55 protein-coding genes and 1 riboswitch (1 of these 56 running past the window's edge) are annotated in these 57,671 nt (G+C 30.0%); of the genes, 26 read left to right on the top strand and 29 right to left on the bottom strand.

The features are described from left to right. From L8U00_RS00275 to L8U00_RS00240, 8 genes are all read right to left on the bottom strand, one after another. A protein-coding gene (locus tag L8U00_RS00275) for a chaperone NapD (protein ID WP_263702116.1) crosses the window boundary here: on the bottom strand, positions 1-246 show its 5' portion. 90 nt of this gene lie to the left of the window's left edge; 246 of the gene's 336 nt are visible here — the first part of the coding sequence; its start codon is at positions 244-246; its stop codon lies beyond the left edge, outside the window. Further along, positions 233-1,159, bottom strand: coding sequence for a WD40 repeat domain-containing protein (locus L8U00_RS00270; protein ID WP_263708110.1), 927 nt, complete (start codon positions 1,157-1,159; stop codon positions 233-235). Before L8U00_RS00270 ends, L8U00_RS00275 begins: the two co-directional genes overlap by 14 nt. A 4-nt stretch (positions 1,160-1,163) precedes the next feature. Further along, the gene (locus L8U00_RS00265; protein ID WP_263708109.1) at positions 1,164-1,682 is read right to left on the bottom strand and encodes a nitrate reductase cytochrome c-type subunit; all 519 of its coding nucleotides are present in this window, start codon (positions 1,680-1,682) and stop codon (positions 1,164-1,166) included. Further along, complete coding sequence (napH, locus tag L8U00_RS00260) at positions 1,672-2,463, bottom strand: quinol dehydrogenase ferredoxin subunit NapH (RefSeq protein WP_263708108.1); 792 nt, start codon at positions 2,461-2,463, stop codon at positions 1,672-1,674. The genes L8U00_RS00265 and napH overlap by 11 nt, the downstream gene beginning before the upstream one ends. Beyond that, positions 2,460-3,209, bottom strand: a complete 750-nt coding sequence (napG, locus tag L8U00_RS00255) for a ferredoxin-type protein NapG (RefSeq protein WP_263708107.1) — start codon at positions 3,207-3,209, stop codon at positions 2,460-2,462. Before napG ends, napH begins: the two co-directional genes overlap by 4 nt. A 2-nt stretch (positions 3,210-3,211) precedes the next feature. After that, positions 3,212-5,986 (bottom strand): periplasmic nitrate reductase subunit alpha, encoded by a 2,775-nt coding sequence (gene napA, locus L8U00_RS00250; protein WP_263708106.1) that lies wholly within the window; start codon positions 5,984-5,986, stop codon positions 3,212-3,214. Positions 5,987-6,154: 168 nt separating this feature from the next. Then, positions 6,155-6,949 (bottom strand): flagellar basal-body rod protein FlgG, encoded by a 795-nt coding sequence (gene flgG, locus L8U00_RS00245; RefSeq protein ID WP_039626513.1) that lies wholly within the window; start codon positions 6,947-6,949, stop codon positions 6,155-6,157. A gap of 17 nt (positions 6,950-6,966) precedes the next feature. Then, positions 6,967-7,779, bottom strand: coding sequence for a flagellar hook-basal body protein (locus L8U00_RS00240; RefSeq protein WP_263708105.1), 813 nt, complete (start codon positions 7,777-7,779; stop codon positions 6,967-6,969). A 135-nt stretch (positions 7,780-7,914) separates the two neighbouring features. Here L8U00_RS00240 and rpoD point away from each other — a divergent pair, with 135 nt between their 5' ends. Next, the gene (gene rpoD / locus L8U00_RS00235; RefSeq protein ID WP_263708104.1) at positions 7,915-9,792 is read left to right on the top strand and encodes an RNA polymerase sigma factor RpoD; all 1,878 of its coding nucleotides are present in this window, start codon (positions 7,915-7,917) and stop codon (positions 9,790-9,792) included. Positions 9,793-9,812: 20 nt separating this feature from the next. On the opposite strand, the gene L8U00_RS00230 is transcribed toward rpoD, so the two are convergent. Beyond that, complete coding sequence (locus tag L8U00_RS00230; protein ID WP_263708103.1) at positions 9,813-11,906, bottom strand: RNA degradosome polyphosphate kinase; 2,094 nt, start codon at positions 11,904-11,906, stop codon at positions 9,813-9,815. 228 nt (positions 11,907-12,134) lie between these two features. On the opposite strand from L8U00_RS00230, the gene nrfH reads away from it, so the two are divergent. Both nrfH and L8U00_RS00220 read left to right on the top strand, forming a co-directional pair. Next, positions 12,135-12,629 (top strand): cytochrome c nitrite reductase small subunit, encoded by a 495-nt coding sequence (nrfH, locus tag L8U00_RS00225; RefSeq protein WP_263708102.1) that lies wholly within the window; start codon positions 12,135-12,137, stop codon positions 12,627-12,629. Positions 12,630-12,645: 16 nt separating this feature from the next. After that, positions 12,646-14,463: an ammonia-forming cytochrome c nitrite reductase subunit c552 gene (locus L8U00_RS00220; RefSeq protein ID WP_263708101.1), complete on the top strand. Its 1,818-nt coding sequence runs from the start codon at positions 12,646-12,648 to the stop codon at positions 14,461-14,463. 27 nt (positions 14,464-14,490) lie between these two features. Here the strand turns inward: L8U00_RS00220 and thiC are convergent, their stop codons facing one another. The 3 genes from thiC to rpe form a co-directional block, all read right to left on the bottom strand. Further along, entirely contained in the window at positions 14,491-15,789 is a 1,299-nt protein-coding gene (thiC, locus tag L8U00_RS00215) for a phosphomethylpyrimidine synthase ThiC (RefSeq protein ID WP_263708100.1), read from the bottom strand. Positions 15,790-15,833: 44 nt separating this feature from the next. After that, positions 15,834-15,938: riboswitch (TPP riboswitch) on the bottom strand. Between the two features lie 32 nt (positions 15,939-15,970). Next, positions 15,971-16,735, bottom strand: a complete 765-nt coding sequence (locus L8U00_RS00210) for a 3'-5' exonuclease (RefSeq protein WP_263708099.1) — start codon at positions 16,733-16,735, stop codon at positions 15,971-15,973. Beyond that, on the bottom strand, positions 16,732-17,379 hold the full coding sequence (gene rpe, locus L8U00_RS00205) for a ribulose-phosphate 3-epimerase (protein ID WP_039628516.1): 648 nt from the start codon (positions 17,377-17,379) through the stop codon (positions 16,732-16,734). The genes L8U00_RS00210 and rpe overlap by 4 nt, the downstream gene beginning before the upstream one ends. Before the next feature lie 142 nt (positions 17,380-17,521). Between rpe and rpmB the strand changes: the two genes are divergently transcribed. The 4 genes from rpmB to L8U00_RS00185 are packed head-to-tail and all read left to right on the top strand — an operon-like array spanning position 17,522 to position 20,293. Continuing rightward, positions 17,522-17,716, top strand: coding sequence for a 50S ribosomal protein L28 (rpmB, locus tag L8U00_RS00200; RefSeq protein ID WP_012661734.1), 195 nt, complete (start codon positions 17,522-17,524; stop codon positions 17,714-17,716). A 25-nt stretch (positions 17,717-17,741) separates the two neighbouring features. Beyond that, the gene (locus L8U00_RS00195) at positions 17,742-18,869 is read left to right on the top strand and encodes a potassium channel family protein (RefSeq protein WP_263708098.1); all 1,128 of its coding nucleotides are present in this window, start codon (positions 17,742-17,744) and stop codon (positions 18,867-18,869) included. A gap of 47 nt (positions 18,870-18,916) precedes the next feature. Further along, positions 18,917-19,132, top strand: coding sequence for a YdcH family protein (locus tag L8U00_RS00190; protein WP_263708097.1), 216 nt, complete (start codon positions 18,917-18,919; stop codon positions 19,130-19,132). Positions 19,133-19,165: 33 nt separating this feature from the next. Further along, positions 19,166-20,293, top strand: a complete 1,128-nt coding sequence (locus tag L8U00_RS00185) for a methyl-accepting chemotaxis protein (RefSeq protein ID WP_263663110.1) — start codon at positions 19,166-19,168, stop codon at positions 20,291-20,293. 9 nt (positions 20,294-20,302) lie between these two features. Here L8U00_RS00185 and L8U00_RS00180 read toward each other — a convergent pair whose 3' ends face one another. The 3 genes from L8U00_RS00180 to groES all read right to left on the bottom strand — a co-directional run bounded on the left by L8U00_RS00180 (position 20,303) and on the right by groES (position 22,899). Next, positions 20,303-20,872, bottom strand: coding sequence for an NUDIX domain-containing protein (locus L8U00_RS00180; RefSeq protein ID WP_263708096.1), 570 nt, complete (start codon positions 20,870-20,872; stop codon positions 20,303-20,305). Positions 20,873-20,987: 115 nt separating this feature from the next. Then, positions 20,988-22,625 (bottom strand): chaperonin GroEL, encoded by a 1,638-nt coding sequence (groL, locus tag L8U00_RS00175; protein WP_070256698.1) that lies wholly within the window; start codon positions 22,623-22,625, stop codon positions 20,988-20,990. 13 nt (positions 22,626-22,638) lie between these two features. Next, positions 22,639-22,899, bottom strand: coding sequence for a co-chaperone GroES (gene groES / locus L8U00_RS00170; RefSeq protein ID WP_263708095.1), 261 nt, complete (start codon positions 22,897-22,899; stop codon positions 22,639-22,641). Positions 22,900-23,061: 162 nt separating this feature from the next. Here groES and L8U00_RS00165 point away from each other — a divergent pair, with 162 nt between their 5' ends. Beyond that, on the top strand, positions 23,062-25,605 hold the full coding sequence (locus L8U00_RS00165) for a hypothetical protein (protein WP_263708094.1): 2,544 nt from the start codon (positions 23,062-23,064) through the stop codon (positions 25,603-25,605). Positions 25,606-25,634: 29 nt separating this feature from the next. On the opposite strand, the gene hpf is transcribed toward L8U00_RS00165, so the two are convergent. The 13 genes from hpf to yajC form a co-directional block, all read right to left on the bottom strand. Continuing rightward, positions 25,635-26,153, bottom strand: coding sequence for a ribosome hibernation-promoting factor, HPF/YfiA family (hpf, locus tag L8U00_RS00160; RefSeq protein ID WP_263708093.1), 519 nt, complete (start codon positions 26,151-26,153; stop codon positions 25,635-25,637). Positions 26,154-26,232: 79 nt separating this feature from the next. Beyond that, positions 26,233-26,913: a 3-methyladenine DNA glycosylase gene (locus L8U00_RS00155; protein ID WP_263708092.1), complete on the bottom strand. Its 681-nt coding sequence runs from the start codon at positions 26,911-26,913 to the stop codon at positions 26,233-26,235. Further along, entirely contained in the window at positions 26,910-29,849 is a 2,940-nt protein-coding gene (locus tag L8U00_RS00150) for a DEAD/DEAH box helicase (protein WP_263708091.1), read from the bottom strand. Before L8U00_RS00150 ends, L8U00_RS00155 begins: the two co-directional genes overlap by 4 nt. Beyond that, positions 29,839-30,243: a bactofilin family protein gene (locus L8U00_RS00145; protein ID WP_263682088.1), complete on the bottom strand. Its 405-nt coding sequence runs from the start codon at positions 30,241-30,243 to the stop codon at positions 29,839-29,841. The genes L8U00_RS00150 and L8U00_RS00145 overlap by 11 nt, the downstream gene beginning before the upstream one ends. Further along, complete coding sequence (locus L8U00_RS00140; RefSeq protein ID WP_263708215.1) at positions 30,171-31,082, bottom strand: M23 family metallopeptidase; 912 nt, start codon at positions 31,080-31,082, stop codon at positions 30,171-30,173. The genes L8U00_RS00145 and L8U00_RS00140 overlap by 73 nt, the downstream gene beginning before the upstream one ends. Then, on the bottom strand, positions 31,069-32,238 hold the full coding sequence (locus L8U00_RS00135) for a Mur ligase family protein (RefSeq protein WP_263708090.1): 1,170 nt from the start codon (positions 32,236-32,238) through the stop codon (positions 31,069-31,071). The genes L8U00_RS00140 and L8U00_RS00135 overlap by 14 nt, the downstream gene beginning before the upstream one ends. Before the next feature lies 1 nt (position 32,239). Further along, positions 32,240-33,607: a hypothetical protein gene (locus L8U00_RS00130; protein WP_263708089.1), complete on the bottom strand. Its 1,368-nt coding sequence runs from the start codon at positions 33,605-33,607 to the stop codon at positions 32,240-32,242. Position 33,608: 1 nt separating this feature from the next. After that, positions 33,609-34,106 carry an LPS assembly lipoprotein LptE gene (gene lptE / locus L8U00_RS00125; RefSeq protein WP_039668573.1) on the bottom strand — a complete coding sequence of 166 codons (498 nt, stop codon included), beginning with the start codon at positions 34,104-34,106 and terminating at the stop codon, positions 33,609-33,611. Continuing rightward, positions 34,103-36,532: a leucine--tRNA ligase gene (gene leuS / locus L8U00_RS00120; RefSeq protein ID WP_263708088.1), complete on the bottom strand. Its 2,430-nt coding sequence runs from the start codon at positions 36,530-36,532 to the stop codon at positions 34,103-34,105. The genes lptE and leuS overlap by 4 nt, the downstream gene beginning before the upstream one ends. Before the next feature lie 8 nt (positions 36,533-36,540). Next, a complete protein-coding gene (locus L8U00_RS00115) occupies positions 36,541-36,882 on the bottom strand; it encodes a DUF6394 family protein (protein ID WP_263708087.1) in 342 nt (113 codons plus the stop codon). 2 nt (positions 36,883-36,884) lie between these two features. Then, positions 36,885-37,856, bottom strand: coding sequence for a protein translocase subunit SecF (secF, locus tag L8U00_RS00110; RefSeq protein ID WP_263708086.1), 972 nt, complete (start codon positions 37,854-37,856; stop codon positions 36,885-36,887). Beyond that, positions 37,856-39,436, bottom strand: coding sequence for a protein translocase subunit SecD (gene secD / locus L8U00_RS00105; protein ID WP_263663100.1), 1,581 nt, complete (start codon positions 39,434-39,436; stop codon positions 37,856-37,858). Before secD ends, secF begins: the two co-directional genes overlap by 1 nt. After that, positions 39,429-39,704, bottom strand: a complete 276-nt coding sequence (gene yajC, locus L8U00_RS00100) for a preprotein translocase subunit YajC (RefSeq protein ID WP_012661754.1) — start codon at positions 39,702-39,704, stop codon at positions 39,429-39,431. Before yajC ends, secD begins: the two co-directional genes overlap by 8 nt. Between yajC and L8U00_RS00095 the strand changes: the two genes are divergently transcribed. Next, entirely contained in the window at positions 39,674-40,996 is a 1,323-nt protein-coding gene (locus tag L8U00_RS00095) for an apolipoprotein N-acyltransferase (RefSeq protein WP_263708085.1), read from the top strand. The two genes, yajC and L8U00_RS00095, sit on opposite strands and share 31 nt — an antisense overlap. 10 nt (positions 40,997-41,006) lie before the next feature. Here L8U00_RS00095 and metK read toward each other — a convergent pair whose 3' ends face one another. After that, positions 41,007-42,200 carry a methionine adenosyltransferase gene (gene metK / locus L8U00_RS00090; RefSeq protein WP_263708084.1) on the bottom strand — a complete coding sequence of 398 codons (1,194 nt, stop codon included), beginning with the start codon at positions 42,198-42,200 and terminating at the stop codon, positions 41,007-41,009. Between the two features lie 130 nt (positions 42,201-42,330). Between metK and sstT the strand changes: the two genes are divergently transcribed. From sstT to L8U00_RS00005, 17 genes are all read left to right on the top strand, one after another. Further along, on the top strand, positions 42,331-43,557 hold the full coding sequence (gene sstT, locus L8U00_RS00085) for a serine/threonine transporter SstT (RefSeq protein ID WP_263708083.1): 1,227 nt from the start codon (positions 42,331-42,333) through the stop codon (positions 43,555-43,557). Positions 43,558-43,566: 9 nt separating this feature from the next. Next, the gene (locus L8U00_RS00080; protein ID WP_263708082.1) at positions 43,567-44,445 is read left to right on the top strand and encodes an aspartate carbamoyltransferase catalytic subunit; all 879 of its coding nucleotides are present in this window, start codon (positions 43,567-43,569) and stop codon (positions 44,443-44,445) included. A 4-nt stretch (positions 44,446-44,449) separates the two neighbouring features. Then, entirely contained in the window at positions 44,450-46,171 is a 1,722-nt protein-coding gene (locus L8U00_RS00075; RefSeq protein ID WP_263708081.1) for a M3 family oligoendopeptidase, read from the top strand. Then, positions 46,164-46,610: a hypothetical protein gene (locus L8U00_RS00070; RefSeq protein WP_263708080.1), complete on the top strand. Its 447-nt coding sequence runs from the start codon at positions 46,164-46,166 to the stop codon at positions 46,608-46,610. Before L8U00_RS00075 ends, L8U00_RS00070 begins: the two co-directional genes overlap by 8 nt. Beyond that, positions 46,607-48,670, top strand: coding sequence for a UvrD/REP family helicase (locus L8U00_RS00065; RefSeq protein ID WP_039618696.1), 2,064 nt, complete (start codon positions 46,607-46,609; stop codon positions 48,668-48,670). The genes L8U00_RS00070 and L8U00_RS00065 overlap by 4 nt, the downstream gene beginning before the upstream one ends. After that, positions 48,667-49,485: a tRNA pseudouridine(55) synthase TruB gene (truB, locus tag L8U00_RS00060; protein WP_263682077.1), complete on the top strand. Its 819-nt coding sequence runs from the start codon at positions 48,667-48,669 to the stop codon at positions 49,483-49,485. Before L8U00_RS00065 ends, truB begins: the two co-directional genes overlap by 4 nt. Continuing rightward, positions 49,479-49,706 (top strand): carbon storage regulator CsrA, encoded by a 228-nt coding sequence (csrA, locus tag L8U00_RS00055; protein ID WP_012661763.1) that lies wholly within the window; start codon positions 49,479-49,481, stop codon positions 49,704-49,706. The genes truB and csrA overlap by 7 nt, the downstream gene beginning before the upstream one ends. Further along, positions 49,703-50,458, top strand: a complete 756-nt coding sequence (locus tag L8U00_RS00050; protein ID WP_214099127.1) for a 4-(cytidine 5'-diphospho)-2-C-methyl-D-erythritol kinase — start codon at positions 49,703-49,705, stop codon at positions 50,456-50,458. Before csrA ends, L8U00_RS00050 begins: the two co-directional genes overlap by 4 nt. Continuing rightward, entirely contained in the window at positions 50,458-50,913 is a 456-nt protein-coding gene (gene smpB, locus L8U00_RS00045; protein ID WP_039628564.1) for an SsrA-binding protein SmpB, read from the top strand. Before L8U00_RS00050 ends, smpB begins: the two co-directional genes overlap by 1 nt. 13 nt (positions 50,914-50,926) lie before the next feature. Continuing rightward, positions 50,927-51,544, top strand: a complete 618-nt coding sequence (locus L8U00_RS00040; RefSeq protein ID WP_214134719.1) for a thioredoxin domain-containing protein — start codon at positions 50,927-50,929, stop codon at positions 51,542-51,544. Further along, positions 51,528-51,821 (top strand): ATP-dependent Clp protease adaptor ClpS, encoded by a 294-nt coding sequence (locus L8U00_RS00035; protein ID WP_039618711.1) that lies wholly within the window; start codon positions 51,528-51,530, stop codon positions 51,819-51,821. Before L8U00_RS00040 ends, L8U00_RS00035 begins: the two co-directional genes overlap by 17 nt. After that, on the top strand, positions 51,818-53,947 hold the full coding sequence (locus tag L8U00_RS00030) for an AAA family ATPase (protein ID WP_263708079.1): 2,130 nt from the start codon (positions 51,818-51,820) through the stop codon (positions 53,945-53,947). Before L8U00_RS00035 ends, L8U00_RS00030 begins: the two co-directional genes overlap by 4 nt. Then, positions 53,922-54,563, top strand: a complete 642-nt coding sequence (aat, locus tag L8U00_RS00025; RefSeq protein ID WP_263708078.1) for a leucyl/phenylalanyl-tRNA--protein transferase — start codon at positions 53,922-53,924, stop codon at positions 54,561-54,563. Before L8U00_RS00030 ends, aat begins: the two co-directional genes overlap by 26 nt. 92 nt (positions 54,564-54,655) lie before the next feature. After that, on the top strand, positions 54,656-55,087 hold the full coding sequence (gene flgB, locus L8U00_RS00020; RefSeq protein WP_039668590.1) for a flagellar basal body rod protein FlgB: 432 nt from the start codon (positions 54,656-54,658) through the stop codon (positions 55,085-55,087). A 10-nt stretch (positions 55,088-55,097) separates the two neighbouring features. Then, positions 55,098-55,592 (top strand): flagellar basal body rod protein FlgC, encoded by a 495-nt coding sequence (gene flgC / locus L8U00_RS00015; RefSeq protein ID WP_039618718.1) that lies wholly within the window; start codon positions 55,098-55,100, stop codon positions 55,590-55,592. A 3-nt stretch (positions 55,593-55,595) separates the two neighbouring features. Continuing rightward, on the top strand, positions 55,596-55,889 hold the full coding sequence (gene fliE / locus L8U00_RS00010) for a flagellar hook-basal body complex protein FliE (protein WP_039668591.1): 294 nt from the start codon (positions 55,596-55,598) through the stop codon (positions 55,887-55,889). Positions 55,890-55,892: 3 nt separating this feature from the next. Further along, positions 55,893-57,671, top strand: a 1,779-nt coding sequence (locus L8U00_RS00005) for a peptidoglycan D,D-transpeptidase FtsI family protein (protein WP_263708077.1), incomplete at its 3' end; no start/stop codon positions are given.

The following is a 57,671-nucleotide window of genomic DNA, read 5'->3' as shown; positions in this document are numbered from 1 at the left end:
AATTTTTTCTCTTTCTTCGTCTAAGTCCTGATAAGAAAAAACCATATTAATACTCACTACCCCATCAAGCTGTTCTAATTGTTTATATGCTTTTAACTCATCATCTAAATTTTCACTTTCTATTACTACTATAATTTTTTCATCCTGAGCTAATTCCACGCTACAACAAGGTGTTTTTTGAATTTGCTCTTTGAGTTTTTCTACTTTTTCTTCTTTGGTTAAAATCAACACACTAGAAAGATTCATCTATGCTCCAAAATATAATTTTATCTTCATAACCTGCACTAATAAGCTCATGCTCATTTAAAAATATAAGATATTCTAGCAAAAAATCTTTATTTTGGAATTTTTTTATCGTTTTTAAATTTTTGGTATTTACAAGTTCTATAATATTTTTTTCATTATCTCCAAAAGCCGCTATAGAACCATTTTCATTTAAAGCACAAGTATAAATCAAAAAATCTCTTTCTATATTTTTTTCTTGATCATTTTGCACTATGCCCAATTTTCTATCAGTACTACAGCTTGCAATAATTGTGTTTTTAAAATCAAGTTGATAAATATTATCCTTGTGAACATTTTTATAACTTTTTATTTTTTGCCATTTCTTCACATCAAAAAGCATTAGTTCACCACTTTCAAAACCTGCCACTAATTGAGTTTTAGTTTCATTTAAAACCACATCACTTAAGCTTGAACTAGAAAAAGTAAAATTTTTTACAACGCTTTTTGTTTTTAGATCAAAAAGCTCTATATTAGAACCTAGCAAGGCCAATAAAATAGTATTATCATCTAAAAACAAAGCTTTTTTTGCTCCATCATTAGCTAAATCATAGCTTAAAAGTTGTTTATTTTTATAAACATATAATTTTTTACTTCCAAAATCACCTTCACTTAAAATCAAAATAGCCCCATTTAAGTAATCAATACTATAAATTCTAGGGCTAAGATTTTCTTCGTAAAAATTTTTAATCTTATCTAGCTGAGTGATTTTTTGCATTTTTTTATCTTTAAGGAAATATTGTTTTATTTCTCCATTATCAAGTCCTATAAGCAAACTATTATCAGCAAGCTTTAAAGCGTTTAAATTTGAATCAAGCTTAAGCTCATAACTCAATGCATAAATACTCATTAGTAAGATTAAAAATATTTTTTTCATAATTTTATTTTACACCTTCATTTAAAACATCTAAAAGATTAGATTTTTTCTTTGATTCTTCGCTTTTAAATTTTGCTTCAAAGCTATTTCCTACCAAAGGTTCAGCATCGCTTTGTGGCACATGACATTGTGTACAATTAAATCTTGCATCGCTTATCATATCTTTAGTAGATTTGTTTTTTCTTAAATCAAAATAATGACTACTTGGAAGTGGTGTAGCTCCAACATCTTTAGCAATAGTCTTATCATGACAACTTAAGCAAATATTATTATCCTTAGTAATTGGAAGCATATCCTCTAAAGTGTGCGGGATTAATGGCGGAGCATTTTCAAACGATCTTTCAATCAAAACAGACTCACCAGCCACTGCTTGAGAATATTTTGCATCCAATAATTCTACATTTTCACTTTCTAAACTTGTTTTTCTTAAACCTATATCTTTTGAATCAACACTTTTAACAGCAAGCCCACAAGCACTTATTAAAACAGCTGCTGCTAAGGATAAAAAGATTTTATTTTTCATTTTCTCTCCTTAAATTTATTATACTAAAACCTAAAGCATCATCACCGCAAATATCAATACATTTTCCACATCTTATACATTCACCTGATTTTACATCTTGATTTTCTTTACCTATCATCCAAAGCACTTGTTTTTCGGGGCACACTCCAAGACATTTATAACACTTAGTGCATTTTTGTAAGCTATATCTTACTTTTAACAATGAAAAATGCGAACTTAAAGCCCAAAAAGCCCCTAAAGGACAAAAATGCGAACAAGTAAACCTTGGACTAAAAAATGTATCTATACAAAAAATGATCAAAGCCATAAAAAGCCAAGAAACACCACCGAAAATAATCCCTCTTTGGATTATTCCTATATAAGAAAATTCCTCAAAAACAGGAAAAGAAAAAAGAAAAGAAAAAATCAAAACAAAAGCTAAAACATAATAACGCAAATTTTTATTTACATTAAAAACTCTTGCTTGATTAAAGCCTAATTTATTTCTAATAAAATAAGCAAAATCAGTAATGATATTGACAGGACAAACCCAAGCACAAAACGCTCTTCCAGCAAAAACAGCATAAAATAAAAATACTATTAAAGCACCACTTAAAGCCATTAAATCTACTTGCAAACTTGCTAAAGCAAGTTGAATAAATGCAAAAGGATCACTTAGTGGCACCGAAGAAAATAAAACCGAAAAGCTTAAATTTCCTTTTAATATAAAATTAAATACACCAAAAGAAAAAAAAGTTAAAATAGACAATTGCACTATTCTTCTTAAAATAAGATACTTCATAGCAATTCTCCATCGTTAAGATAATCTTTAGCCTTGTTTTTATTGAAATTTTTATCTGTATTTACATCTTGCAAACGCTTTTCATCTTTTTCATCCCAACCCTTGATGTAATTATCCCCAGCTTTTCCTAAAACAAATTCTCTAGGCAAAACTTTAATGGCTGCTTTTTGTGTTATACAAGCTTTTTCACAAACCCCACATCCAACACACACTTCATGATCTACCACAGGTAGTAAAAATGCATGCTTTGCTGTTCTTTCGTTGCGTTTTGTTTCAAGTTTTAATGCTTTATCCATTAGAGGACAAGCTCTATAACAAGCATCACATTGAATTCCCCAATAAGCAACACAACTTGCACTATCAATTATAGCTATACCCATTTTTGTTTTATAAATTCCATCTTTTTGCTCTAGATATTTATGATCTAGCGCATTTGTAGGACAATCTCTTATACAAGGTATATCCTCACATAACCTGCAAGGATTTTCTCTTGCTACAAAAAAAGGTGTACCATTTTTAGCACTATTTTCTAAATTTGCTAACTTTAAAACATCATAAGGACAGGCTTTTACACAAAGTCCACATCGTATACATTTTGATAAAAATTCTTTTTCATCATCTGCCCCAGGAGGTCTTAAAAAATACTCCTGATTTGAGCTAAATGCTAAACTTGCCAAAAATGCACTTCCGCTTCCTATGCATAAAAGCTTAAAAGCAAAGGCTAAAAATTCTCTTCTATTTTTCATTTTTATGCTTTAGTAATTTTTACGGCACATTTTTTGAAATCTGTTTGATTAGACAACGGACAAGTTGCATCTAGTGTAACTTTGTTTATATATACATTCTCATCAAACCAAGGCACATACACAAGGCCTTTAGAAGGTTTATTTCTACCACGAAAATCTACTCTAGCTTTTACTTTACCACGACGTGATTCTACCCATACGATATCACCTTGATTAATTTTCATAGCCTTAGCATCATCTTCATTCATATAACAAAGTGCTTCAGGTACTGCACGGAAAAGCTCAGGAACCCTCATGGTCATAGTTCCACTATGCCAATGCTCTAAAACCCTACCAGTACATAACCAGAATGGATATTCTTCGCTTGGTTTTTCAGGTGCTTTCATAAATGGTCTAAAGAAAATTTTTACTTTGTTTTTTAAACTGTATTTTTCTTTAGTTTGTGGAGCTAGTAAATCTCCTTTTGGTAATTCTTTAGCAAAATCACCATAAAACGCAAAGTCTGAATTTGGAGCAGCTTTTTTAGCATAATAATCAAATTTAGTATTAAATCTCCATTGGGTTTCTTTACCATTTACCACAGGCCATCTTAAACCTCTTACTTTATGATAAGTATCAAAATCAGCTAAATCATGTCCATGACCTAAGCCAAATTTGCGGTATTCTTCCCATAGATATTTTTGTACAAAAAATCCATAACCTTCAAATTCTTTACCGTCACTACCTATAATTTTTCTTTCATCGCCATTAACATCACTATTATCAAATCCTTTTGCAATAGAATCGTTTGCTTTAAAAGATTTTGCTTCTTTATTAGCAAATAATACATCATATAAAGTATCATCTTCGCTATAACCCATAGCTTTAGCTTCTTCTAAAACACTTGGTAGGGTAAGCTTATCATTTACCTTAGTTTCGCCCCAAACTTCTTTTAATTTAAAGCGTTTTGCAAATTCCATGATTTGCCAAGTATCACTCATAGCTTCACCTACAGGCAAGACTTGTTGCTTCCAGTGTTGAGTTCTTCTTTCAGCATTACCATAAGCACCCCATTTTTCATAAATCATAGCACTTGGTAAAATTAAATCTGCCACCTTAGCACTAATTCCTGGGTAACAATCACTCACAACGATAAAATTATCCATTTCTCTAGCTGCTGCTATCCAGTGGTTTGCATTAGCAGTGTTTTGCCAAGGATTATTTACTTGTACCCAAGCAAATTTGATATTTCCATCTTCTAAATCTCTCATGATTTTTAAGTATGGAGCACCTGGTTTTGGATTAATCGTTTTTGCAGGAACTTTCCAAATCTTTTCACTAATTTCTCTGTGTTTAGGATTTGCAACCACCATATCAGCAGGTAAACGATGTGAAAAAGTCCCTACTTCTCTTGCAGTTCCACAAGCACTTGGTTGTCCTGTCAATGAAAACGCACCGCTTCCTGGCTTAGCTTGTTTGCCAAGTAAAAAATGTACCATATAAGCTTGCTCATTTACCCAAGTACCTCTTGTGTGTTGATTAAAGCCCATAGTCCAAAAACTTACAACTTTTCTATTTTTTTCTATATATAAATTTGCTAATTCTTGAAGTTTTTTCTTAAATTCTTCTATACTTTCATCTTCATTGCCCTTAGCAACTTTAGCAACATAATCAAGCGTATAAGGCTCTAAAGCTTTTTTGAAATCTTCAAATGAAATTTCCCAATGCGCATCAGGAGCACTTTGGTGTTTCATTTCAAATTTATCGCCTGCTTTTACACCCAAATAAGCCAAAGATACTGCTTCTTCTTCATCTACAATAATAGCATTTTGTTTTGCTACGGTATCTTTTTCACTTGCTTTAAATTTAGGATGGTTTGGATTATTTCTCATTCCATAACCAATATCAGCATAACCTGTTGTAAAAATACAATGTTTTTCAATAAATTCTTTATCCATAGCTTCAGGATGATTATAAACAATCTCTCTAGCGATATAATTCCAAATAGCTAAATCAGTATTTGGTTTGAAAATGATTTCAGTATCTGCTATATGAGAAGTTCTATTAGAAAAAGTAGATAAATTTACGATTTTAACTTTATCTAAATTACTTAATTTTCTATCACTTACCCTTGACCATAAAATCGGATGCATTTCTGCCATATTTGCACCCCAAGTAATAATAGTATCAGTAAGCTCTATATCATCATAACAACCAGAAGGCTCATCAACCCCAAAAGTTTGCATAAAACCAACAACAGCACTAGCCATACAATGACGTGCATTTGGGTCTATATTGTTGGATCTAAAACCAGCTTTTACTAATTTTGCAGCAGCATATCCTTCTTGTATAGTATATTGACCACTTGCAAAAATTCCAATCCCCTCAACACCTTTTTCTTTGTAGGCTTTTTTGAATTGTTTTTCCATTTCATCAAAAGCTCTTTGCCAAGAAACTTGTTGGAATTTTCCTTTTTTGTCAAACTCACCTTTTGCATTTACACGAAGTAAAGGTGTTACTAAACGGTCTTCTCCATACATGATTTTTGCATTAAAATAACCTTTAATACAATTTAATCCACGATTTACCGGAGCTGCTGGGTCTCCTTTTACAGCGACAATTTTACCATCTAAACTTGCAACTAAAATTCCACAGCCTGTACCACAAAATCTACAAACAGCCTTATCCCAACGCCATTTATTCTCAGTATTTGCAAGTACACTACTTGGAACACTAAAACCTGCAACACCACAAGCACTAGCAATAGCGGTATTTTTAATGAAGTCCCTTCTGTTCATTATATCCCTCGTTATTGTTTATTTATGTATATAAAGAATACATAAATAAAATATTACTATGATTAGTTTAAATTTAAATTATAATAGAGAATATTTTACAAGTATTTATAAATAGGAGTTTTTTAGTATTTTTTAATATTTTTGCATATTATAAAACGCTAGTTAATTCTAGCGTTTTAATTGATTTACAATTCCAAGCATATCATCGCTTGTAGTAATAGCTTTTGAGCCAGCTTCATAAGCTCTTTGCCCTGTAATAAGATCAGTCATTTCTTCTACAAGCTGAACATTACTAAGCTCTACAAAGCCATGTTTGATTACAGAAAATCCATTCTCTCCAGCTATACCTGCAATAGGCGCTCCACTTGCATCAGTTTCTACTAAAAGATTATCCCCTAAAGCATGTAAACCTGCAGGATTGATAAAATTTACAAGCTCAATTTGACCTATTTGAGTTTCAGCTGTATTTCCTGGCTGCATAACAGAAACCGTTCCATCACTTGCTACGTTAATAGCTGTAGCATCCTCAGGTATAGTCATTTCCGGCAAAAGTCTATAACCATCTGAATTTACAATATTTCCTTCAGCATCTTTGGTAAATTGACCATTTCTAGTATAAGCTATAGTTCCATCAGGCATTTGAATTTGGAAAAAGCCATTATTACCAGCGATTGCCATATCAAGACCTGAAGTTGATGTTTGTTTTAAACTACCTTCACTAAAAATTTTACTCACAGCTGTCACTCTTGAGCCAAGACCCACTTCTATACCACTTGGGTGTTTTGTGGTACTTGAGGTTGAAGTACCTGCGTATTTCATCGTTTGATACATCAAATCTGCAAATTCTGCACGCGATTTTTTATAACCTACTGTATTAACATTTGAAATATTATTTGACGTTACATCAATTTGTGTTTGTTGTGATACCATCCCTGATGCTGCTGTATATAATGATCTTAACATTTTATCTATCCTTAGTTTTATTTAGTACTTGCTAATTTGTTAATAGCTTCTTGATTTAAATCATCCATATGAGATGTCATAACTTTTTGATACATCTCAACCATTCTATTTGCTTCGATTAATCCTACCATTTCTGTAACTGGATTAACATTTGAACCTTGAGTAAAACCTTGCTTAATGGCATTTGAATTTGGCAAATCTCTAATTTTGTTTAAATTATCGATTTTATACATATTATCACCATCTTTTTGCAAATCTCTTAAATCATCAACTTGCGCTACGAATAATCTTGCTATATCTTGATTAGATGCACTGATGATTCCATTTTTATCCACATTAATAAAAGAAGTGGAATTTCCTATGCGTATGCCATCGTTTTCAGGATTGTTAAAATAATCACTGCTTAAAACTCTATACCCTTGACGATTTACCAAATATCCCTCATCATCAAGCTGGAAATTTCCATCTTGACTCAATCTTACCTCACCATTATTTGTTTTAATTAAATAAAAAGTATCCTCACGAGTAAGAGCTAAATCCAAAGGATTATGCGTCATTTTCATAGAACCTACGCTAAAATTTGTATAGATGTGATTAACCTGTGGAACCCTATCTATAGTTGTATTTACAAATCTTGCAGCATCTCTTGTATGATTTTGTATAGGTAACTCATCTTGAGTTTCTTTAAAAATCCTTTTAAAATCTGCAATAACAACATTATCTCTTTTATAGCCACTTGTATTTACATTTGCTAGGTTATTAGTTACAACATCTAAGCGATTAAACTGCGTAACCATAGCACCAGTAGCTTGATAATACCCATTTTGCATTGTTTTTCCTAACTAAAATCTTAATTTTCTACACGATAAAGCAAAAGCTGTTCCAAAATGTTTTTATTTGTTTTTAATTAATTTTTAGGCATAATATTTAGTTTTACACTCATTACTTAAATACAAGGGGTATCCATGGCTAATGAAACCAATGTTTTAGAAGAACTTTTCAAAGAAAATTCTAAAGATTATATCACATATGAAAAACTTGTCAAGTATTTTGCAAAGCTTCCAAATGCAACAAGTGCAAAAAAAATCCGCGATTTAATGGATAAACATAAAGTAGAATTAATTTCTTCAGCTGAAATTGCTAAAAAAAGAAATTTAGAAGAAGCAAAAAAACTACAAGAAGAAAAACAAAAATTACAAGATACGAGTTTAGAAAATGAATTTGATTTAGCCAATGAAAACGATTTGCTTGAATGGAGTAGATCAGACTCTCCTGTTAGAATGTATTTAAGAGAAATGGGACAAATTGCTCTTTTAAACAAGGACGAGGAAGTTGAAATTTCTAAAAAAATTGAGCTAGGTGAAGATATTATTATTGATGCTTTTTGTTCTGTGCCTTATTTGATTGATTTTATACTTGATTATAAAGAGCCTTTAATTAATAGAGAAAGAAGAGTAAAAGAGCTTTTTAAAAGCTTTGAAGATGATGACAAAAGTGATGATGACAAAAGTGATGATGAAATAGACTCTGAAGAAGAAAATGAAAACGAGGAAAATGAAAATTCAAGTGAAAAAAAACCTAAAAAAACAAGCAAAAAAGAAGACGAAAGAACCTTAAAAGTTATAGAAAGTTTTAAAGCTTTAGAAAAAGCAAAAAAAGAATGGTTAAAAACCATATCTACTATTAATGCAGAAAAAAACGACGATGAATTATTAGATAAATTAATTATTGCTTTTAAGAAAAATATATTAAAAGAAAAACTAATGGATCTAGGTCCAACTTCAAAACTTATCTCTGAAATCGTAAAATCCATGGAAACAGCTTTAAAAAGCGATGAAGAATTTGACAAAGAATTAAAACGCTTAGAATATCGCTTGCCAATGTTTTCAGAAGAATTAAAACAAAGACACCAAGATATCTTAAAAGATATTACCAAACTTAGCAAAGAAGAAATCGCTGAACGCGCACTAGAAACTACCATGGTAAGCACTTATATGGAGATTAAAAAACTCATTCAAACTAAAGAAGCTAGCCAAAATTCTTTTGATTTAGAAAAAGATCAACTAAAAGAAATTCTAGAGCAAATAAAACGCGGTAAAAAAATCTCAGATGAAGCTAAAACCAGAATGGCAAAATCAAATTTACGCTTGGTTGTAAGTATTGCTAAAAGATATACTAACCGTGGATTACCATTTTTAGATTTGATCCAAGAGGGCAATATAGGCTTAATGAAAGCGGTAGATAAATTTGAATACAAACGCGGTTATAAGTTTTCAACCTATGCAACTTGGTGGATTAGACAAGCCATTTCAAGAGCAATTGCTGATCAAGCAAGAACGATTAGAATTCCTATTCATATGATAGAAACTATTAATCAAATCAATAAAATCATTCGTGAATACTTACAAAAAGAAGGCAAAGAGCCTGATGTAAGCATTATTGCCAAAGAAGTAGGACTTAGTGTAGACAAGGTAAAACAAGTGATTAAAATCACTAAAGAACCAATTTCCCTAGAAGCACCTATTAGCAATGAAGATGATGGTAAATTTGGAGATTTTGTAGAAGATAGAACTTCAATTTCTCCTATGGATCATATCTTAAAAGATGATTTAAAAGAACAAATTGATGAAGTTTTAGATCAGCTTAATGATAGAGAAAAAGCTGTTATTAGAATGCGTTTTGGTTTAATGGATGATGAAAGCGATAGAACCTTAGAAGAAATCGGCAAAGAATTAAATGTTACAAGAGAAAGAGTAAGACAAATAGAAAGCTCAGCTATAAAAAAACTCAAACATCCAAAAGTTGGTAGAAAACTTAAAAATTACATAGAAGGTTGGAAATAATCCTTGCTAAAAAGCAAGGATTAGCTATCCCTAAAAAGTTTCGTTGCTAAATGCGCTGCTCTACTATGATCAGTATCTTTTTTCAAGGTATTAAAAATTCTACTAATATATTCTTCTAAAATTTGTTGAGAATTATTAATTTTTTCTGCTTCATTTAAAGTAATCTTACGATATCTTCCTTCACTGTTTAACTCATAAGCTAAATCATTATCACTTAACTGCAGTTTTAAAATTTGGGCTAATTTTGCACGCGAATGCTCATCAAAAATAGGAGTCATTAATTCTAGTCTTCTTTCTAAATTCCTTGGCATCCAATCAGCACTTGAAATAAAATAATTTGGCTCAGTGTGTTTAAAATATAAAATTCTAGCATGTTCTAAATATTTTCCAACTATACTTCTAACTTTTATATTTTCACTATACCCTTTTACCCCAGGTCTTAAACAACAAATTCCACGCACAATAAGATCTATTTTAACACCCTTATTTGAAGCCTCATATAAAGCTTTAATCACATCACCATCTACTAAAGCATTCATTTTGGCTATGATTACCCCATTTCTTCCATGACTTGCTTCTGTAGCTATCATATCTAAAATTCGTTCTTTGATTTGCTTTGGACTCATTGATAAAGTCTTTAATCGACGGCTTTTACTATATCCTGAAAGTATATGAAAAAAGGTTGTGGTATCTTGAGAGTATTCTTCTTTAGAAGTAAAATAACTCACATCAGTATAAATTTTAGCTGAACTTGCATTATAATTGCCTGTACTTAAATGATTATAAATTTTTAATTTATCCCCTTCTTTTCTAATCACTTGAGCTACTTTTGCATGCACTTTAAAACCGGTGATTCCATACACTACATGAGCTCCTGCATTTTCTAATGATTTTGCCCAGTGCAAATTATTTTCCTCATCAAAGCGTGCTTTTAATTCCACCATTACTGTAACTTGTTTACCATCACTTGCTGCATCAATTAAAGCTTGGACTATGTTTGAATTTTTTTCTACCCTATAAAGAGTCATTCTTATAGAAACAACCTTAGGATCTTTACTTGCTTCTTTGATAAATTGATACACAGGCTCAAAGCTTTCATAAGGTTGTATAGCCAATATATCTTGTTTATCAATTGCACTAAAAATAGATACATTATCTCCAAAAGGTGGTAAAATCTTTGGTGTATACACAGGGTTTAGTAAGTGTGTAAATTCTTTATTAGAAATGATTTGCCACAGTGATGGTAAATTTAAAAGTATGCTGTATTCATAAATGTCTTTATGAAAAATATTCATATGAGAACTTAAAAATTCAATCAACTGCTCATCTGCGCCTTTTTCTATTTGCAAGCGTATAAAAGCACCTTTTCTACGAAGCTTTAAACCCTGCTCCAAAATCAACATAAAATCATCAGCTTCTTCTTCTTCTATTTCCATATCTGCATTTCTAGTTACTCTAAAAGCAGCAGATGATAAAAGCTTATAACCAGGAAAAATATGTTCAGTATGATGGCGCACTATACTTTCTATAGACACATAAATATTAGAGCTTACTTGATAAAATCTTGGTAAAACCCTAGGTATACGTATCATACCAAATTTTAAAAGTTCAGGATGCATAGGATCGCAAAGCTTTACTGCTAAAGAAAACGAAAGATTGTTTAAATGCGGAAAAGGATGGGTTGCATCAACCGCAATAGGTACTATCACAGGAAAAATATTAGAGAAAAAATGCTCATTACATTGTTGTTTTAAATCCTCATCAAGTTCTTCATATAAACGAATAAATAAATTTTCTTTTTCTAAATCTTGAGTTATTTTAGTAAAATACTGCTCTACTACATATTTTTCTTCATGTAAATAATTTCTAATAGCTTTAAGCTGTGCAAGTGGGGTCATTTCATCATTACTTGCTGTGCTTATTCCTGCTATAAAAAGCTGTTTTAATCCAGCCACTCTTATCATATAAAACTCATCTAAATTTGTACAATATATAGCAATAAATTTAAGTTTTTCGAGCAAAGGAAGATCTTTAGAACATTGATCTAAAACACGGGAGTTAAATGCAAGCCAAGAAAGTTCTCTATTAATATACATTGATGGTTGAATTTGCATAATACACCTGCCTTATTTTCTAGTATTTAATATTTTAGTATTTCTTTTATTAAAATTTATTTTATTTTTATAATAGTAAATAAAATTATATAAAAAAAATAATACTTTTTTTCTCTTATTAAAAAAATAATAAATGATTAATAAACTTATATTTACTTTTTATGTTTTATAATGCAATATAATTATACTTAAGTTCTTGTAACTTAAATTTCATTCAAAGGAGAGACTTTGAAAAAAGCAAACTCAAAACTTTTTGCTGTTTTCCTCTTCTTGCTTGTAATTTTAGCAGGAGTTGGAATGTATACTTTCCATAATGCTAAAGGCACTTCTTATTTTAGCAATGCCAGTGAAAGCTGTAATAATTGTCATATTATGAACGAAGTTTATAATGATTATTTAAAAGCTTCACACTCTAAAGAAGTTGATGGTAAACCAAGAGCAACCTGTAATGATTGTCATTTACCACATAGCTTTTTTGAAAAATGGATTGCTAAAGCTCAAAGTGGTTTAGGACATGCTTATGCATTTACTTTTAAACTTGATTCTTTACCTACGCATTTAAGTGCAAATGCAAAAAGTAAAGAAATAGTCCAAAATAACTGCATAGAATGTCATAAAGAAATTGCGAGCAACACTATCAACCCTACTCTAGATCCACATAAAGATAATTCCTTAAGTTGTGTATCTTGTCACCAAGGTGTTGGCCATAAGAGAGGATTTTAAATGAAAGGAGTAATTAATGAATAATAAAGGCATTTTATATAGTGCTATAAGTGCTACTATAGTAGCTATTGCGGGCGTATTGTGGTTAAATCAAGATATCACAGCTAAAACAAATGATTCAGTAGGTGGAATCATTTCTCAAGAAATTGTAAAACTTGGCGATGAAAACCCTACTTTTGATTATTGGGGAAAGAATTTTCCTGATTATTTAGATATGCATACAGCAGTGGAAAAACAAGCACCTAATGCAACAGAATTTGGTGGAAATTTAGCTTATTCAAAACTAATCCGCTATCCACAACTAACTGTTCTTTGGGCGGGTTATCCATTTAGCATTGATGCTAATGAAGAAAGAGGACACTTTTGGGTTCAAGTAGATCAAATGGATACAGCTAGAAATAACAAAGATTTCTTAAATGCACATGGCTTTGCAGGATTTGGTGGCCAACCAACAGCTTGTATGAATTGCCATAGCGGATGGACTCCTTGGCTTTTAAACAACACTGCAAAAGGTGATTGGGTGGCATTTAACTCTGCAAAATATTGGACTATGATTAAAACAATTCCTGCGGTAAATGGAGCTAAAGAAAACTCGCCTGAGCACAGTGGACCTCACGGTGGAAAAAGAATGGGTGTAACATGTGCAGATTGTCACAACCCAACAGATATGAGTTTAAGACTTACAAGACCAGCTTTAATTAATGCATTAATTTCAAGAGGCTATGAGGCAGATGAAAAACAAGGCATTAAAGCTTCAAGAAGCGAGATGAGAACTTTAGTATGCTCTCAATGTCACGTTGAGTATTATTTCAAACCAACAGGTACTAAAGTAAAAACTATTGGAGAAAGCATAGCTAATGATAGTTCTAAAAAATGGTGGAATGGTACACAAAAAACTTACGATGAGTTTGACTCTTGGAGAGATGGAAATAAACCAATTGAAATTGAGGTTGATGGTATAGAGTTAACCTATCCATGGAGTGAGTGGAAAAAAGGTGAGCCATTTAGAATAGAAATGTTTGATGATTATTATGAAAAAAATAGAGAAAATTTTTCAAGTGATTGGGTTCATAAAATCACTAAAGCGCCTATGTTAAAAATTCAACACCCAGAAAGCGAACTTTATAGTGGTGGAGTACATGCTGCAAACGGTGTAAGTTGTGCAGATTGTCACATGCCTTATATTAGAAAAGGTGCAAAAAAAGTTACCAACCATAACATCACTTCACCTTTAGTTGATATTAACTCAGCTTGTAAAACTTGCCATACTCAAAGCGAAAGCTATCTAGCTAAACAAGTAAAAGATATTCAAAATTCAGTAGCTCATGATTTAAGAACAGCTGAATATTCTTTAGTAAGCTTGATTAAAGATGTAGAAACTATTCGCGCAGAGCTTGGAAAAATGCCTAAATTTCAAACTAATGGCAAAGCAGATGATGCTAAAATTTCAGCTGAATTAAAAGAAGTATTAGAACTTCATAGAAAATCTCAAGTAAGAGCAGACTTTGTAGGTGCTGAAAACTCAACAGGATTCCACAATCCTAGAGAAGCTTCAAGAATGCTTTTACAATCAGTTGATATGTCAAGACAAGGACAAACTAAATTAGTAGAAATTGCGGCCAAAAATGGTATTAAAGATTTCAAAACTTCAAATTTAGGTTTTGAAGATATTCAAAAATTAAATCCAGGTGAAATTCACTATAAAGTAGATATAGATGGCAACAAAGCAGGAGATCGCTACTATAAACACCAAGAAGTAAATGGTAATCCACCAGCAAAACTTCTTGAAGATGATAAAAATCTAAAACCTTATAATTATAAAGTAATAGATTAATCAAACTAAACCCTCATAATCGAGGGTTTATTCTTTTATCAAACTTACATCCTCACCTTTTAAAATTTTATTCATAGTGTTCATAGCACACATTTTTCCACACATTGAACAAGAATTAAGTTCTTCAGGCTTTCTTTCATTAAACATTTTCTTAGCCTTTTCTCCATCAATTGCCAATTTAAACATTTTTTCCCAATCAATATCTTGTCTAGCTTTACTCATTTCATCATCTATTTTTCTTTCTTTAGGAAGCTTGGCTATATCTCCTGCATGAGCTGCTATTTTAGTCGCTACTATACCATCTCTTACATCTTCTAAATTTGGAAGTCTTAAGTGCTCAGCAGGAGTTACATAGCAAAGTATATCAGCACCAGCTGCCGCTGCAACTGCTCCACCGATCGCTCCGCTTATATGATCATATCCTGCACCTATATCAGTAACCAATGGTCCTAAAACATAAAAAGGCGCGCCGTTGCAAATTCTTTTTTCAAGTTGCATATTAGCTTCTATTTCGTTAATAGCCATATGGCCAGGTCCTTCTATCATTACTTGTACATCTTGAGCCCATGCTCTTTTAGTTAATAACGAAAGTTCGATAAGTTCAGCAATTTGAGCTCCATCACTTGCATCATGAGTACAACCAGGTCTTAGCGCATCGCCCAAAGAAAGTGTCACATCAAATTCCTTACATATAGCAAGCAAATCATCATAATATTCATAGAATGGATTTTCAGCATCATTCATTTGCATCCAAGCATAAAGAACTGATCCTCCTCTTGAAACTATATTAGTAATCCTATCGCACTCTTTAAAAACCCTAGCAGCACGAGAATTTATCCCTGCATGAATTGTCATAAAATCCACTCCACTTTTAGCATGATGATATACTACATCTAAAAAATCTTTTGCCTTAATATCTTTTAAATCTTTTTCTAAAAATCCAACCGCATCATAAACAGGCACAGTGCCTATCATAGCTTTTGAAGTAGCAATTAACTCATCTCTAAAACGACTAGTTTTACCATAATTACTAAGATCCATAATAGCTTCTATATTAAATTTATGAGCCAATTCTACTTTTTTCATTTCTTCGCTATAATCTACACAATCATTTGAAACACCTAAATTTACATTTACTTTTGTTTTGAGTCCATAGCCAATACCATTTGGGTCTAGTGCTTTATGGTTGATATTTGCAGGAATGATAATTTTTCCACATGTTATATTTTCAAGCAAAAAATCTTCACTTACTTGCTCTTTTTGTGCAACAATTTGCATTTGTTTTGTGAAAATTCCTTCTTTTGCATAAGACATTTGAGTTTTCATTTAAATTTATCCTTAAAATAAAATTTGGATAAATGAAGGGTATGTGAGTAGTTGATAAATTATCCCAACGCTAGCATTACCTAGTTCTGGTGCGGTCTAAGCTTTTAGCTTACTCTCAGCCTGTATCACAAGCTCCCGTCATTTATGCAAAGCAAGTATAGCAATAAATACAAAACAAAGTTTATTTTTTTATTTGATTTTTAGCTTGCTTGCTAAAATGTAACAATTCTTCGGTAGTTTTTATATAAAAAGGAATTTTTTTAAGACAGTATTTTAAAATTTCACTTGCAGCCAAAGCATCACTTAAGGCTCTATGATGCTTACTTTCAATACACAAAAACTCTTTTAGAGCATCAAGGCCGTACTTGGGACTTTCAATGCATTTTTTAGCTAAATCAATTGTACATAATCTTCTATTTAAAAGCACTCCAAAATCATTTTCATACATAGCTTTAGATATAAAATGATAATCAAAACGCACATTATGTGCTACAAAAATGCTATCTTTTAAAAATAATTTAAAATCATTTAACACAGTTTTTAAAGAAGGTGCATTTTCTACCATATCCAAACTAATCCCTGTTAATTCTGTAATATTTTCAGGTATGCTTTCTACTTTTATAAAACTCTCGAATCTATCAATTTCTTTACAGTTTTGAATTTTCACTGCACCTATTTCTAAAATTTGACCACTTTTTATCCCACCGGTGCTTTCAATATCTACAACACAAAAAATCTCATCTTTTATTTTTGTATTTTTGCTTTTCAAACACAAACAATTTTGTGCATTAAGCTCGACTCCTAGTCCTAAAAGCTCAAAAACATATAAATCAAAATCATAATGATTTAATTCTTCTATTTTTGCAAGCTCTTTTAAAACCCAAGGAAAAGGTTTGTTTTCTTTACTTAGCTTGATGATTAAATCATCGATTTGTTGTTGACTCAAAATTCAAGCTTTAAAGAATTGATTGCTGTTTTTTTATCTTGCGAGGAAAAGATATAACTACCTGCAACTAAAATATCAGCTCCTGCTTCATCCAAATCAGGCGCATTTAAGCCATTTACCCCACCATCTACTTCTATAAAAACTTTAAGATTTTTTCTATCTATCATTTCTCTTAACTGTCGAATTTTATCATACACTAACGGCAAAAAGCTTTGCCCACCAAAGCCTGGATTAACACTCATTAAAAGCACCATATCTACAAATTCTAAAATATGCTCTATACTTGAAACTGGAGTATGTGGATTTAAAACAATAGCAGGATGAATGCCATTTTTTCTTATATACTCACACACTCTAATAGGATGATTTTCAGCTTCTAAGTGAAAGCTGATAAATTTTGGCTTTATTGGGATAAATAAATCTACAAAACTGCTAACATTATGTACCATTAAATGCACATCTAAAGGCACTGAAGTAATTTTTGAAATATTTTCAACCACACAAGGACCAAAAGTAAGATTTGGTACAAAATGCCCATCCATCACATCAATATGCAATAAATCAGCCCCTGCTTGAGACACTTCTTTAATTTCATTTTCTAAATTTAAAAAATTTGCAGACAATAAACTTGGTGCTACATACATTTCATATCTCCAATAAAAGTAAAAAATAATTTTATCATACTTATTATCAAATTTTCTTTATGTATTTTTGGTAATATTTGAATTTTTTAAGCTTGTTTTAGATACAATGCTAAAAATTATTTTTATTTCATAAGGAAAATTTATGTCAAGAATTTGCCAAATTACAGGAAAAGGACCTATGGTAGGTAACAATGTTAGCCATGCTAACAATAAAACTAAAAGACGCTTTTTGCCAAATTTAAGAACAGTTCGTATTACTTTAGAAGATGGAACTACTAGAAAAGTTAGAGTTGCTGCTTCAACTTTAAGAACACTTAAAAAGCAAAGTAGTAAATAATCCTTAATGTAAATGAGGAATTACTATGTCTTTTTTAAAAAAGCTACAAAAATTCCTCAATTGGTCTCCCTCTCCAAAACCTTCAATTAATCTCAATGATGAGCTTTATGAGCAACTTAAATTTTTAAGAATTCCTCTTATTGCCGTTGTTATTATGACATTAATTGGGGCTTTTGGTTATATGCTCACAAGTAATTACAACCTTAACGATGCTATTTATCAAGCCGGTATGACTTTTACCACTTTGGGTTATACTGAAGTTAATCCCATACCAACAGCGGGTAGAATTTTTACTGTTGTATATGTACTATTAACTTTTACAATATTTACTTTTTGTATGGGTTTAGTAATAGAAATAGTAAAAAAAGGTGTTTTGTCTAAAATCATCAAGGAAAGAAGAATGCTGCATAAAGTTGCAAGATTAAAAAATCATTTTGTAATATGCTACCATAATGATTTTACCATAGAATTAGCACAGCAATTTAGAGAAAATCATATTCCTTTTGTTGTGGTTGATGAAGTTGAAAATTTCAGCGAGATTGCCAAAAAATATAATTATCCTTATTATATAGAAAGCGCACCTCATACTAATACAGCCTTTTTAAAAACCAATCTTTCTAGCGCAAAAGGCGTAATAACCCTTAGTAATAACATAGCAGATAATATTGCTATCATTGCCTCAGTAAGATTATTTGAAAAAGAACTACAAAGAATTAATCCTTATTTTATACTAGCTAGTTCAAGCAACGAAGATGAAACAGAAAAACTTAAAAAACTTGGAGCAAATTCTATTGTTTCTGCTACAAAATTAGTCGCGCAAAGACTTAGTGCGATGTCAGCAAGACCAGATATGGAAAATTTATTAGAAAATTATCTTTATAAAAAAAATAGCCCTATTGATTTAGAAGAGGTTAAAATTCCTGATGAATCGTGGGTGAGATTTAAAAGATTAAAAGAAATTCATTTAAGAGATATGGCAAACGTAAGTATAGTAGGAATTTTAGAAAATAAAAAATTCACACCTATGCCAAGAGGTGATACTTTAATAGGTACTGGAGCAAAATTATTAATCGTAGGTACAGCAGATAGCATAAAAATAGCCAAAAAGATTATAAAAAACAAGCAAAAACCCGATGAGTTAAAATATATTTAACTTATTTTAAGCTATAATCAAATATTAATTTTAAAAAGGAGGCTTATATGCTACATGAATTTAGAGATTTAATTACTGACCTAAAAGGTAAAGACATGCACTTTGATAAATTGTTTGAAGAGCACAATGAACTTGATCACAAAATCAAAGACGCAGAAGAAGGTAGAATTCATCTAGATAGCTTGGAAATTGCAAATCTTAAAAAAGAAAAACTAAGATTAAAAGATGAGCTAAACACTTATTTATCAAATTATAAAAAATAATTTCTTTCTAATTTTAACTTTCAAGGAAAAACTATGTTTGGAAAAAAAAGTCAATCAAAACAAGACTTTGAAGATTTACAAAATAAAATCAAAGAACTAGAAGAAGAAAACAAAAAACTTCTTTTAGAAAAACAAGAATTAATCGAAAAATACGAAAAGCAACTTCAAGAAGATTGCGGGAAAACTGCACTTGAAACTCGTCTTTTGGAGATGTTATTAACTGGAGTGTTAAAAGGCATTTCAAATGTACAAGGCGATATGCAAGAAAATGTAAATAAAGCTGAAATGATTTCCCAGTATTCTGACTCATCATTAAAAGATATGCAAGAATTAAATGCAATTACGCATTCAATTATATCTTCACTTCAAAGCATTATTGAATCAGCTAACCGTTCAAGAGATACAGCAGGTAATTTACACCGCAGTGTTGATGAAATCACTAATGTTATTAACTTAATCAAAGATGTATCTGATCAAACTAATCTTTTAGCACTAAATGCCGCAATTGAAGCTGCTAGAGCAGGAGAACACGGCAGAGGTTTTGCTGTTGTTGCTGATGAAGTTAGAAAACTTGCTGAAAAAACACAAAAAGCGACCTCTGAAGTAGAATTAAATATTAATCTATTAAAGCAAAATGCAGATGAAATGTATGGACAAAGTGAACAAGTAGAAAAAGTATCATTAGAATCAAATGAACATATTATAAAATTCTCTAGTAATTTTGCTCAATTAATCTCTAATGCAAATTCAACTAGCTCGCACGCTAAACGTATTGCTTCTGAAATTTTTGTTTCCTTAGCAAAATTAGATCATGTTGCTTTTAAATTAAATGGTTATAATGAAATCATTCATGCTTCAGGTAAAGCACTCTCTGATCATTTAAGTTGTAGACTTGCAAAATGGATTGCAGGTGTGGGCAAAGAAAGATTTTCTAGTGGAAGAGCTTTTGGTAAGTTAAATTTACCACACCAAAAGGTGCATGAAAATATCAACCAAGCTGTTGCCTTGGCACATAATGAAAATACAGGCAATGAATTAGTTCAAAATCAAATTCTAGATAAATGCTCAAATGCTGAAAAAGCCTCTGAAGATTTATTTGTAATCTTTAAAGAAATGCTTGATGAAAAAGACCCAAACATTGAAAATAAAGAAGAAAAATAAAAGGTAAGATTAATTCTTACCTTTAAACCACAAATACGCATATTCAAGTAAAGGGGTTTTGATAGGATTTTCTTTAGAAAATTTTTCAAAGTCTTTTCTTTTTATCCATACTGCTTGAATATCCTCTCCATCAATTCCACCACCATGACCAGTTTTATCATCTTCGGTAATTTCAGCATAAAATAAAAACTGTCTACTTACACCTGAACCAAAACCTGTATAAAACTCTCCTATTTTTTTTACAACCTTAGGAGTATAACCTAGCTCTTCAATACATTCTTCTTTAGCTATTTCGTCTAAACTCAAATTTTTATCAACAAGTCCTGAACAAAGCTCTATGCTAAATCCCATCTCATCTAATTTTAAATCATTACGTTTTTGATAATCCCATAAAGGAATTCTAAATTGTTTTACAAAGACAAAAGAATCTTTTTGAGTATGATATAAAAAAACAGAAACACTATCTAATGCTTCTATAAAATCCCAAGTATATTTTTTATTATCTTTGCCTATATAAGTATATCTTTTAGGTTTAATGTATTTTGAGTTGGAAAATCGCTCTTCTTGTAAGTTTTTCATGTAAAATCCTTATAATTTTACATCTATTATAACAAAAATAAAAATCAGTGCAGAAAAATAAAAAAAGTGAGTTGCTTTATATAAAAAGCAACTCAAAAGCAGCAAAAAGATGGTATTACATCATACCACCCATGCCTCCCATACCGCCCATGCCACTCATATCAGGCATAGCAGGTTTATCCTCTTTGATTTCACTAATTGTAGCTTCAGTTGTTAAAAGCATACTAGCTACTGAAACTGCATTAAGTAAAGCCACTCTTTCTACTTTAACAGGATCGATAATACCGCTTTCAAGCATATTTACATATTCACCTTTTGCAGCATCAAAACCAGTGTTTTCTTCTTTACTATTTTCTACTGTATTTACAACTACACCAGCATCAAATCCAGCATTTTCAGCAATTTGTCTTAAAGGCGCTCTTAAAGCTCTTTCTACAATAGCAGCACCAATAGCCTCATCACCTTGCAAATTCAAGCTGATTTTTGATTTTGCTTTGATTAATGCAGCACCACCGCCTATTACTATACCTTCTTCAACAGCAGCTTTTGTAGCACTTAATGCATCATCAACTCTATCTTTTTTCTCTTTCATTTCAGTTTCAGTAGCAGCACCAACTTTAATCACCGCTACACCACCGCTTAACTTAGCTAGTCTTTCTTGTAGTTTTTCTCTATCATAATCTGAGCTTGTTTCAGCAATTTGAGCTTTGATTTGATTAATTCTTGCATCAATATTTGCTTTTTCACCTGCACCATTTACAATAGTTGTATTATCTTTGTCAATAATCACGCTTGAAGCTTGACCTAAATCTTGGATACTAGCACTTTCTAAAGTTCTTCCAAGTTCTTCAGAAATCACTTCACCACCTGTTAAAATAGCGATATCTTCAAGCATAGCTTTTCTTCTATCGCCAAATCCAGGAGCTTTAACTGCTGAAATATTTAAAACACCTCTTAATTTATTTACAACTAAAGTTGCTAAAGCTTCACCTTCAATGTCTTCAGCTATAATTAAAAGTGGTTTTCCTGTTTTTTGAATTTGCTCTAAAATTGGTAATAAATCTTTTAAATTAGCAATTTTTTTATCAAATAACAAAATAAATGGATTTTGCAATTCAGCTGTCATTTTTTCAGTATTTGTAATGAAATATGGGCTTAAATAACCTCTATCAAATTGCATACCTTCAACCACATTTAATTCATCATTGATTGATTTTGCTTCTTCAACAGTGATAACACCATCTTTTCCAACTTTTTCCATAGCATCAGCGATTAAATTTCCGATTTTCTCATCTGAATTTGCAGAAATTGTTGCAACTTGAGCAATTTCTTTTTTGTCTTTAACTTCACGAGAAAGTTTTTTAAGTTCAGCTACTATAGCTTCACAAGCTTTATCCATACCTCTTTTAACTTCGATAGGATTAGCACCTGCTGTGATATTTCTCAAACCTTCTTTAAAAATAGCATGCGCTAAAACTGTTGCCGTTGTTGTTCCATCGCCTGCTTGATCAGCTGTTTTACTAGCTACTTCTCTAACTAAAGAAGCACCCATATTTTCTAAAGAATCTTTTAATTCTACTTCTTTAGCCACACTCACACCATCTTTTGTGATAGTTGGAGCACCAAAGCTTTTTTGGATTAATACATTGCGACCACGTGGTCCCATGGTAACTTTTACTGCATCATTAAGTTTTTTAACACCTTCATAAAGTTTATTTCTTGCTTCATCTGAAAAAAATATTTCTTTTGCCATTTTTTATCCTTTTTTATTTAATAATCCCTAAAACATCATCAATATTAAGAACTAAATACTCTTCATTATCAAGTTTTATTTCAGTTCCGCCGTATTTTGCAAACATTACTTTATCATTTACTTTAATATCTTCTATTTCTTTACTCACTGCAACAACTTCACCATTTAATGGTTTTTCTTTAGCATTATCTGGTATAATAATCCCAGAAGCAGTAGTTTTCATTTCTTCTAAGCGTTTTACTAAAATACGCTTTCCTAGAGGTTGAAAATTCATTTTTTATCCTTTCTAAAATGTGCTATTTTTAGCACTCTTTGTTTTTGAGTGATAGAATTATACATTAAAGAAAGTTAATTGTCAATAAATTAAGTAAAATATATCATATAAGTTTAGTCTATTACACTAAATTTTTATGATATATTATTATAAAGGTTTCTCATGAAAAAAATTCTTTACATTCTTTTAGGCGTAGTGTGCGTGGCATTATTAGCTATATATACATTATTATTTACAAGTATGGGTAATGCTTTTTTAAAGCCAAGAATCGAAACGATAATTGCTCAAAAAAGCGGTATGAATGTTAAATTTGAAAATTTTAAAATTAGTTTTTCACAACTTGACATTAAAGCAAATATTGATGATAAATTTTTTGCTAATATAGAAGGTGGTATATCGCCTTTAAGACTAGGATTTGATTTAAACTATCTTTTAGGACTTAAACAAAATTATATTCAAGAACTTGGCTTAAAAAGCGATAAAGATTTTACATTCAAGGGTGATGTTGTAGGTAAAAGTAGCGATTTTTCAGTAAAAGGTAATGGATTTTTATTTGATTCTAATCTTAGCTTAGATGCAAAAATAGTTGATTTTTCTCCTATAAATCTTGAATTTATTGGAAAAAATATAGACTTAGCTCAAATTTTAGATTTTGCTAATCTACCAAGATATGCTCAAGGAAAAATTAGTATTATAAGTGATATACAAGCTAAAGATTTAAAACCAAATGGTAATGCTTTGATTAATTTTTACACAAGTTCTATCGACAATGCTCTAATTGAAAAAGATTTTAATCTAAGCTTACCAAAACAAAGCTATATAAAGGGTGAAATAAGATCTTTAATCCAAAACAATGAAGTTATATCTAAAAGTGAAATTTTAAGCAACTTCTTCAAACTTTATACACAAAAAAGTATTTATGATATAGCAAAACAAAGCTTAACTAGTGATTTTGACATCAAAATAGATGATTTTAATCAATTTTCATCTTTAGCTAAAATGAAACTCCAAGGCAAAAGTCAAATTCAAGGTAATTTACTTTTTGCAAGCAATCAATTACAAAAATTAGATGCTAACTTGCTGGGATTTGGTGGTAGCTTAAAAGCTATTTTAGAAAATAATAATCTTAATATCAACACAACTGATATAGAAGTAGCAGAGCTTTTAAAGACTATCTCTATGCCTGCTTTTATTAATTCTAAATTAATTTTAGATTTAAAAGCGCAAGGACTTGATTTTAAAAATTTCAATCTAAATACTAGGTTAAACAATGCAAATATAAATGTTATAGAATTTAAAAAATTAAGCAATCTTGATTTTCCAAAAACAACTTTTAATCTACAAGCTAAAGCAAATGCGAAAAATTCTTTGATTGATTATGAAGCTTTGCTTGATTCAAACATAGCAAAAATACCTCAGCTAAAAGGCTCTTATAATCTTACAAACAAAGATTTAAAAGCACAAATTAGTGCTTTTGTAGATAATCTTAACAAATTAAAACCTTTAACCAAGCAAGATCTCAATGGACCTTTAAATTTAGATGCCAAAGTTGATCTTAAGGCAAATCAAATTCAAAATCTTGATGCAAATATTAAAATCATGCAAGGACTTATCAATGCGAAATCTAATGGAAAAAGTTTACAAGCAAAGGTTAATAATATAAAATTAGAACAACTTTTTCCTTTGATAGGACAAAAAGTTTTAGCATTTGGCGATGTAAATGCTGATATTGATTTAAAAACACTTGATTTTAACAATATTAATGGTGATTTTAAAGCCATTATTAATTCTTCTTTTAATGAAGTAGAATTATCCAAGCTTTTGGATAAAAAATTTCCAAAGAATACTTCAGCAAAAATCAATCTTGATGGAAAAATTTCTAAATCAATCATTGATTTTAATGCTAAAGCTCTAAGTTCATTTGCAAATATTAACTCATTAAAAGGAAATTTTGATCTTAATCAAATGGCTCTAGCAAGCACTTATAATATATCATTGCAAGATTTTTCTAAGCTAGGATTTTTAGTCGATAGAAACTTAAAAGGCAAGGCTGATTTTGAAGGAAAATTTGATTTTAAAAACGCTTTAATAGATGCAAGCGTTAATAGTAAAAATATATTTAATGGCTCATTAAATGCCATTTTAAAAAATAATATTTTTAACGCTAAAATGCAAAATACTGATCTTTCAAATTTAGCTCAAAGTTTAGATTTGCCTGATTATTACCAAGCAAAATCAAATTTAAGTATTGACTACAATCTTTTAAAAGAAAGCGGTGTGGTGCTAATAAACTTAGCCGATGGACAACTTAAGAAAAACCTCATCACAAGTGCTTTAATGCTACTTTTACAAAAAGATATCACTCAAGATGTATATCGCAACGGTGAAGCTAAAATAAATATCAATAAAAATCTTATAGATTTAAATTTAAACCTAGTGGCTGATAGAAGTAATATAAACATCAGCAAAGGCAAAGTTGATACAAAAAGCACTAAATTAAACATTCCTTTTAATATCGTTATTGATAGAGCAAATTTCAAAGGAATTATAAAAGGAACAACACAAGATCCTAAAGTAAGTCTTGATACAAAAAGTGTTGTAAATTCTATTGTTAATACAATAGGTGGAAATGCTAGTGATGGTGCTAAAAACACAGGTAAAAAAGTAGATCAGGCAATAGATAAAATCTTTAACAAACTCTTCTAATACATCTAGCCTTAAAAAGGCTAGATTTTTTAAAATAAACCAAATTTACCATCTTTTTTCTTATATAGCACCCTCATTTTTGCATCTATGTCATTAAAAACTAAAAATATATCCTTACTTGCTTTTAGCTTTTCTAATGCTTCTTCAATTTCTAAAGGTTTATATAGCTCAAGTTCTGTTGGAACTATCTCATCTTCCTCAATCACACTTGGCAATACTAAATTTTCTTTTATCTCATCTTGATGCTTATGGGTAATATTTTTATCATGTAATCTTCTTAAAACCTTAGAAATTCTATCAATAGCTAAATCTATAGCAGCGTATAAGTCTTTATCTTTTTGCTTTACAACCACTGTATTAATACCAGCTAAGTTAATGCTAAATTCAGCCCAAAATCCTTTCTTTCCATGCCTTTCATCAGCACTTATAACACAACGCACAGAAATCACATCTAAGCCATATTTACTTAAAGCATCAAAGCTTTTTTCCACATACTCTTTTATAGACTCAGTTAGCTCAAATTGCTTTCCAACTATACTTGTATTCATTACTTCTCCTTTTTATGAAGTTAAATACATTATAGCACTTTAATCGTAAAAAAAATAACTTTTTAAATAAAAAATAAATTTAAAATTTTAAAGGATCTAAAATAAGTGCGCCATCTACTGAAAGTTTTTTACCTTGAAAGTGTGTTTTACAAAAAGAAACAATTAAAGCATGAAAAATTTGATAAAGCTCGTATAGTTTACATTCTTTTTTTAGTAAAACACATAATTCTTGTTGATTTTTAGCTATGCCTTTTTTTAAAAAATCTGCTAATTCATCATAACTTTGACACTCATAACCTAAATAATTAGCTATTTTTGCACTATAAGCATCAACTACCAAAACTTCTTTTTTACATATATAATTTAAAATTCCATCTGCACTTTCTTGACCAAAACCCTTAATACTCAAAAGCCATTCTCTATCTACTTCTTCTTTAAAAAGTTCAAAAGAATTAAAATCTTGGAAATATTTTTGAGCGAAATTTTTAATATATTTTGCTTTGGTATTATAAAATCCACTTGGCTTTATTAAAAGCGCTAAATCTTGAGTGCTTAAAGTTAATAAATCTTCTATCTTAGTAATATTTGCTTGTTTTAAATTTGTCAAAGCTTTTAATACATTTTTCCAGTTTGTATTTTGGGTTAAAACTACAGAAATTAAAATTTCAAACTCGCTTAAAGTATTATTTTCTAGCCATTCAAAATCGTTATAGTTGATATTTGCATTAACTAAAGCTTTAAAAATTTCATATCCGCTCATGCTTTTTCACTCTTTCTTAAATGCATCAAAATAGCCTCGATCACATCATCATCGTCTTTGCTTTTTGCCTTAATGACTTCCTTACTCTCATCATCTTTTACAAAACAAATATTTTGCTCATAATTACTCACTAGTTTATAATGCTTGCTAGCTAAAATTTTTATGATGATTAAATCCAAAAACTGCTTTGTGAAGATATCAGGCTTACCAAAACGATCATTCATCTCACTTTCTATTTCATAGACTTCATTAACACTCATACATTTACTAAGTCTTCTATAAAGCTCTAATCTCAAACGATCTTCACCAATATACTCACTATTTAAAAAGGCATTGATATTAAGCTTTAGATCTATTTTTTTCTCTTTAATTTCTTCTTTTTTGCTTAGCTTATTAATTTCATCTTCTAACATTTTAAGATATAAACTATAACCAATTTGTTCTATATGTCCACTTTGATCCACACCTAATAAATTTCCACCACCACGAATTTCTAAATCATGATAAGCAAGTACGCTTCCTGAGCCCAAATAAGAATTACTCTCTAAACTCGTAAGTCTTTTTAAAGAATCTTTTGTGATTTTTTCCTTATCTTCAATCAAAAAATAACAATATCCTTGCTTAGCACTACGCCCTACTCTTCCTCTAAGTTGGTGCAAATCAGCCATACCAAAGCGATCTGAATTTTCTACTATGATAGTGTTTGCATTTGCCAAATCAATACCACTTTCAACTATAGAAGTACAAAGCAATAAATCATATTCTTTATTTTCGAATTTAATCATTTCTTCTTCAGTAATTTTTGCATCAATTTTAGAATGCAAGATTAAAATTTTTAAATTTGGAAACAAATCTAAAAGATATTTTTTACACCCATCAATACTTGCTATATGATTGTGTATATAAAAAATCTGTCCTGCTCTTCTTAATTCTCTTGAAATAGCTTCTTTAATCAAAGCGTCATTACTTTCTCTAACAAAGGTACGCACATCCAAACGATCCTCAGGTGGAGTTTGTAAAACACTATATGACTTTAAAGAGCTAAGAGCTTGATTTAAACTTCTTGGTATAGGCGTTGCCGACATAGATAGAATATGTGAATTTTTACTTAGTTCCTTGAGTTTTTCTTTTTGTTTTACACCAAATTTATGCTCCTCATCTATCACGACTAAACCCAAATTTTCACACTCAACCCCTAAAAGAGAATGCGTTCCAACCACTACACAGGGCTTATTTTCTTTTAAAAATGCTAAAACTTGTTTTTTTTCTTTAGCACTAGTAAAACGATCTAGCTTAAAAACCTCTATATCAAAAGAATCAAATCTTCGTTTTAAGGTTTTAAAATGCTGGGCTGAAAGTAAAGTAGTTGGCACAAAAAATAAAGCCGTATAACCACTTTTTACACAAGTAAATATAGCGTTCATAGCAACTTCTGTTTTACCAAAACCCACATCGCCACTTAAAAGCCTATCCATCACCTGCATACTTTTTAAATCTTGAGTGATTTCTTGACAAACTTGACTTTGATCTTTAGTGTAAAAAAATCCTGCTTTATTGATAAATTCATCTTGTAATTCTTGAGAAATTTTTAATTCTTTTGCTTTTATCAAAGCTCTAGCCGCTGCTAAAGAAACTATATTTGAAGCAATGGCAAATAATTTTTCTTTTAATCTTTCTTTGATTTTTAGAAAACTTCCTTTTCCAAGCTTATCAAGTAAAGGCACACCACCACTTGCACCGATATATTTATCAATCATATACAAATTTTCAACAGGCAATAAAAGCTTATCATTATTTAAATACCCAAGAGCGACAAATTCTTTTTTTGCTCCTGCAATTATAATAATCTCAAGACCTAAAAATTTAGCTATACCATAATCTCCATGTACAACAAAATCCCCAACTCTAAGCTCATCTATTACCAAACTTGCTTTTCTAACTCTTTTACTTTTTTCTTTTTTATTTAAAGAGATAATAAGCTCATCTTGAGTGATTAGGTTGATTCTTTCTTGAGATATTTTTAATTTAATATTTGAAAATTCTTGTAAATTTAAAGCTTTAAACAAAGCTTCATTTTTTGCCAAAATAGTAATTTTTTTATCTTTGTGAAAAGTGAAAAAATCATGATTATAAGAACTTACTAAATCTTTACAAAATCTTGGTTCAGGTAAAATATTTTGATTAATTTTACTAATATCTTCTTCAAAATCATTTACATCAAATTTTTTTATGCTTATGAAATTTAAATCTAAATAATCACAAAAATCATCAACACACCAAAATCCTAAAGAATTAACATCATTAATAATACTTTGGCTTTGAAAATTTTGAATTTTTTCTTGTAAATTTTCATATTGCTCTTGATTAAAAGCACTTAAAAATGGACAAATTTCAATTTTTGAAAGTTCATTTGGGATTGATTTTTGTGTATGAATATCAAAATATCTTATACTTTCTATCTCATCTGAAAAAAGCAAAATTCTAAAAGGTTGTTCTTCATTAATCGCAAAAATATCTATAATATCCCCGCGTATTGAAACTTCACCCTTATCTTGAACTATATCCACAAACTCATACCCACTATGTAAAATTTCTTCTTTAAATTTCTCTAAAACAAGAAGCGAATTTCTTTTAAGAATAATGTTTTTTAGATGCTTTTTACCCGGTAACTTTTGCAAAATTGTTTTTATAGGAGAAATTAAAATTTTATTTTCATCTTCTTTGTGATAAGCATTTAAAACTTTACAAATTTCAAAAAGCTCTTTAGAAAAAGAGCGCAAGTCACTACCAAATTCTGCTCTAAAATCAGGTAAAACGAAAGTTTTTAAATTTAAAAATAAACAAACTTGAGCTAACTCATCTGCTTCTTTATCATTCTCACAAACTATTAACTCAGTTTTGTTACTTAATAAATATTCATATAATTTAGCTTGCATTTTCTGAATTTTCTATGCTCACATCAATAGTTGCAAGTTCTTCGTCTTTTTCAATTATTTTACTGCTTCCATTAAATTTTCCGCCATTTTCAATGCTTAATTGTTTAACTATGATATTACCATTAAGCACACCACCGGATAAAATTTCCAAAGAATCAACTTGCATTTCTCCTTCAAAAACCCCATTAATCACTATCTTACTTGCCTTAACTTGTCCTTTTAAAACACCACTTTTACCTATCACTATCACATTAGAAGAATCAATCACACCTGTAATCTCTCCATCTAAATGAAGCATAGAGTCAAAATAAAATTTTCCTTCTATTTTTGCTCCGTTTGAAATGACTGTAGTTTCGGATACTGTAGCAATAGAGCCTTTATTAAAGATTGCCATGGAACTCTCCTTTCTTTATCAAATATTTGTTCATAATTTTTTCGGTTTAAATCTATAAAAATTTTAGGGTCTAAAAGTTTATTAATAAATCTAACCTCATAATGTAAGTGTGGTCCCGTAGAAAGACCGGTATTTCCTGTATATCCAAGCAAATCACCTTTTTTTACAAATTGCCCTGCCTTAACAACATCTTTGCGCATCATATGTGCATATACCGTTTTAAAGCCAAAATTATGAATCAAAATCACTGAATAACCATAACCATTATTACTATATGCAGCATACTCAACCACTCCATTTGCCGGTGCATAAATAGGAGTATTTAAAGCTGCTCTTAAATCAATACCTGGATGAAACTCTTTTTTATTTAATATAGGATGATGACGCCATCCGAAATTACCTGTGATTCCATTATCTTCTATCACATGGCCATTTGGAATTTGTGTTAAAAATAAATAAGCTTGATCGTTAGTAAGTTTAACTTTTTCCAATCTTTCTGGTATATCCAAACCCTCATCTTGCTTTAAACCTAAATTTTCTTCAATATCTGCAAGTTGAGTTTGGAGTTCATCATATAAGGCTGTTTTTTCCTCTAAACTTTTTTGCATACTTTCATTTTGAGAAAATAATTTAGTATTTTTTGCTGACAATGCTTCTTGCTCTTTTAAAAGCTCTGAACGCTTATCTGCTAAATAATTAATATATAAAGCACCCAAAACTATAACAACAAAAACAAAAGAAGTAAAATAAATAATTACTTTTTTTATAATCTGACTTAATAAAAAATGTCTAGAACCATTTACATCTGTGATAGTTAGCGTAAATTTATCTTTCATTATAGCCTCTTAAAAAATTTTCTACCAATACAAAAGAACCAAAAACTAAATACAACTCATCTTTTTTTATTTGTTCAAATTTTTGACAAGCAATATCTAATTTTTCTAAATTTTCTAGTAAAACAGAGCCTGCTAAAGGTCTGTCTTTGCTTTCATATTCATAAATTTCAACTATTTTTATTATAGGCTTTAAAGCTCTTAAAATTTTATAAGAATCTTTATCTAAAAAGCAATTATAAACTAAATGAACTTTTTTTTCCTTGAAAATTTCAGTTAAAGTTAAAGCTGCCATTTCATTATGGCCTACATCAACAAAAATATTTTGACTTATTTGCTCACACCTTCCTTTTAAATCAAGTTTTGGCAAATTACTAATGCTGCAAATCAATTCTTTTTCATTTTTGGCATAAATTTTAGAAAAAGCTTCTAAGGCTAAAAAAAGATTATCTTTTAAAAAAGTTGCTAAATTATATTTTTGAATATATTTTTGCACATAAGGATAAATAGCCTTGTTTTCATCTAACGCACTAATATCTAAACTAGCTTGTTTTAATTTTGCTATTTTTTGAGCCAAATTTAATACTTTTGTTTCTTGCTTATGATTAATTAAAGCTTTAGCACTCATGGCTTTTAATTTTGTTCTTGCTATTTCATCTAAGTTTTTACCCAATAAATCTTGATGATCAAAACCTATTTTAGTAAAAATACTAAAATCTATCTCAAAAACACTTGTAGCATCGTACTCTCCACCTACTCCAGCTTCTAAAATCACATAATCACAATCTTTAAAAACAAAAAATGCTAAAAATGTAGCATACTCAAAATAGCTAAGTTTTTTCACATCATCTAAAAAAACACTTTCTAATTCTTCGTGTGCTTTTTCTAAAAGCTCATTGCCTGTAATTTTTCCATTTAACCAAAATCTTTCATTAAATTCAAAAATATGAGGACTAGTATAATGTCCTACTTTACATCCTTGCTCTAAGAGTAAAAGCGCTAAAAATCTACCTGTGCTTCCTTTGCCATTAGTGCCAATAATTTGAATATTTTTAGTTTTTGGGATAAATTTTTTATATTTTTCATACATACTAAACATAAAAAATCTACTGATTTTTTGTACATGCATAGTTTTTTGTGAAAGTGTTTGCTGGAATTTCATACTAAGCTTTTTGCATTAATTCTTTTAAAATATCACCATCTGGAAATTCTTTTTTTTCTATACAAGAAGATGATAAAACAAGTCTAACTACTTCTTCTTTATAAATAAATTTATAATCATCTATAAGCTTCAAAGCTTTTTCCGTAAAGATTTGAGCATCTTCTAAGCTTTTACCCGGAAAAACAATTAAATAAGAACTTTCATCTAAAATCCAAATTTCAGCTAAATTTTTACATAAGTCTTTGAGGATTTTTTTAAACTTCCCGCTAATAGTCTTAAAACTATCAATACCATAAGCATTAATAACATGTTCTATATCATTGATTTTAAAGAAAGATAAAGCATAATTAACCGCATAAAGCTTATAATTTTCATCAAGTTTTTTAAGCTCTTGAGCAAGACTCCATTGTTCTCTTTGCTCATCATCGCTTGTAGCTTGAATTTGTGTTTTAATTTGAGCTATTTGCTCGTTTGCATACAAAAGCTTATCTTTTAATGTATCAAAATTAATCTGCACATTACCATTTTCATCTTTAGTTAAAGCATTAATAAATTTCACATCTTCTTGGCTATTATCATAAAGCTTTGAAACCATTTCATTTAGGCTTTCTAAATGCTGATTGAAAAAAGAAAGATTTTTTTGTATATAGTATTTATCTATTGCTTCTTTTTTTTGTAGCATCAAACAATATTCATGTGCAAATTCTTTTCTAGCAATCAATCTAGGATTTTCTTTTAATTTTTGCTTAAATTGCTCTACTTCTTTACTCTCACCAAATAAAGGTTCTAAAGAAGCTAGTAAAAGTTCAGCTTGTTTTTCATAAGAACGTTCTTTTAGCATAGTGATAAGTTTTTCTATTAAAGCATGAAAATCCAAAAAAGCTCGGATATTAAATTCTTCTAATTTTTTTAAAAGTTCTCCATCTTCATAAGATTTTTCAAGTTCTTTCCATTTAGCTCTTAAAAGATATATGGTTTCTAAATCCATAGCTTGGGATAATCTGTGTTGAGTAATTTGAGCAAGCTCTTTAATTTTTTTATCTTTACTAATACTAAGTTGTTGAATGATTAAGCCAAGCAAAGCATAAACATCTTCATATTTTCTACTTACCTGTCTATTGAGCCTAGAGACTAAAAACATCAAAAACTCATCAATAGTTCGAATACTTTTTCCTTTTAATTCTTGCTTGTAAGAATCATCTAAAAGATTGGTGTATTTTTCTATTCTGGCTTTATTTGAACTCATCACTCCTGCTTTTTTAGCACACTCTTCAAACACCTCGCTATAATTTTCAGGAGTTGGATATAACTTACGCTCTTTTAGTTTTATCAATGTTTCTTTTGCAATTTCATTGATATGACTTGCCATTTTATTTATAACCCCTAATAGCTATAATAGAAACAAATTCATCAAAAGCTTCACTTGATGCATTTTTAATTGCTTCAAATCTTGCTTGATCACTGATGATAGAGTTTGGATTAATATCAAAATTATAACTTCCTTTAGTATTTACAATTTCTTCCTTGCCATTTTTATAACGCAACACAAACTCCAAATAAAGCTCTGCTTTATAATTAATCACATAACCATTTTTATCATAAACCATAGGATGAAATTCTAACTTTTTCATCGTGACTATAATAGAACTATCTGCATTATACTCATCTGTGATTTTTCTACCAAGCTTATTAAGCATGGCTTCTCTTAGAATGTCTGTTATGTAAACACTGTTTTCAGGATCTTGTTTGCTAATATTGATTTTTAAAAATACATTTTCACCCAAAACCCTACTTGCCATCTGCGAAGAGGGAATATATCCACAAGCTATGATGAAAAAAGCAAAAAACAACACTAGATATTTTTTCATTTAATCACCAAATTTACTAATTTCTTGTCAATATAAATTTCTTTTACTATAGTTTTTCCTTCTAGCCATTTTGCGACATTTTCTTTAGCTAAAGCTAAAATCTCATCTTCTTTAGCTTCTGAATTTATTTCAATCTGTGCTCTTTTTTTACCATTAACACTAATAGCTATATTAAAGCTATCCTTTATAAAAACCTCATCTTTTATTTTTAATACTTTAAAATTTTCACATTTAAATAAATGCTCACTAAGTTCAAAACAAACATGAGGGATGATAGGCTCTAAGATATTTAAAATAATATAAAAAGCTTCTTTTGAAACTTCTTTATGATTTATAGCATTTAAAGCATTTAAAGCCTCCATACATGCAGCTATTAAGGTATTAAAGGCAAAGCTTTCTTCATAAACTTCGAAAGATTTTTTCAAAGCTTCATATACTTTTAATCTAGCATATTTTTCTTCTTTATTTAAACTTTGATGATCAATTTCTTGTATTTTTCCACATTCTAAACTCATAGCCTTTTCATAAAGCCTATTGATAAATTTAAACGCACCTTCTAATGCGTTATCGTTCCATTCAAGTTCTTTAGCAGGTGGTGCAGCAAACAATATAAATAATCTTGCACTATCTGCTCCATATTTTTCTATAATATAATCAGGATCAACCACATTCCCCTTGGACTTACTCATCTTAGCACCATCTTTAGTGACCATTCCTTGGGTTAAAAGTCTATTAAAAGGCTCATCATCTTTTAAATAACCCAAATCCCTAAGTGCTTTTTGGAAAAATCTAGCATAGAGTAAATGCAATATCGCATGTTCAATCCCACCAATATATTCATCAACATTCATCCAATAATTAACACTTTTTTCATCTACTGCTTTTTCTTGCCATGTTTTATCATCACTTGCAAAACGCGCAAAATACCAAGAACTTTCAAAGAAAGTATCTAAAGTATCGCTTTCTTTTTGCGCTTTTTTACCACATTTTGGACAAACGCACTCTTTCCATGTTTCATGCTTATCAAGTGGATTTCCTTCTCCATTTATCACCACATCCTCAGGCAAGGTAATAGGTAAATTTTCTATTTTTTGAGGAACTATGCCACAAGAGTCACACTTAATCATTGGTATAGGAGCTCCCCAATATCTTTGTCTAGAAACACCCCAATCACGAATTTTAAAATTAGTAACCTTTTTACCAATACCCAAAGATTCAATTTTTAAACTAATTTTTTCTCTAGCATCATTGCATTCTAATTGATCAAATTCGCCACTATTAGTTAAAACGCCTTCTTTTAAAGTGTAGCATTGTGCGTCATTCTCATCTTTATAAATTACTTTTTTTATAGCCAAATTATAAGTTTTTGCAAACTCATAATCTCTTTCATCGTGAGCAGGCACGCTCATAACAGCCCCACTACCATAATCACTTAAAACAAAATTAGCCACCCATAAAGGAATTTTTTCTTTGCTTAGTGGATGGATTACATAAAGATTTAAAAAATATCCTTCTTTTGGTGCAGCTTGTCTTTGGCGCGGTGTTTGATTTTGTATATTTTGAATTTTAGCTATAACATCTTGATCTAGTAATTTTTTATCAATTAATTCATTTACTATTTCATGATCAGGTGCTAAAGCAATATAAGACACTCCATAAATAGTCTCAGCTCTTGTTGTAAAAACATTGATCTTTTTTGCACTGATTTTATCATTTTCTTCTATATCAAAATCAAAACTAAGTCCTGTGCTTTTACCTATCCAATTTTCTTGCATAGTTAGAACTTGACTTGGCCATTTTCCTTCTAATTTTTTAAGATCTTGCAATAATTCATCTGCATAAGCGGTAATTTTTACATAGTATCCTGGCATTTTTTTTCTAATGACTTCATGTCCACAACGCCAACATTTGCCATCTTCAACTTGCTCATTTGCTAAGACTGTTTTATCATTCTCACACCAATTAACTTCAGCTTCTTTAGTATAAACAAGTCCTTTTTCATACATTTTGATAAAAAATTCTTGCTCAAATTTAGTATATAAAGGATCAGAAGTAGCAAACATTCTTTTTTTAGAAAAAGAAAAGCCCAAAGATGCAAGTTCATTTTGCATATAATCAATATTTTCATAAGTCCATTTTTTAGGATGGATACCATGTTTAATTGCAGCATTTTCAGCAGGCATACCAAAACTATCAAAACCTATAGGATGTAAGACATTAAAACCTTTTTTTCTATAATACCTAGCCATAGCATCACCTATGCTATAGTTTCTCACATGTCCCATATGAATTCTACCACTTGGGTATGGAAACATAGATAAAATGTATTTTTTTGGCAAAGAAAAATCATCTTTTGGTTCAAAATATTCTTTTTCTTGCCAAATTTTTTGCCATTTTTTTTCTATTTTACCTGCTTCATATGCCATTTTAACTCCTAATTTTCTTCTTGATTTTTTACTGAATCAACTATAACTAAAATCATTGAAAAGATATTAGCTATCAAAGCACCAATTGCTAAAGTATAAACCATAACATTAGCTTCTGGATTAATTTGTATTAAAGCAAAAGCTGGAATTAAATGCAAATCAGCCACCAAAGAACTAGCAAATAATTCAGCTGCTAAGAAATTTCTAACCCCAATTTTCAATAAAGTAGAAATTAAATTCACACAAGCTGCAATAAATAAAGCAACTTCATTTTGATCATATAAAAATCCTGCGGTTATAGTTAAGCTCATTAGAGCAAAAAAGATATAAATAACCTTACCCCAATTCATTTTTACACTGTTCCTTTTTCATACATCGCTCTTAATTTCTCTTTTTCTTGTTTTTTCTTAACTTTTTCTAATTCTTTTTGACGATACTGCGCAACACTAAAATTAAACCATAAAAGTGCTGGACTTGCTACAAATATAGAACTTGCAGTACCTGCTACAATACCTACTATCATAGTTAGAGCAAAACCTTCTATCATAGATCCACCAAAGAAATAAAGCACTACAACAGTAATTAAAGTTAAACCCGTTGTTAAAGTAGTTCTTGATAAAGTAGCTGAAACTGATTCATTGATAATTAAATCAAGTTTTGAATTTTTACTTGTTTTAACACCTTCTCTAATCCTATCAAAAATAATAATCGTATCATTTAAAGAATACCCAAGTACGGTTAAAACAGCCGCTAAAATATCTAAATTTACATCTATTTCAAATAACGCAATAACACCCAAAGTAATGACTATATCATGAATTTCACACACAATAGAAGCCATAGCAAAACGCCATTCAAATCTCACTGCCAAATAAATCAAAATAGCAATCAAAGAAATTCCAACCGCCATAAGACCTTTATTACGCAGTTCATCTCCTACTTTTGGACCTACTACATCCACGCGGCGCACTTCAAATTTACCTGTATCTTTTAACAAATTTGCAATACTTACTCCAATATCACTTCCCAAGTTATCGCTACTTCCTGAAAAACGAATAATCACTTCATTGGCACTACCAAATTCGGTAACACTAGCTCCTTTTAAATTTTCATTTATAGATAAAGCTTTACGAATTTCAGCCAAGGGTGCTTTTTGCTCATATTGAAGTTGTACCAAAGTTCCACCGGTAAAATCAATACCAAAATTCAAACCCTTAGTAAAAAGGACAAAAATAGAACCAAAAAATAAAATAAAAGACAAAGAGATGGCTGCAAATCTCATTCTCATAAAATCATAAACATGTTTTTGACTAAAAAATTGCATTAAGGTCTCCTATATCCAAACCATAATCTTGTATTATTGCTTTTTTCCATACGGTTCATAAACATTTCAAACATACCATGAGTTCCAACAATAGAAGTAATCATTGAAACTAAAATTCCAATGCTTAAAGTCACCGCAAAACCTTTTACCGCACCTGTTCCATAAGCATAAAGCACCACTGAAGTAATAAGCGAAGTAATATTAGAATCTAAAATCGCGCTCATTGCGTGCTTATAACCATTTTCAACACTTTGCCTTATACTAGCACCTTCTCGCAATAACTCCCTAATTCTTTCATTAATAATAACATTAGAATCTACTGCCATACCCACAGTAAGCACAAGTCCTGCCATACCAGGTAAAGTTAAGGTTGCACCAAACATAGCCATTACAGCAATAATCACTAAAATATTTGCCACTAAAGCAATATTAGCAAAAATTCCTGCTATACCATAATACATCACCATAAATGCAATAACTAATATAGAAGCACCTGCTAGGGCTATCATACTCATTTTAATACTATCAGCACCCAAAGATGGTCCAACACTTCTTTTTTCAAGCATTTTAACCGGTGCTAAAAGTGCCCCACTTCTTAAAGCAATGGCCACATCATGAGCTTCTTCTACAGTAAAGCTACCACTAATTTGACCACTACCCCCGCCTATTCTTTCATTAATTCTTGGAGCTGAATATACTTTATTATCTAAAACTATAGCCAAGCGTTTGCCTACATTATTTCCTGTATAGTCTCCAAATTTTTTAGCACCTTCTGAATTTAAGGTAAAATTAATAACAGGAAGATTATTACTTTGCGCAAAACCTACTTTTGCATCTGTTAGCATAGAACCATCAAGAATAGGTATAGATTTCACTAGATATTTAATTTGAGGATTTTTTGCATCTTCAAAAATCAAGTCTCCATATTCAGCAGCTTGAGCTGGAGTAAGATTATTTACCTGATCCATTCTAACATCATCTACTTCCATTAATTGCAAATGTGCAGCTTTTGCAATAAGTTCTCTAGCTCTAGCCTCATCTGCAGCAGTTTTAATACCTGGAAGTTCGACTAAAATTTTATCCTCACCTGATCTTGCTACATTTGGCTCTGCAAGGCCAAATTGATCAAGTCTGTTTCTAATGGTTTCTACAGCTTGCAAAATAGCTTGCTCATGAGTTAATTTAATTTCTTCTTGGGTTAAAGAAAGTGTGTAGTGTAAATTTTCGTGTGTAATAGCCAAGCCTTTAATATCTTTTAACAACAAATCAACCTTAGCTATATCATTTTCATCTAATAAACTAAATTCAATACTAGTATCATTTACTTTGATTTTATCAACAATAATATCTTCTTTATTGATAGAATAACTAAGAGAAGAGGCTATGGATTTAACCTTTGATTTAACCGCCTCTTCTACTTCTACACCTAATAACATATGCAAACCACCTTGCAAATCAAGTCCTAGGTTGATCTTAGCACCACTTTGGGTTTGCATAAAAGAAGGTATGGAAAAAATTAATCCTATAAGAAAAACTACAAAGAAAATGATACTTCTATAAGTAATTTTTCCACTACGCATCAATTTTCTTTGCTATGAAATCTCTAGAAATTTTTACAACTACATTTTCATCATTAAGCTTAACTTTGATAAAATCCTCTTCTGGTTTTACCACCTCGCAAATTATCCCACCATTTGTGATGATTTTATCTCCTTTTTCTAAAGATAAAACCATTAATTTGTGGTCTTTTGCTTGTTTTTGCTGTGGTCTGATAACCAAAAAATAAAAAATCGCAAAAAGCACAATGAGAGGCAACAATGAAGTCCAAATATTTCCGTTTTCTGCCATTTCTTCCCCTTTTTTTAAAGTTCATAAATTCTAATTCTACCACTTTTAAAATAATAAAAGCCTTTTTTTCTGCACTTTTATTGTCAAATTTTATTTATTTTTCTTTTTTTGAAAATTTACTTTTTGAATTTATTTCACCATTTTTAAGTATATATGGTTTGATTTTATTGCTAAGAAATAAAAGTAAAATAGGATATTTTTATACCGGATTTTTTGTAGGAATTTTATGGTTTTGGTGGATAGCTTTATCATCAATTTATTTTGATTTAGCTTATTTAATTCCTTTAGAAATTATCTTAATCGGATTAATTTATGGATTATTATTTTTGGTATGTTTTTTTCTTAAATATGATTTTTTAAGGCTTTGTGGGATTTTTTTACTTAGTTTTGTTCATCCTTTTGGATTTGATTGGCTAAATTGGGGTGTTTTAAGTGTATATGGAATCTTTGATGCAAGTTATCAAGGCATTATAGCTATGTTTTTGATTGCTTATTTTTATTATGAAAAATACATTTCAAGATATTATAAAATAGCAATCATTTTAATCCTTATTCTAATCGGAGCTCAATATAATCAAAAACAACCACAAACACTAAATTTAGACTATAAATTAATTCAAACTAATATCTCCCAAGATCAAAAATTCATACAAGAAAATTTACACACTCATTCTAAAGATATATTTTATCAAATCAATCAGGCCATAAAAGAAGGTAAAGAAGTAATTGTTTTTCCTGAAACAGCTTTTGCCTTTGCTTTAAATAAAGCTCCAAGTTATTTACAAGCTTTAAAAGATTTATCAAAACAAATCATCATCATCACAGGTGCTATAAGTACCACACCTAATCATCTATACAATAGCACTTATGTATTTGACAATGGCAACATACAAGTTTTTAACAAACACTATCTTGTACCTTTTGGGGAAGAAATTCCTATATTTAAAAACTTTTTTAAAAAATATCTTTTAAATATTGATGAATTTTCAAAAGGAAAGGAATTAAATCAATACACTCTAAATAATCAACTCATCACTAATGCTATCTGCTTTGAAGCTACAAAAGAAAAACTTTATAAACACTCAAAAATCATCATCGCTATTTCAAACAATGCTTGGTTTAATTTTTCAAGTGAGTATAAATTACAAAATTTTCTAATGCGTTTTTATGCAAATAATTATAATGTGAGTATATATCATGCAGTTAATGGAAAAGAAAATGCTGTAATTAAACCAAAAGAGATATTGATTTTAAAGATAAAAGAAAAACTTTTAAAGCAAAATGAAGCTTAAAAGCTTCATTTTATAATGCTTTAAATTCATCAAGAGTGTCCAATTTTTCCCAAGGATAATCAGCCTGACCTACTTGACCACGAGCAGCTACATCAGCATACATGAAAGTATCTTTACTTGGTTTATCAAGATTGAATTTATTTTTAATCCAATTTGGAGTTAATGGGAAAGTTTTCATTACAAAATCACTTAAAATATCATCATTTAATCTTGTGTTTGTTCCCATACAATCCACACTAACAGAAGTTGGTTTAGCTACACCTATAGCATAAGAAAGCTGCACTATGCATTTTTTAGCAAGACCTGCGGCTACGATATTTTTAGCAAGCCATCTTGCTGCATAAAGCCCACTTCTATCAACCTTAGTATAATCTTTAGAAGATTGTGCTCCTCCGCCTATTGGAGCATAACCACCAAAGCTATCTACTATAAGTTTTCTTCCTGTTAAACCACTATCATGTAACGAGCTGTGATTTACATATTTTCCCGTTGGATTGATTAAAATTCTTGTTTTTTCCGGACAAAAAAGTTCTTTTGGCAAATTTGAATCTAAAATCAAATCCATCACCAAAGCTCTTAGATCTTCTATTTTCATACTTTCAACACAAGGAGCTGAAACTACAATAGTATGGATGCTTTGAGGTTTACAATTTTCAAAATTTTCTTTATTTACATAATCAATTGTCACTTGAGTTTTAATATCCACTCCAAGTTTATCAGGATTGTTTTTTGCAAACTCATATACTTTATCACAAAGCATTCTAGCATAAGAAATAGCTGCTGGCATATATTCTTTTGCTTCATTACTTGCAAAACCAAACATTATCCCTTGATCACCCGCTCCAATTTCTCCATCTTCTTGATCAACACCTTGATTGATATCAGGACTTTGTTCATTTAAAAATACCATTACATCTAAATCATCAGGATGTAAACATTGTTTTTTGCTAAAATGTGGATGCCCATTATAACCAATATCTGCTAGAGCTTTTTTTACAATATTTTCATAATCTTGTTTTTCTAGTTTATGTTTTGATTTAATCTCACCACCAATTACTACTTTATTTCCTGCTACAAAAACCTCACTAGCAACCCTTGAATCTTTATCATGAGTTAAAAAAGCATCCACTATAGAATCAGCTATAATATCAGCACATTTATCAGGATGTCCTGCACTAACAACTTCAGAAGTAAACAAATACATATTTTATATTCCTTATCATAAAAATTCTAGCTTTATTTTAACATAAGCTAGCTTAAAAATAAAAAAGCTTATTTAAGCTTTACTTTGTTAGAATAAATTAAAAATTTATCACTACAAAAAAAGGTAAAAAATGAGTTTATTTTCTTGTGCAATCAAACGCTATAAAGATGGAAATCTTATTTTACAAATTTGCATAGGTATTATTTTAGGAATTTTAGTAGGTGTTTTTTCTAAAGATTTAGCTATTTTTGCAAATATTTTTGGTGCTTTATTTACAGGAGCTTTAAAAGCCATAGCACCGATTTTGGTTTTTATCTTAATCTTAACAACTATTTGCACAAAAGAATTTAATCATGGAAGCGAAAAAATAAAACATATCATTTTCTTATATATATTTGGAACTTTTTTAGCTTCTTTAAGCGCAGTTAGTATAAGCTTTGTCTTTCCCGTAGAATTAGTATTAACCGATATTGAAAAAGCTTCCACTACAAGCCCTGCACACATAGGCGAAGTATTTAAAACCTTACTTTTTCAAATAGTAGATAATCCTATCCATGCTTTATCTTCAGGAAATTATTTAAGCATATTAGCTTGGGCTATAGGTGGGGGTTTTGCTCTAAGGCATTGCTCAAATGACGCAAAACAACTTTTTACCGATATCAACGAAGGTGTGTTAAAAATCGTTAAATTTATAGTCAAGCTTGCTCCTTTTGGAATTTTTGGACTTGTAGCAAATTCAGTTGCCCAAACAGGAGCAGCAGGACTTTTAAGTTATATTAAATTATTAATAATTTTAGTTTTAACTATGTTTTTTGTAGCCTTTGTGATTAATGCTTTAATTGTTTTTGCCTATACAAAGAAAAATCCTTATCCTTTGATTTTTATTTGTTTAAAACATAGCGCTGTTTTTGCATTTTTCACAAGAAGTTCTGCAGCAAACATCCCTGTAAATATGGCACTTTGCTCTAAATTAAATATCAACAATAACCTATATAGTATCTCCATTCCACTAGGAGCTACGATTAATATGGCAGGAGCAGCTGTAACCATTGCTATATTAAGTCTTACAGCAGCTCACACAGTGGGTATTGAAATCAATTTTTTACAAGCTATGCTTTTGAGTGTTTTAGCTGCATTTGCAGCTTGTGGAGCTAGCGGGGTTGCCGGAGGCTCGCTTTTACTTATACCACTTGCTTGCTCTTTGTTTAATATTGATTATGACATAGCTATGCAAGTAGTTGCGGTTGGTTTTATCATAGGGGTTATTCAAGATAGCGTTGAAACAGCTTTAAATAGCTCAACGGACGTTTTATTTAGTGCCATTTGTTCAGATAATGAGCTTAATTTAAAAATTTAAGGAGGGCTTATGAGACATTTAATCACTACAAAAGATTTTAACAATGATGAAATATTGGCTTTATTTAAAGAAGCAAAAGAATTTTTAGATGAAAAACCACGTACATTTTTAGAAGGAAAAAGTGTTACAACAATTTTCTTTGAAAATTCAACACGCACCCAATCAAGCTTTGAAACAGCTGCAAGAAGACTGGGTGCTAAAGTTTTAAAATTAGATGTTTCAAGAAGTAGCTCAAGTAAAGGTGAAACACTTTTTGATACTGCTGCGAATTTAGATGCAATGGCACCAAGTGCTATTGTAGTTAGACACAAAAACTCAGGTGTGCCTCACACTTTAGCAAATTATACTCATTGTCCTATAGTTAATGGAGGCGATGGCAAACATGCTCATCCTACCCAAGCCTTACTTGATCTTTTTACTATAATGGAGCATTTTGATTATAATGTAAAAGGTAAAAAAATAGCAATAGTAGGAGATATTAAAAACTCGCGCGTTGCTGCTTCAAATTTAGAATTATTGCCTCGTTTTGGTATTGATATCGCCCTAGTAGCCCCGCCTCATTTTATGCCAAATTATCCTATTAAAAAAACAAATAAATTAAAAGAAGTCATTGATGATGTAGATATTATCATGAGTCTTAGAACACAAACTGAAAGACACAATATTCCAACCTATGCATCGCTTAAAGATTATGCAAATGATTTTTGCATTAGTAAAGATTTAATAAAAGATAAAAATCTCATTATCCTACATCCTGGTCCTGTGCATAGAAACATTGATATTAGCGATGAAGTAATGGCTGATAAAAGATGTAAGGTTTTAACTCAAGTTAAAAATGGTGTTGCCATTAGAATGGCTGTATTAAAAAAACTCATTTTAGAAAGCTAAAATCATGCAAAATTGGAACTTAAGTACGTTATTTAAAGATGAGCAAGAATTAAATCTTTTTTTACAAAAAACCCAAGAAGAAGCTTGTGAATTTAAAAAACAATATGAAAATAATCTTCATAGTTTAGACAATGAGCAATTCTTACAGGCTTTAAAAAATTATGAAGAATTAATCTTAAAACTTTCTCACATACTAACCTATGTGTATTTAAATTTTGCACAAGATACCACCAAAGGTGCTTTTTATGCAAAATATGAAAATTTAAGTAAAAAAATAGAAGAAAATCTTTTATTTTTTGACCTTGAATTTTGCGAATTAAAAGAAGAAAAAAGCAAAACTTTCATCACATTTTGCAAAGATTATGAGTTTTATTTAAACAATCTTATCAAACACAAAAAACACAATCTTTCTAAAAAAGAAGAAAGAATTATCCTGGCTCTATCAAGTACAGGCTCAGATGCATTTGCAAGATTATTTGATGAAACCTTTAGTGCTTTAAAATTTAATTTTGAAGGGCAAAAATTAAGCGAGGAAGAAATTCTAAGCAAGCTTTATGATAAAGATAGAAGCATTAGAAAAAAAGCTTCAAAATGCTTTAGTAAAACCTTAAAAAAGCAAAACAAACTTTTAGTATATATTTTCAATATGATTAAAAGTGAACTTGCTAGTATTTGCGAGTTAAGATCCTATGAAAGTCCTGAAACTCCAAGACATATAAGAAATCAAATTTCTAAGAAAAGTGTTGATGCGCTTATTAGTGCTAGCGAGAATAGCTTTGATATTGTTTCTAAATTTTATAATGCAAAGAAAAAAATTCTAGGATATAAAAAGCTAAAAGATTATGATCGTTATGCGCCTATTGGAAAGGAAATGCAAGTTGATTTTGATCAAGGAAAAGATATAGTTTTAAAAGCCTTTGAAAAATTTTCTAAAGATTTTTATATGATAGCAAAAGAAGCTTTTGAGAATAATTGGATCGATGTTTACCCTAAAGAATTTAAACAAAGCGGTGCTTTTTCCCACTCAAGTACACCACTAAGCCATCCTTTCATACTTTTAAACTATACCAACCAAAGACGTGATCTTTTCACCCTAGCACATGAGCTAGGTCACACTATACATCAAAAACTTTCTTATAAAGTAAGTTTTTTAAATCAAGATACACCTCTAACTACAGCAGAAACTGCTTCAGTGTTTGCAGAAATGTTGATTTTTGATTACATTAAAGAAAATTTAGACAAAGAAGAGCTTTTATCTTTATATGCAGCAAAAATAGAAGATATTTTTGCTACTCTTTATAGACAGATTAATTTTACTACTTTTGAACGCAGATTTCATGCTAAAAAAGAAGAGCTAAGCGCTCAAGAACTAAGTGAAATTTGGCTTGAAGAATCAAGAAAAATGTTTCAAGATAGCGTAGTTTTAACCAAAAATTATGGCCTTTGGTATTCTTATATACCGCATTTTATACACTCTCCATTTTACTGCTATGCTTATGCTTATGCACAACTTTTAGTTTTAGCGCTTTATGGTCTATACAAAAGTGGTAAATGTACTGATTTTACCTCAATTTATATTGAGTTTTTAAGTAGCGGTGGAAGTAAAAGCCCAAAAGAACTTGTAGCTATGTTTGGCTTTGATATAGAAAGTGATGAGTTTTGGAATATAGGCTTAGAGCAAGTTAGAATACTAGTAGATGAATTTTTAAGGCTAAGCAATGATTGATAAAATTTTAAATAATAGAAATTTTATAAGTTTAATGCAAAAAAGCATTTATGAATGTTTGCAAATTTTAACTCAAGAGAATATTGAGTTTAATATCATTGTAAATACTAAATTTGTTACACTCGAACCTCCTTTGCCACCAGAATTAGATGTAGTGAGTAAAAATCCTTATTGTCTTTTTGCACTTGGTGGTTATACTTTTAAATCCATAGTTTTAACAAATGAACATATAGAATTTCATGCAGGTTTTGGGCCTGATGATTTTGCAACCTTTGTGAAAGTGGATTTAGGGGCAATTACTCAAATTCAAGTTGAAGATAATATCATTTTTGTTAATTTTTCAAACTATTTCAAAAAGCAAAATGATCAAAAATTAAAAGAAAAATCCATGAATGCTTTTTTAAATAATCCCAACAATAAAGATTTATTTAAAAAATGAGTTTTTTTGAAGGTTTAAATGATAGCCAAAAAGAAGCTATCATGCATATTGATGGAGCTATGCTGATACTAGCAGGTGCAGGTAGCGGAAAGACTAAAACCATTACCACTAGACTTGCTTATTTAATCGACCATGTAGGTATTCCTGCGCAAAATACCCTCACATTAACCTTTACAAATAAAGCTGCTAATGTAATGAAAACAAGAGCCTTAGCACTTTTACAAGATCAAAATTTACACAATCCCCTTTTATGTACTTTTCATAAATTTGGCTTGTTATTTTTAAGACTTTATAGCGAAAGAATTAATAGAGCAAATAATTTTGTCATTATTGATACAGATGATAAAAAGAAAATACTAAAAGATTTAGCTAGCGAAAATTTGCAAAGCTCTTTAGCAAGCATAGGTGCTTATATTTCAAATTTTAAAAATCAAAGCAAAAGCGCTCAAGAAATACGCAAAGAATTAGAATTTTTAAAAGATGAAAAAAACAAAAATTACGAAGAAATCATTCATTTATATGAGCAATATGAGCATTTTTTAATCCAAAATAATTTTATGGATTTTGATGATTTGCTCATGCTAACTAATAAAATTTTAGAAGATGAACAATTTGCAAAAGAGCAAAGTCAAAAATATACTTATATAACAGTAGATGAGTATCAAGATACCAATGCCTTGCAATATCAAATTCTAAAAAAACTTTGCACGTCTCATGAAAATATTTGCGTGGTGGGCGATGATGATCAAAGTATTTATGGTTGGCGTGGGGCTAAAATAGAAAATATCTTAAATTTCAAAGAGCAATTTAATAATGTAAAATTAGTCAAACTAGAGCAAAACTACCGCTCAACTAGCGCTATTTTACAAGCTGCAAATGAGCTTATAGAGCATAATAGAAAAAGACTAGGAAAAACTTTAATTTGCACCAAAGATGAAGGTGAAGAAATCACAATTTTACAAAATGATGATGAGAAAATTGAAAGTTTTAAGGTTGCAAGAGAAGTTTCAAAACTTTTAAACTCAGGGATTAATCCTAGTGAAATAGCCATACTTTATAGAGTAAATGCCCTATCTCGTGCTCTTGAAGAAGCTTTTAGCAAAGAAAAAATTCCTTTTAAATTGCTAAGTGGAATTCGTTTTTATGAAAGAGCTGAAATTAAAGATATTATTTCTTATTTAAGATTGCTTTCAAATTTAAATGATGATTATTCTTTTAAGCGCATTATCAACCGCCCTAAAAGAAACTTTGGTAATGCAAGTTTAGAAAAGCTAGAAAATTATGCCAAAGAAAATCATTTGTCTTTATTTGAAAGTCTATGTGCTTTGCAAGGAAGTGGATTTTTTAGCAAAAAAACAGACAAAGAATTAGAAAAATTCATACTAAGCATACACAAAATCAAAGAAAAAGATGATTTACTTGCAATGATTTTAGCCTTAGAAGAAGAATTTAAAATCAAAGAATTTTATAAAGATAACCCAGAAGGCGAAGATAAACTTTTAAACATAGATGAACTTTATGCTAACTTAAAAGATAAAATCACTCATGGAAATTATAATGGCTTAGATGATATTTTAAATGAAATTTCTTTACTTAATGAGCAAGATGGACTTGATAAAGAAAGTATTTGTATTATGAGTATTCATGCAAGCAAAGGACTTGAGTTTGATTATGTTTTTATTATAGGTTTAGAAGAAGGATTTTTCCCACTTACTAGCGAATCAAGCAATATAGAAGAAGAAAGAAGACTTGCTTATGTAGCAATCACTAGAGCCAAGAAAAAACTTTATCTAAGCTATGCTAATTCTAGATTTTACAAAGGAAGTCGCACAAGATTAGAAAAAAGTAGATTTTTTGGCGAGAGTAATGTAATCAAAAAAGAATTAACACTAGATCATCAAAAAAATTGCTACAAAAAAGGCGATTTAATCAAACATAAAATTTTTGGCATAGGTAGAGTCACTGGGGTAAGTAAAATAGGTGCTGAAGAAAAACTCACGATTAATTTTGGAGGCATAGAAAGAATGATAATGTCAAGTTTTGTGGAAAAAGTGATATGAATAAGCTTTTTGTAGCTTACAAACCAAGCGGAATGAGCTCTAATGCTTTTTTAGGCAAACTCAAGAAAAAATATAAAAATAAAAAAGCAGGTTTTTCAGGAACACTTGATCCTTTTGCAAAAGGTGTTTTACTCATAGCCTTTGATCAATATACAAAACTTTTTCGCTTTTTTGATAAAAATCCAAAGGTTTACAAAGCAACGCTTTGGCTAGGCGTGCATTCACTAAGCCTTGATAATCAAAATATCAAAGAAATCAATCTTATAAATGCTTTTGAAGAGAAAGTTTTAGAACAAATTAAAAATGAACTTTTAGGTAAAATCACCTACACCCCACCCGCATTTTGTGCAAAAAAAATAGATGGAGTGCGCTCTTACGAGCTTGCAAAAAGAGGTTTTGAAGTCAATTTAAAACCCTGCGTTATGGAAATTTTTTATACTAAAATTTTACACTATAACCACCCCTTTTTAACCATAGAAATAGCAGTTAGTGAGGGTTCTTATATACGCTCTTATTGTGAATTATTTGCCAGAAAACTTGGTATTAAAGCCACGCTAAGCTCATTAGAGCGCTTAAGTGAGGGAAAGTTTTTTTACGAAAATGAAAAAGAGTTAAATCCTTTAGCTTATTTAAATCTTAGAAAAAATACGATAAAATACCCCCAAAAATTACACAATGGACAAAAAATATTTTTGGACGATTTGGAAATTCAAGAAGAAGGTAGCTATATTTTAGAAGAAAAAGATTTTTTTTCTATCATTTCTATCCAAGATAATCAAGTGCAATATTATTTAAATAAGGTATTAAAATGTTAATTTTATCAAGAAAAGAAAATGAAAGTATAAAAATCGGAGATGATATAGAAATTAAAGTAGTTCAAACGGGCAAAGGCTATGCTAAAATAGGCATCGAAGCACCAAAGTCTTTAATGATACTACGTAAAGAGCTTATCGAGCAAGTAAAAAGTGAAAATTTACATGCAATTAGCGATGAAACGATAAAACTTGATGATCTGAGTAAAAAGCTTAAAAAATGAAAGCTTACGCAAAAGCTAATATTTTTTTAAAAATCATAGGAATTGATTCAAGATCTTATCATTTATTACAATCACGCTTTGTTTTACTAAAAGATATTTTTGATGAATTAAGCTTTAGTGATGAAAAAACAAAAGAAGGATTTGAAATCACTGGAAATTTTACCCAAGATACGATCATACACAAAGCTTATAAAGAATTAGAAAATTTAGGATTTTCTAATGAATTAAATGAATTTTTTAAAGACAAAAGTTTAAAGCTTATCAAAAATATTCCCATAGGTGGAGGCCTTGGTGGAAGTAGCACTGATGCGGTGACATTTTTACTTATGATCAACGAAGCTTTAAATTTAAAACTCAACCAACAACAACTTGAACAAATCTGCCAAAAACTCGGCTCTGATTTAATCTTTTTTTTAAGTGGATATGATAGTGCAAATGTTAGTGGGTGTGGCGAGATTGTAGAATATTTTGAAGATGATTTTAGCCAACTTGATTTTACTTTTCCTGCTATTGAATGCTCAAGCGCAAAAGTATATAAAGCATTTGATGAAAGCTCATATGATTTAACAGCGAATTTAAATTTAGCCAAAACACTTAAAACACTCAAAACAAGTGAAATTTTAGAGTATAAAAACACTGATTTAAATGACTTATTTGCTCCTTGTGTAAAAATTTATCCTAAAATGCAAACTTTTCTTGATGAAGCTTATTTTTTAAGTGGAAGTGGAAGTGGAGTTTTTAAGGCTAAATGATGAAAAAAACTATAGTAAAAAACAAAAAAGCTTTTTTTGATTATGAAATTTTGGAAAAATTTGAAGCAGGTATTGTTTTAAAAGGTTCTGAAGTGGTAGCATTAAGAGCTAGTAGAGCAAATTTAAAAGATTCTTTTGTGCGTATTATCAAAGGTGAAATTTTCTTACTTAATGCTCATATTTCTCATCTTAGTACTACACATTCTTTTTATAAGCATGATGAAAAAGGTGCGCGAAAACTTTTAATGCATAAAAAGCAAATCGATAGGCTTTTTGGTAAAATTAGCACTCAAGGTTTTACTATAGTGCCATTAGAACTTTATTTTAATGAAAAAAATAAAGTAAAAGTTTTAATAGCCTTAGCCAAAGGAAAAAACTTGCACGATAAAAGAGAAAGTTTAAAGAAAAAACAAGCAGATCTTGAGGCAAGAGCTGCTATGAAAAATCATTATTAAAAAAAGGATTTTGATGAAAAAATTTGCTTATTTATTTTTTACATTTGCTTTTGCATTTTTAATAAGTGCTTGCTCAAGCGAAGAAAAAATCGAAAACGAATTTGCATTTGCTGAGTATAAAATCGGTGATGAAATTCTTTTAAAAAGTGTCAATGGTGGTGAAAAAACCTTAGTAAGAACACAAAATGGTTTTATGGTAAAAGGCGAAGAGAATAAAATTTTAATGTTTGATTTTTTTGGAACCTTTTGCACACCTTGCCAAGAAGAAGCTACCCATCTAACAAGCTTATGGCAAAAAAATACAGATAATTTTATCATCATAGGGCTTAGTCATTTTGAAAATGTAAGCGATCAAACTGTTAAAGATTTTGCTATTAAATATGGGGCATATTATTTTTTAAGCAATTCTAAAGAAAATGATAGAATTGTCGCACAAGCTTTAAAAGATATCAACTATCAAAGCATGGAACAACTTCCTTTTAAAGTAGTTTTAAAAGATGGTGTTTATCAAGATTTAACAGACTTTTGGAATAAAAACTCAAAAAGTTATGTGAAATATTATCTTGGAAAAGTTTCTACTGAGATTATGCAAGAAGATATTAATAGGATATTAAATGGGTCTAAAAAGTGAAATTTTAGAGCAACAAAAACTAGCAGAACCTAAAATGTTTAAGGTTTTGCTTTTAAACGATGATGTTACCACCATGGATTTTGTAATTGAAATTTTAATGAATATTTTTCATCATGATTTTGAAAAAGCAAGTGCGATCATGCTTGAAATCCATCATCAAGGAAGTGGAATTTGTGGCATATACACAGAAGAAATTGCACTTAGCAAAAAACAGCAAGTTGACACGGCAGCAAAAAACAATGATTTTCCACTCCAAACAAGGATAGAAGAACAATGAAATATAAAGAACTAATTGACTCATTTATACCAAATGCAAGACATTTAAGCTTTATCAATCATCATGAATTTATCACTTGCGAGCATTTGCTTTTTGCTTTAGTTAAGCTTAGCAATGATTTTAAAAATCTACTTGAAGAAATCGGAGATGGTGATTTACAAGGCTTTGAAAATGAGTTAAAAAACTACTTGGCTAAAAATAACGAAATTTTAAAAAAAGAAATAGAACCTATTTTTTCTGTAATCTTGGAAAATATATTGCACAAGCTAAATGCAAAAAACCAAACAAGTGTGATTGATTTTATCATCGCACTTTGCAAAGAAGAAAAAGCTTATTCTTATAATATTTTAAAAAAACACCTAATAGAAGAAGAAAAAATAAAAGAATTGTTACAAAATGCTGAATTTGAAAATTTAAAAACCCATACCATAGAGCTAGTTGAACTTGCAAAAAAAGGCAAAATCGATCCTGTTATAGGTAGGAAATTTGAACTTGAAAGAATGATGCAAATTCTAAGCCGTCGTAAGAAAAATAATCCTATTTTAGTTGGTGAACCAGGTGTTGGTAAAAGCGCTGTTATAGATGGGCTAGCACTAGCTATAGCTGAAGAAAAAGTGCCAAAACACTTAAAAAACTCAAAAATTTATAGTCTTGATATGGCGAGCTTGCTTTCAGGGACAAAATACAGAGGTGATTTTGAAAAAAGACTAAAAGATATCATTAAAGAATTAGAAAATATCCCTAATGCTATTTTATTTATAGATGAAATTCACACCATAGTAGGAACTGGCGCAAGCAATGAAAGTCATGCAGATATGTCAAATTTATTAAAACCTGCATTAAGCAATGGCAACATCAAATGCATAGGTGCAACTACTTTTATAGAATACAAAAATACCTTTGATAAAAACAAAGCTCTAAGTAGAAGATTTGCAAAAATTGACATAGATGAACCAAGTGAAGAAGAATGTTTTTTGATCTTACAAGGCTTAAAAAGCAAATACGAAAATTTTCACAAAATCAAAATCAGTGATGAAATTTTACAAACAAGTATAAAACTAGCAAAACAATTTTTACATGATAAATTTTTACCAGATAGTGCGATTGATTTAATCGACGAGCTTGGCGCAAGCTTTGCTTTAGAAGATAAAAAAAGTAAAAAAATAGTAAAAGTAAAAGACTTAGAAAATACTTTAGCAAGAATGACACATTCTCATAAAATTTATGAAAGTGATCAAGGTAAAATTCTTAAGAACTTAGAGCATGATTTAAAACAAAACATCTTTGGACAAGATGAAGCTATTAAAGCTTTATGTTCTATTTTAAAACAAAGCTATGCAGGATTAAAAGGTAAAAATACCCCAAAAGGCGTGTTTTTATTTACTGGTTCAAGCGGGGTTGGTAAAACCGAACTTGCTAAAAATTTAGCACAAATTTTAAACCTTAATCTTGAAAGATTTGACATGAGCGAATACTCACAAAAACATGATGTGAGCAAACTCATAGGAACTTCAGCAGGTTATGTGGGCTATGAAGATGGTGGCTTGCTTAGTAATAGTATTAGAAAAAATCCTTTTAGCGTAGTTTTATTTGATGAAATAGAAAAGGCTCATCCTGATTTAACTAATACTTTTTTACAAATTTTTGATAATGCAAGTTTAACGGATAATAGTGGATTAAAAGCTGATTTTAAAAACACCATTATCATTATGACTTCAAATTTAGGTCTCAAAGAAAGTAATGAGCTGGGTTTTTTAAGCAGTGATAAAGAAAAAAGTAATAAAGCCATAAAAGATTTTTTTGCGCCTGAGTTTATCAACCGTATAGATAAAATCATTCATTTTAACGACTTAAGTCAAGAAATTTTAGAACAAATCGTCCAAAAAGAGCTAGATTTAATGGCAAAAAATTTAAATAATATCACCATAGAAGCTGATAAAAAAGTAAAAGAATTTCTTGCTAAAAAAACTAATAATAAAGATTTTGGAGTAAGATTATTAAAACGCATTATTGCTGAAGAATTAGGAGAAAGATTGAGCGATGAGATTTTATTTGGAAAATTAAAAAATGGTGGCAAATTAAAACTCAAACTTTCCAAAAATGAAAAAATCGAATTTGTATTCTAAACTTTTAAAAAGCCCTGATGATGCGCCTGTTTTTATTAGTGAAAAACTAGAAGTAGATTTTATACCTCATGCTTATAGCCTAGGGCTTTTTCCATGGACTAGTAATCCTGTTACTTGGTGGTGCCCTTCTCCTAGAATGGTGCTTTTACCTGATGAAGTGCGCATACAAAAAAGTATAAAAAAAGCTTTAAAAACTTATGAAATAAGACTTGATTTTGATTTTAACTCGCTTATAAGTCATTGTGCAAAAAGAAAAAAAACTTGGATAAGTCAAGAATTTATACAAGTTTATACAAAGCTTTTTGAGCAAAATTTAGCTCATAGTGTTGAAGTTTATGAAAATGATGTTTTAATCGGTGGTTTATATGGACTTATCATAGGCAAAATATTTTTTGGTGAAAGCATGATAAGTCTTAAAAAAGATGCCTCAAAAGTAGCCCTAATAAGACTTTGTAAGCTTTTAAAACCATATGATTTTTTAATAGATTGTCAAGTGCCTAATGAGCATTTAAAATTTATGGGTGCTAAAGAAATGACAAAAAAAGATTTTTTAAAAACACTAGAAAAAAAAGTTTCGCTTGAAAGTGGCTTTAAAAATTTCAAAAATTTACTATAAAAAGATATACTTATAGATAAACAAAATTGCATAAATATTTTGGAATGATTTTTGCTTTTAGTCTATAAAAGCTTTATTTTAAAGGAAAAACTATGATAAGCCCTTTTAAATCAAAAGAACTTATTGTTGATGCTTTAGCAGGAAGAAACCTAAGAAGTCAAATGATTAATTCTAACCTTGCAAATGTTGATACTCCTTTTTATAAAGCAAGAGATATAGAATTTGAAACTGCTTTAGTTAATAGAGCAAATGAAATTTTTAAAAAGAAAGATACCAAAGAGCTTGAATTAGCAAGTACAAATGCAAATCATCAAAAACCTTGGAAATTTCCAGATCCTAATAAATCAACCATTTATTTAAGAGATGGGCATTTAGCAAGAAATGATGCAAATACAGTAGATCTTGATGTAGAAACTACTGAAATGAGTAAAAATACTATGATGATTACTGCTTTAGATGGTGTTTTAAGAAGACAAAGTAATATTTTTTCAACCATCATAGAAACAAGCTCTAAATTAGGCTAGGAGAAAAACAATGGCTTATTTAAGTGATTTTGATATTAGCGGATACGGACTTAGCGCTCAACGCTTTAGAATGAATGTAATTAGCTCAAATATAGCTAATGCAAACACTACCAGAACAGCAGAAGGCGGTCCATATAGAAGAAGAGAAGTAATTTTTAAAGCGACTGATTTTAATGAATTACTAAATAAACAAATCGCTAAAGATAATAATTTTTTAGAATATGAAAATCCTTTAAATGATCCTGCTTCGCAAAAAGATGCAAAACCTGCTATAATGAGCGTAGTAGTTGATAAGGTTGTAAGAGATGATAAAGATTTTCGTATGAAATTTGATCCATCTCATCCAGATGCGAATGAACAAGGTTATGTTGCTTTTCCAAATATAAACCCTGTCATTGAAATGGCCGATTTAATAGAAGCAACAAGAGCTTACCAAGCAAATGTAAGCGCTTTTACAAGCACTAAAACCATAGCACAAAGTGCGATAGATTTACTAAGAGGTTAATAAATGAACACTATTAATGGTATAAATCAATTTAACAATGTTAACAATAAAAATAATAACAACTCAAATAATATAGGTGATGAATTTTCAAGCTTATTAAAAAATTCTATTAACAACCTTAATAAAACTCAAGAAACAGCTGAAGCTGCTATGGTAGACATCGCAACAGGTGAAGTAAAAGACTTACACCAAGCAGCAATTGCTATTAGCAAAGCTGAATCAAGTATGAAATTTATGCTTGAAGTTAGAAATAAGGCTATAAACGCATATAAAGAAATTTCAAGAACTCAAATTTAATATATGCTTTCAAACACCATTAGAAATAGAGTTTCAAAGGTAGCTTTTGCTTTTTGTATGGCTCTGTTTTTTATGGCCTTGTTTTTACTTTCTACTTTTTTTCTAACCTCAAAACGCCATATACCAAATACCCAAAAAGAACAATATTTTTCCGCTCTTAGAGGTAATATCATCACAAGCGATAATTTTACAGTAACTTCAAGTAGGCAAATTTATAGAGCAGAGATTGATCTAAGAAGTTTAAATCCTGATAAAAAAGAATTATTCTTAACGCTTTTTCAAATTTATAGTGGTGCAAGCGATGAGCAAATGCAAGATATCAAAAAAAGAATGCTTGCAAAAAAAAGAAGAAGTTATAATTTTATTTTACTCCAAGATATTAATTCAAAAGATGCAAGTTATTTAAAAGAATTAGCTAAAAAGCTTTATACTCAAGGTTTTTTTAAGTCTTTTACAAATAACAATGGCAGAGTTGAAACAAGAGGACTTGATATCATAGAACACAAAGAAGATCGTGTATATATGCCAAAAGACTCACTTACTCCTATCATAGGCTACACAAGAACTTATATGGATGAAAAAAGCGAAATTTTTAAAAATGTCGGCATAAAAGGCTTAGAAAAATACTACAATGAATGCTTAAGCCCTTTACAAAATGCAAAAATCCAAGGTTTAAGAGATATAGGTGGCAATATTATCTTAAATTTACACTCTTATGAAAAGCGTAAAATAGATGGTTGCAATTTATACTTAAATATTTCACTAAAACTTCAAAAAGGCTTAGAAAAGGCTATTGATAAAAGAAATGAAGATCTAAAAGCTAATGAAATTATAGTTGCAATTATGGAAAGTAAAAGTGGGAAAATTTTAGCCCTTGCTAGCTCAAGAAGATATGATCCGCAAAATCGCGGAAAAGATCTATCTGTGCTTAATGCAAGCGCGATAGAATATGGCTATGAAGCAGGTTCTGTTATAAAGCCTTTTATATTTACCACTGCTTTAATGCTTGATAAAATCAAAGTCAACGAAATCATCAACACCCAAGGTGGTCAATATAAACTTGGTCGTTTTACCATACGCGATGATCATAAAAAAGATAAAATGAGCATGGAAGAAGTTATCACCTACTCTTCAAATGTCGGCATGATTAAAATCGCCCAAAGATTAAGTAATCTTGAAATCATCTCAGGACTTAGAATTTTTCGTTTTGGAGAAAGAAGTGGTATTGATCTTCCTTATGAGCAAAAAGGAGAAATACCAAATCCAAAAAGATTAAGAGAAGTAGAAAAATCTGTATTAAGCTATGGTTATGGTTTAAAAACAACTTTTATGCAACTTCTAGCTGCTTATAATGTATTTAACAATGATGGAATTTATATCACACCGCAAATTGCAAATAAATTTTATCAAGATGGACGCTTAATAAAACTTGATGATGAAGTTAAAAAAGAAAAAATTCTCTCAAGTAAAGCTGCCAAAGAAATGCAACAAATTTTAATCAATGTTATAGAAAAAGGAACAGGTAAAAAAGCACAAACTCAAGGCATTATCATAGGTGGTAAAACAGGTACAGCTAGGATTGCTGAGAGAAAAGGCTATACTTCAAATCGCTACAATGCTTCATTTTTTGGCTTTGCAAATGATGAGAAAAACAATTACACCATAGGGGTTTTGGTGAGAAATCCTACTAAAGCTTATAGCTATTATGCTGCACAAAGTGCTTTACCTATGTTTAAAGATACAGTAAATCTTATGATAAAAGAAAGTTATTTAAAGCCTGTT

Source organism: Campylobacter sp. IFREMER_LSEM_CL2256 (assembly GCF_025771645.1).
In the GTDB taxonomy this organism is placed as follows: Bacteria; Campylobacterota; Campylobacteria; order Campylobacterales; family Campylobacteraceae; genus Campylobacter_D.
This window is presented reverse-complemented; position numbering and strand designations above follow the sequence as displayed.

Excerpts from the sequence above, each read along its gene's own strand:
- L8U00_RS00270 (WP_263708110.1), bottom strand. The coding sequence starts at position 1,159 with ATGAAAAAAATATTTTTAATCTTACTAATGAGTATTTATGCATTGAGT.
- L8U00_RS00265 (WP_263708109.1), bottom strand. The coding sequence starts at position 1,682 with ATGAAAAATAAAATCTTTTTATCCTTAGCAGCAGCTGTTTTAATAAGT.
- napH (WP_263708108.1), bottom strand. The coding sequence starts at position 2,463 with ATGAAGTATCTTATTTTAAGAAGAATAGTGCAATTGTCTATTTTAACT.
- napG (WP_263708107.1), bottom strand. The coding sequence starts at position 3,209 with ATGAAAAATAGAAGAGAATTTTTAGCCTTTGCTTTTAAGCTTTTATGC.
- napA (WP_263708106.1), bottom strand. The coding sequence starts at position 5,986 with ATGAACAGAAGGGACTTCATTAAAAATACCGCTATTGCTAGTGCTTGT.
- flgG (WP_039626513.1), bottom strand. The coding sequence starts at position 6,949 with ATGTTAAGATCATTATATACAGCAGCATCAGGGATGGTATCACAACAA.
- L8U00_RS00240 (WP_263708105.1), bottom strand. The coding sequence starts at position 7,779 with ATGCAAAATGGGTATTATCAAGCTACTGGTGCTATGGTTACGCAGTTT.
- rpoD (WP_263708104.1), top strand. The coding sequence starts at position 7,915 with ATGGCTAATGAAACCAATGTTTTAGAAGAACTTTTCAAAGAAAATTCT.
- L8U00_RS00230 (WP_263708103.1), bottom strand. The coding sequence starts at position 11,906 with ATGCAAATTCAACCATCAATGTATATTAATAGAGAACTTTCTTGGCTT.
- L8U00_RS00220 (WP_263708101.1), top strand. The coding sequence starts at position 12,646 with ATGAATAATAAAGGCATTTTATATAGTGCTATAAGTGCTACTATAGTA.
- thiC (WP_263708100.1), bottom strand. The coding sequence starts at position 15,789 with ATGAAAACTCAAATGTCTTATGCAAAAGAAGGAATTTTCACAAAACAA.
- rpe (WP_039628516.1), bottom strand. The coding sequence starts at position 17,379 with ATGTATGTAGCACCAAGTTTATTGTCTGCAAATTTTTTAAATTTAGAA.
- rpmB (WP_012661734.1), top strand. The coding sequence starts at position 17,522 with ATGTCAAGAATTTGCCAAATTACAGGAAAAGGACCTATGGTAGGTAAC.
- L8U00_RS00195 (WP_263708098.1), top strand. The coding sequence starts at position 17,742 with ATGTCTTTTTTAAAAAAGCTACAAAAATTCCTCAATTGGTCTCCCTCT.
- L8U00_RS00190 (WP_263708097.1), top strand. The coding sequence starts at position 18,917 with ATGCTACATGAATTTAGAGATTTAATTACTGACCTAAAAGGTAAAGAC.
- L8U00_RS00185 (WP_263663110.1), top strand. The coding sequence starts at position 19,166 with ATGTTTGGAAAAAAAAGTCAATCAAAACAAGACTTTGAAGATTTACAA.
- L8U00_RS00180 (WP_263708096.1), bottom strand. The coding sequence starts at position 20,872 with ATGAAAAACTTACAAGAAGAGCGATTTTCCAACTCAAAATACATTAAA.
- groL (WP_070256698.1), bottom strand. The coding sequence starts at position 22,625 with ATGGCAAAAGAAATATTTTTTTCAGATGAAGCAAGAAATAAACTTTAT.
- groES (WP_263708095.1), bottom strand. The coding sequence starts at position 22,899 with ATGAATTTTCAACCTCTAGGAAAGCGTATTTTAGTAAAACGCTTAGAA.
- L8U00_RS00165 (WP_263708094.1), top strand. The coding sequence starts at position 23,062 with ATGAAAAAAATTCTTTACATTCTTTTAGGCGTAGTGTGCGTGGCATTA.
- hpf (WP_263708093.1), bottom strand. The coding sequence starts at position 26,153 with ATGAATACAAGTATAGTTGGAAAGCAATTTGAGCTAACTGAGTCTATA.
- L8U00_RS00155 (WP_263708092.1), bottom strand. The coding sequence starts at position 26,913 with ATGAGCGGATATGAAATTTTTAAAGCTTTAGTTAATGCAAATATCAAC.
- L8U00_RS00150 (WP_263708091.1), bottom strand. The coding sequence starts at position 29,849 with ATGCAAGCTAAATTATATGAATATTTATTAAGTAACAAAACTGAGTTA.
- L8U00_RS00145 (WP_263682088.1), bottom strand. The coding sequence starts at position 30,243 with ATGGCAATCTTTAATAAAGGCTCTATTGCTACAGTATCCGAAACTACA.
- L8U00_RS00135 (WP_263708090.1), bottom strand. The coding sequence starts at position 32,238 with ATGAAATTCCAGCAAACACTTTCACAAAAAACTATGCATGTACAAAAA.
- L8U00_RS00130 (WP_263708089.1), bottom strand. The coding sequence starts at position 33,607 with ATGGCAAGTCATATCAATGAAATTGCAAAAGAAACATTGATAAAACTA.
- lptE (WP_039668573.1), bottom strand. The coding sequence starts at position 34,106 with ATGAAAAAATATCTAGTGTTGTTTTTTGCTTTTTTCATCATAGCTTGT.
- leuS (WP_263708088.1), bottom strand. The coding sequence starts at position 36,532 with ATGGCATATGAAGCAGGTAAAATAGAAAAAAAATGGCAAAAAATTTGG.
- L8U00_RS00115 (WP_263708087.1), bottom strand. The coding sequence starts at position 36,882 with ATGAATTGGGGTAAGGTTATTTATATCTTTTTTGCTCTAATGAGCTTA.
- secF (WP_263708086.1), bottom strand. The coding sequence starts at position 37,856 with ATGCAATTTTTTAGTCAAAAACATGTTTATGATTTTATGAGAATGAGA.
- secD (WP_263663100.1), bottom strand. The coding sequence starts at position 39,436 with ATGCGTAGTGGAAAAATTACTTATAGAAGTATCATTTTCTTTGTAGTT.
- L8U00_RS00095 (WP_263708085.1), top strand. The coding sequence starts at position 39,674 with ATGAAGTCCAAATATTTCCGTTTTCTGCCATTTCTTCCCCTTTTTTTA.
- yajC (WP_012661754.1), bottom strand. The coding sequence starts at position 39,704 with ATGGCAGAAAACGGAAATATTTGGACTTCATTGTTGCCTCTCATTGTG.
- metK (WP_263708084.1), bottom strand. The coding sequence starts at position 42,200 with ATGTATTTGTTTACTTCTGAAGTTGTTAGTGCAGGACATCCTGATAAA.
- sstT (WP_263708083.1), top strand. The coding sequence starts at position 42,331 with ATGAGTTTATTTTCTTGTGCAATCAAACGCTATAAAGATGGAAATCTT.
- L8U00_RS00080 (WP_263708082.1), top strand. The coding sequence starts at position 43,567 with ATGAGACATTTAATCACTACAAAAGATTTTAACAATGATGAAATATTG.
- L8U00_RS00075 (WP_263708081.1), top strand. The coding sequence starts at position 44,450 with ATGCAAAATTGGAACTTAAGTACGTTATTTAAAGATGAGCAAGAATTA.
- L8U00_RS00070 (WP_263708080.1), top strand. The coding sequence starts at position 46,164 with ATGATTGATAAAATTTTAAATAATAGAAATTTTATAAGTTTAATGCAA.
- L8U00_RS00065 (WP_039618696.1), top strand. The coding sequence starts at position 46,607 with ATGAGTTTTTTTGAAGGTTTAAATGATAGCCAAAAAGAAGCTATCATG.
- truB (WP_263682077.1), top strand. The coding sequence starts at position 48,667 with ATGAATAAGCTTTTTGTAGCTTACAAACCAAGCGGAATGAGCTCTAAT.
- csrA (WP_012661763.1), top strand. The coding sequence starts at position 49,479 with ATGTTAATTTTATCAAGAAAAGAAAATGAAAGTATAAAAATCGGAGAT.
- L8U00_RS00050 (WP_214099127.1), top strand. The coding sequence starts at position 49,703 with ATGAAAGCTTACGCAAAAGCTAATATTTTTTTAAAAATCATAGGAATT.
- smpB (WP_039628564.1), top strand. The coding sequence starts at position 50,458 with ATGAAAAAAACTATAGTAAAAAACAAAAAAGCTTTTTTTGATTATGAA.
- L8U00_RS00040 (WP_214134719.1), top strand. The coding sequence starts at position 50,927 with ATGAAAAAATTTGCTTATTTATTTTTTACATTTGCTTTTGCATTTTTA.
- L8U00_RS00035 (WP_039618711.1), top strand. The coding sequence starts at position 51,528 with ATGGGTCTAAAAAGTGAAATTTTAGAGCAACAAAAACTAGCAGAACCT.
- L8U00_RS00030 (WP_263708079.1), top strand. The coding sequence starts at position 51,818 with ATGAAATATAAAGAACTAATTGACTCATTTATACCAAATGCAAGACAT.
- aat (WP_263708078.1), top strand. The coding sequence starts at position 53,922 with ATGAAAAAATCGAATTTGTATTCTAAACTTTTAAAAAGCCCTGATGAT.
- flgB (WP_039668590.1), top strand. The coding sequence starts at position 54,656 with ATGATAAGCCCTTTTAAATCAAAAGAACTTATTGTTGATGCTTTAGCA.
- flgC (WP_039618718.1), top strand. The coding sequence starts at position 55,098 with ATGGCTTATTTAAGTGATTTTGATATTAGCGGATACGGACTTAGCGCT.
- fliE (WP_039668591.1), top strand. The coding sequence starts at position 55,596 with ATGAACACTATTAATGGTATAAATCAATTTAACAATGTTAACAATAAA.